At 39.0% G+C, this 57,671-nt stretch carries 38 protein-coding genes (1 of these 38 running past the window's edge); 22 read left to right on the top strand and 16 right to left on the bottom strand.

Features of this window, described 5'->3' with window-relative positions; translation table 11 throughout:
• The 4 genes from AC1DG9_RS02830 to AC1DG9_RS02815 all read left to right on the top strand — a co-directional run.
• Nucleotides 1-4,149, top strand: the 3' end of a protein-coding gene (locus tag AC1DG9_RS02830) for an Ig-like domain-containing protein (RefSeq protein ID WP_477634286.1). 6,474 nt of this gene lie to the left of the window's left edge; only the last 4,149 of its 10,623 coding nucleotides appear in the window; the start codon falls outside the window, past its left edge; it ends in the stop codon at nt 4,147-4,149.
• A 57-nt stretch (nt 4,150-4,206) separates the two neighbouring features.
• On the top strand, nt 4,207-5,202 hold the full coding sequence (locus tag AC1DG9_RS02825) for a PorP/SprF family type IX secretion system membrane protein (protein ID WP_172660448.1): 996 nt from the start codon (nt 4,207-4,209) through the stop codon (nt 5,200-5,202).
• Nucleotides 5,203-5,280: 78 nt separating this feature from the next.
• Nucleotides 5,281-7,275, top strand: coding sequence for an OmpA family protein (locus tag AC1DG9_RS02820; protein WP_477634285.1), 1,995 nt, complete (start codon nt 5,281-5,283; stop codon nt 7,273-7,275).
• 463 nt (nt 7,276-7,738) lie between these two features.
• The gene (locus tag AC1DG9_RS02815) at nt 7,739-8,161 is read left to right on the top strand and encodes a GAF domain-containing protein (RefSeq protein WP_477634284.1); all 423 of its coding nucleotides are present in this window, start codon (nt 7,739-7,741) and stop codon (nt 8,159-8,161) included.
• A 669-nt stretch (nt 8,162-8,830) separates the two neighbouring features.
• Here the strand turns inward: AC1DG9_RS02815 and AC1DG9_RS02810 are convergent.
• Genes AC1DG9_RS02810 through AC1DG9_RS02795 form a run of 4 tightly spaced genes read right to left on the bottom strand, consistent with a single transcriptional unit; the run spans nt 8,831 to nt 15,234 of the window.
• On the bottom strand, nt 8,831-9,685 hold the full coding sequence (locus tag AC1DG9_RS02810; protein WP_172660451.1) for an N-acetylglucosamine kinase: 855 nt from the start codon (nt 9,683-9,685) through the stop codon (nt 8,831-8,833).
• Nucleotides 9,686-9,703: 18 nt separating this feature from the next.
• Nucleotides 9,704-11,014, bottom strand: coding sequence for a TolC family protein (locus AC1DG9_RS02805; protein WP_172660452.1), 1,311 nt, complete (start codon nt 11,012-11,014; stop codon nt 9,704-9,706).
• 22 nt (nt 11,015-11,036) lie between these two features.
• Nucleotides 11,037-14,141, bottom strand: a complete 3,105-nt coding sequence (locus AC1DG9_RS02800; RefSeq protein ID WP_172660453.1) for an efflux RND transporter permease subunit — start codon at nt 14,139-14,141, stop codon at nt 11,037-11,039.
• Between the two features lie 10 nt (nt 14,142-14,151).
• The gene (locus AC1DG9_RS02795) at nt 14,152-15,234 is read right to left on the bottom strand and encodes an efflux RND transporter periplasmic adaptor subunit (RefSeq protein WP_172660454.1); all 1,083 of its coding nucleotides are present in this window, start codon (nt 15,232-15,234) and stop codon (nt 14,152-14,154) included.
• A gap of 205 nt (nt 15,235-15,439) precedes the next feature.
• On the opposite strand from AC1DG9_RS02795, the gene AC1DG9_RS02790 reads away from it, so the two are divergent.
• Nucleotides 15,440-17,239 carry a M61 family metallopeptidase gene (locus tag AC1DG9_RS02790; protein WP_337718258.1) on the top strand — a complete coding sequence of 600 codons (1,800 nt, stop codon included), beginning with the start codon at nt 15,440-15,442 and terminating at the stop codon, nt 17,237-17,239.
• 399 nt (nt 17,240-17,638) lie between these two features.
• Entirely contained in the window at nt 17,639-19,294 is a 1,656-nt protein-coding gene (locus AC1DG9_RS02785; protein WP_477634283.1) for a TlpA family protein disulfide reductase, read from the top strand.
• 83 nt (nt 19,295-19,377) lie between these two features.
• On the opposite strand, the gene AC1DG9_RS02780 is transcribed toward AC1DG9_RS02785, so the two are convergent.
• Nucleotides 19,378-19,845, bottom strand: coding sequence for a hypothetical protein (locus AC1DG9_RS02780; RefSeq protein WP_099439747.1), 468 nt, complete (start codon nt 19,843-19,845; stop codon nt 19,378-19,380).
• Between the two features lie 514 nt (nt 19,846-20,359).
• Here AC1DG9_RS02780 and AC1DG9_RS02775 point away from each other — a divergent pair.
• The 9 genes from AC1DG9_RS02775 to AC1DG9_RS02735 all read left to right on the top strand — a co-directional run bounded on the left by AC1DG9_RS02775 (nt 20,360) and on the right by AC1DG9_RS02735 (nt 32,860).
• Entirely contained in the window at nt 20,360-22,141 is a 1,782-nt protein-coding gene (locus AC1DG9_RS02775) for an AMP-dependent synthetase/ligase (RefSeq protein ID WP_477634282.1), read from the top strand.
• Entirely contained in the window at nt 22,101-23,825 is a 1,725-nt protein-coding gene (gene ggt / locus AC1DG9_RS02770; RefSeq protein WP_337718253.1) for a gamma-glutamyltransferase, read from the top strand. The genes AC1DG9_RS02775 and ggt overlap by 41 nt, the downstream gene beginning before the upstream one ends.
• Nucleotides 23,826-23,957: 132 nt before the next feature.
• The gene (locus AC1DG9_RS02765; RefSeq protein ID WP_172660456.1) at nt 23,958-25,292 is read left to right on the top strand and encodes a DUF6089 family protein; all 1,335 of its coding nucleotides are present in this window, start codon (nt 23,958-23,960) and stop codon (nt 25,290-25,292) included.
• Nucleotides 25,293-25,426: 134 nt separating this feature from the next.
• Nucleotides 25,427-25,882, top strand: coding sequence for a MarR family winged helix-turn-helix transcriptional regulator (locus AC1DG9_RS02760; protein WP_172660457.1), 456 nt, complete (start codon nt 25,427-25,429; stop codon nt 25,880-25,882).
• A gap of 48 nt (nt 25,883-25,930) precedes the next feature.
• On the top strand, nt 25,931-28,294 hold the full coding sequence (locus tag AC1DG9_RS02755; protein ID WP_337718261.1) for a 3-hydroxyacyl-CoA dehydrogenase/enoyl-CoA hydratase family protein: 2,364 nt from the start codon (nt 25,931-25,933) through the stop codon (nt 28,292-28,294).
• A 24-nt stretch (nt 28,295-28,318) separates the two neighbouring features.
• On the top strand, nt 28,319-29,497 hold the full coding sequence (locus AC1DG9_RS02750) for an acetyl-CoA C-acyltransferase (RefSeq protein ID WP_172660458.1): 1,179 nt from the start codon (nt 28,319-28,321) through the stop codon (nt 29,495-29,497).
• A gap of 13 nt (nt 29,498-29,510) precedes the next feature.
• On the top strand, nt 29,511-31,301 hold the full coding sequence (locus AC1DG9_RS02745) for an acyl-CoA dehydrogenase family protein (RefSeq protein ID WP_288883722.1): 1,791 nt from the start codon (nt 29,511-29,513) through the stop codon (nt 31,299-31,301).
• Nucleotides 31,302-31,434: 133 nt separating this feature from the next.
• Nucleotides 31,435-31,932, top strand: a complete 498-nt coding sequence (locus tag AC1DG9_RS02740) for an FKBP-type peptidyl-prolyl cis-trans isomerase (protein ID WP_172660460.1) — start codon at nt 31,435-31,437, stop codon at nt 31,930-31,932.
• 1 nt (nt 31,933) lies between these two features.
• Nucleotides 31,934-32,860, top strand: coding sequence for an FKBP-type peptidyl-prolyl cis-trans isomerase (locus tag AC1DG9_RS02735; RefSeq protein WP_172660461.1), 927 nt, complete (start codon nt 31,934-31,936; stop codon nt 32,858-32,860).
• An 8-nt stretch (nt 32,861-32,868) separates the two neighbouring features.
• Here AC1DG9_RS02735 and AC1DG9_RS02730 read toward each other — a convergent pair whose 3' ends face one another.
• Together AC1DG9_RS02730 and AC1DG9_RS02725 are read right to left on the bottom strand one after the other, a co-directional pair.
• Complete coding sequence (locus tag AC1DG9_RS02730) at nt 32,869-34,173, bottom strand: cryptochrome/photolyase family protein (RefSeq protein WP_337718250.1); 1,305 nt, start codon at nt 34,171-34,173, stop codon at nt 32,869-32,871.
• Nucleotides 34,173-35,078 (bottom strand): TIGR01777 family oxidoreductase, encoded by a 906-nt coding sequence (locus tag AC1DG9_RS02725; protein ID WP_172660463.1) that lies wholly within the window; start codon nt 35,076-35,078, stop codon nt 34,173-34,175. Before AC1DG9_RS02725 ends, AC1DG9_RS02730 begins: the two co-directional genes overlap by 1 nt.
• A 156-nt stretch (nt 35,079-35,234) precedes the next feature.
• Here AC1DG9_RS02725 and AC1DG9_RS02720 point away from each other — a divergent pair, with 156 nt between their 5' ends.
• The 4 genes from AC1DG9_RS02720 (at nt 35,235) to odhB (ending at nt 41,621) form a co-directional block, all read left to right on the top strand.
• Nucleotides 35,235-36,527, top strand: coding sequence for a DASH family cryptochrome (locus AC1DG9_RS02720; RefSeq protein WP_172660464.1), 1,293 nt, complete (start codon nt 35,235-35,237; stop codon nt 36,525-36,527).
• Nucleotides 36,528-36,631: 104 nt separating this feature from the next.
• On the top strand, nt 36,632-37,510 hold the full coding sequence (locus AC1DG9_RS02715) for a MerR family transcriptional regulator (protein WP_288883719.1): 879 nt from the start codon (nt 36,632-36,634) through the stop codon (nt 37,508-37,510).
• A 66-nt stretch (nt 37,511-37,576) separates the two neighbouring features.
• The gene (locus AC1DG9_RS02710) at nt 37,577-40,372 is read left to right on the top strand and encodes a 2-oxoglutarate dehydrogenase E1 component (protein WP_477634281.1); all 2,796 of its coding nucleotides are present in this window, start codon (nt 37,577-37,579) and stop codon (nt 40,370-40,372) included.
• A 19-nt stretch (nt 40,373-40,391) separates the two neighbouring features.
• Nucleotides 40,392-41,621, top strand: coding sequence for a 2-oxoglutarate dehydrogenase complex dihydrolipoyllysine-residue succinyltransferase (gene odhB / locus AC1DG9_RS02705; protein ID WP_288883718.1), 1,230 nt, complete (start codon nt 40,392-40,394; stop codon nt 41,619-41,621).
• A 68-nt stretch (nt 41,622-41,689) separates the two neighbouring features.
• On the opposite strand, the gene AC1DG9_RS02700 is transcribed toward odhB, so the two are convergent.
• The 3 genes from AC1DG9_RS02700 to AC1DG9_RS02690 form a co-directional block, all read right to left on the bottom strand.
• Nucleotides 41,690-42,415 (bottom strand): head GIN domain-containing protein, encoded by a 726-nt coding sequence (locus AC1DG9_RS02700; RefSeq protein ID WP_288883716.1) that lies wholly within the window; start codon nt 42,413-42,415, stop codon nt 41,690-41,692.
• Nucleotides 42,416-42,479: 64 nt separating this feature from the next.
• Nucleotides 42,480-44,135 (bottom strand): M1 family metallopeptidase, encoded by a 1,656-nt coding sequence (locus AC1DG9_RS02695; RefSeq protein ID WP_477634280.1) that lies wholly within the window; start codon nt 44,133-44,135, stop codon nt 42,480-42,482.
• Nucleotides 44,136-44,139: 4 nt separating this feature from the next.
• A complete protein-coding gene (locus tag AC1DG9_RS02690; RefSeq protein ID WP_172660470.1) occupies nt 44,140-46,017 on the bottom strand; it encodes a CocE/NonD family hydrolase in 1,878 nt (625 codons plus the stop codon).
• Nucleotides 46,018-46,131: 114 nt separating this feature from the next.
• Between AC1DG9_RS02690 and lpdA the strand changes: the two genes are divergently transcribed.
• Nucleotides 46,132-47,538, top strand: coding sequence for a dihydrolipoyl dehydrogenase (lpdA, locus tag AC1DG9_RS02685; protein ID WP_172660471.1), 1,407 nt, complete (start codon nt 46,132-46,134; stop codon nt 47,536-47,538).
• A gap of 35 nt (nt 47,539-47,573) precedes the next feature.
• Here lpdA and AC1DG9_RS02680 read toward each other — a convergent pair whose 3' ends face one another.
• From AC1DG9_RS02680 to AC1DG9_RS02655, 6 genes are all read right to left on the bottom strand, one after another.
• Nucleotides 47,574-48,383 (bottom strand): hypothetical protein, encoded by an 810-nt coding sequence (locus AC1DG9_RS02680; RefSeq protein WP_337718248.1) that lies wholly within the window; start codon nt 48,381-48,383, stop codon nt 47,574-47,576.
• A 115-nt stretch (nt 48,384-48,498) separates the two neighbouring features.
• Nucleotides 48,499-51,687: an efflux RND transporter permease subunit gene (locus tag AC1DG9_RS02675; protein ID WP_477634279.1), complete on the bottom strand. Its 3,189-nt coding sequence runs from the start codon at nt 51,685-51,687 to the stop codon at nt 48,499-48,501.
• 60 nt (nt 51,688-51,747) lie between these two features.
• Complete coding sequence (locus AC1DG9_RS02670; RefSeq protein ID WP_477634278.1) at nt 51,748-52,815, bottom strand: efflux RND transporter periplasmic adaptor subunit; 1,068 nt, start codon at nt 52,813-52,815, stop codon at nt 51,748-51,750.
• A gap of 2 nt (nt 52,816-52,817) precedes the next feature.
• Nucleotides 52,818-54,161, bottom strand: coding sequence for a TolC family protein (locus AC1DG9_RS02665; RefSeq protein WP_172660475.1), 1,344 nt, complete (start codon nt 54,159-54,161; stop codon nt 52,818-52,820).
• A gap of 21 nt (nt 54,162-54,182) precedes the next feature.
• Nucleotides 54,183-54,788, bottom strand: a complete 606-nt coding sequence (locus AC1DG9_RS02660) for a TetR/AcrR family transcriptional regulator (protein WP_172660476.1) — start codon at nt 54,786-54,788, stop codon at nt 54,183-54,185.
• Between the two features lie 195 nt (nt 54,789-54,983).
• A complete protein-coding gene (locus tag AC1DG9_RS02655; protein ID WP_477634277.1) occupies nt 54,984-55,589 on the bottom strand; it encodes a TetR/AcrR family transcriptional regulator in 606 nt (201 codons plus the stop codon).
• Nucleotides 55,590-55,773: 184 nt separating this feature from the next.
• On the opposite strand from AC1DG9_RS02655, the gene murB reads away from it, so the two are divergent.
• Nucleotides 55,774-56,790: a UDP-N-acetylmuramate dehydrogenase gene (gene murB, locus AC1DG9_RS02650; protein WP_172660478.1), complete on the top strand. Its 1,017-nt coding sequence runs from the start codon at nt 55,774-55,776 to the stop codon at nt 56,788-56,790.
• Nucleotides 56,791-56,958: 168 nt separating this feature from the next.
• Nucleotides 56,959-57,489, top strand: coding sequence for an RNA polymerase sigma factor (locus AC1DG9_RS02645; protein WP_048906458.1), 531 nt, complete (start codon nt 56,959-56,961; stop codon nt 57,487-57,489).
• Nucleotides 57,490-57,671: the final 182 nt, after the last annotated feature.

Here is a 57,671-nt window from a genome sequence, read left to right as displayed (position 1 = left end):
GGCAAACATGACTTCTATGTAGAGGCGGTAAATGGTAACTCATGTGTAAATACAACGCCACGTACTAAAATTACATTAGAAGTAAATCCAACAGCACTTCCAACTGACATAACTGTTGCCGGAGCCAATGTACCTTTCTGTGCAGGAACAGAAGCAACACTAACGGCTACAAGTACCACCGTAACGTCACCTATATTTACATGGTATAAAGATGCAGCGTTAACTGATGTGGCCTTTACAGGTGCAACATTTAAAACTCCTGTACTTACTGTAACCACAACTTATTATGTAACGGTAAGAGGTGCAAATAAATGTGAGAATACTGCTGCTGCCGCTAAAACAGTGACCTTAACAGTTAACCCACCTGCAACAGCAGCTGATCTTGCGGTAAGTGGAGCTGACGCACCATTCTGTGCAGGTACGATAGCTACATTAACAGCAACTACAACTACTGTTACCAATCCGGTATTTACATGGTACAGCGATGCTGCGTTAACTAATCAGCTTTTTGAAGGACCTGTTTATAAAACACCGGCTCTGACCGCATCAACAACGCTTTATGTAACAGTAAAAGGTTCTAATAAATGCGAAAACTTAAGTTCAGGTGCAGAAATTGTGACCATAACAGTGAACCCTCCTGCAACTGCGGCAGACATTGCCGTTAGCGGAGCAGGAACACCTTTCTGTGCTGGTGCAATAGCAAATCTTGTCGCCAGCAGTACAACAGTAACAAATCCTGTGTTTACCTGGTACAAAGATGCGGCCTTAACTGATGTTGCATTTACGGGAGCAACATTTAAAACACCAGCCCTTACTGCAACTACTACTTATTATGTTACCGTTAAAGGAGGCAACAAATGCGAAAATGCCGCAGCAACAGCTAAGGCAGTTACTTTAACTGTTAACCCGCCTGCACTTGCTGCTGATATAAGTGTAGCTGGGGCTGATGCGCCATTCTGTGCGGGCAATACCGCTAAATTAACGGCAAGCAGTACAACGGTTGCCAACCCAGTGTTCACCTGGTACAGTGATGCTGCGTTAACAAATGCGGTGTTTACCGGAGCAATTTTTAACACTCCGGCACTTACCGCAACCAAAACCTACTACGTTACAGTTAAAGGATCTAACAAATGTGAAAACACTGCAGCAACGGCTAAAGCAATCACATTAACAGTTAATCCTCCAGCTTTGGCAACAGATATTAATGTAAGTGGAGCCGATAAACCATTCTGTGCAGGTACAACTGCTAGGCTAACTGCAAGCAGTACAACAGTAACCAACCCAGTATTTACCTGGTATAGTGATGCCGCATTAACTGATGTGGTATTCACCGGAGCAATATTCAATACACCAGCGCTTACAGCTACTAAAACTTATTATGTAACYGTAAGAGGTTCTAATAAGTGTGAAAACGCAGCAGCKAATGCTAAAGTTGTAACCTTAACTGTTAACCCACCTGCAATAGCATCTGATATTACAGTGGCGGGTGCAGGGGCGCCGATTTGYYTSGGAACAACTGCTAAATTAACAGCAAGCAGYACAACAGTAACTGATCCGGTATTTACCTGGTATACTGATGCTGCGTTAACCAATGCAGTATTTACCGGAGCAGAATTTACTACTCCAGTGTTAACCGCAACAACAACTTATTATGTAACTGTAAGGGGATCTAACAAATGTGAAAACACTGCATCAACAGCAAGAGTGGTTACCTTAACCGTAAATCCTCCGGCAGTGGCTTCAGACATAAGTGTAGGTGGTGCTGATGATCCGATTTGTGCTGGCACAACAGCTAAATTGACTGCAACTACTACAACAGTGACCAACCCTGTRTTTACCTGGTACAGTGATGCTGCGTTAACCAACGCTGTATTCACGGGAGCAGCCTTCACAACACCTGTGTTAACTGCAACTACCAGTTATTATGTAACTGTAAGGGGATCTAACAAATGTGAAAACACCTCATCATCAGCAAAAGTGGTTACGATAACCGTTAATCCACCGGCAACAGCCGCTGATATCAATGTGGCAGGAGCYGATTCTCCRTTCTGTGCAGGTACTTCAGCTAAGTTAACTGCAAGYAGTGTAACGGTAACTAATCCAGTATTTACCTGGTACAGTGATGCCGCCTTAACCAATGCAGTATTTACCGGAGCAGAATTTAATACACCATTATTAACTGCCACCAAAACTTACTATGTAACTGTAAGCGGCGACAACAGATGTGAAAACACAGCTGCTACAGCTAAGACTGTTACTGTAACGGTTAATCCACCGGCCACAGCAGCTGATATTGCTGTAGCAGGAGCGGGCTCACCATTCTGTGCAGGTGCAACTGCTAAGCTAACCGCAAGCAGTACAACAGTAACAAACCCAATATTCACCTGGTATAAAGATGCTGCGCTAACCGATGTAGCATTTACCGGAGCAGAATTTACTACTCCAGTATTAACAGCAACCACTACTTATTATGTRACMGTAAGAGGCGATAACAGATGCGACAATACAGCAGCCACAGCTAAGGTTGTTACCGTAACGGTTAATCCACCAGCCACAGCAGCTGACATTGTTGTAGCAGGAGCAGGCTCACCATTCTGTGCAGGCACAACTGCCACGCTTACAGCAAGCAGTACAACCGCTACTAATCCGGTGTTTACCTGGTACAGTGATGCAGCATTAACCAATGCAGTGTTTACCGGGGCAGAGTTTACTACTCCGGTGTTAACAGCAACTACAACTTACTATGTAACTGTTAGGGCTGCTAATAAATGCGAGAACACTGCCGCAACAGCAAAAGTGGTTACAATTACAGTTAATCCTTTACCAGAAACACCAGATGTTGCTAGTGCAGGAACAAGTATATGCAGCGGCGAATCAACTGTGTTAAAAGTAGCTAATGCTGAGGCAGGGATCTTGTACCAATGGTACAGTGAGTTAGCAGGAGGAACATTATTATTTACTGGTGAAGAATTTACCACACCAACCTTAACTACTAATACAGATTACTACGTATTGGCAGTAAGTGCTTCAGGTTGTGGAAATGCAACTGGTAGAACTAAAGTAACAGTAACTGTTTCACCAAAACCACAAACACCAATTGTAGTTTCAGCAGTTGTAGATGCCTGTATAGGAACTCCGGCTGTATTGAGTGTTTCAAGTCCTCAAACTAATGGAGTAACCTACAAATGGTATACTACTCCAATTGCTGGAACAGCTGTTGGTACAGGCACAAGCTTTACTACGCCTGCAATCACAACAACTACTACATATTATGTTGAAGCTTCAACAGCATCTTGTGTAAGTACGGGTCGTACAGCAGTTAAAGTAAACGCTTCACCAATTCCTACAGCGCCACCTGCAATATCAGGAGCTGAAGGGCCATTGTGTTCAGGTACAACTGCTACACTTTCAGTAACCAATCCAGATGCAGCGCTTACTTATAGCTGGTATACTGCAGCAACCGGAGGAACTTCAATTGCTCAGGGTGTAACATTTACTACACCGGCTCTAACAACAACTACAACTTATTATGTGGAAAGTAGCAATGCAACAGGATGCTCAAGTACAACACGCACATCAGTTGTGGTAACTGTACTAGGTAAACTTGAGGCACCAGTGGTTACTGTTAAAGAGAACAAAGCAACAGAAATAACATTCCAGTGGAATCCAATACCAGGAGCAACTGCTTACGAAGTTTCATTAGATAATGGACTAACATGGGTTGCACCTACAGGTGGAGCGACTGGAACTACTTATCTGGTAGCTGGTTTGAAACCTGATCAAAGTGTAACAATAAGAGTTAGGGCTAAAGGTCAGCTTGACTGTCAACTGAGTGACGCAACCAGCTTAACTGCTAAGAGCGATAATCCTCTAGGAAACACAATTTTTGTCCCTAATACATTTACACCAAATAATGATGGTAAAAATGATATTCTGTACGTGTACGGAAATACAATTGCAAAAATGAAGTTGCGTRTATACAATCAATGGGGACAATTTATTTACGAATCATTAAACATTCAAAATGGATGGGATGGAACGTATAAAGGTGATATACAGCCGAACGGTGTGTATGTGTATTTCCTGGAAGCGGAATTTAATGACGGGACTAAAACCACTAAAAAAGGCACAATAACCCTATTAAGATAAAAGATGTTTCCAGTTAATATTAATCATTTACCTAAAAACTCGAAAAACAAATTTGTTATGAAGAAACTAATAAAAATAATAGCACTAGGAGCATTTTTAAGTTTGGGAGCTGTAAGGGTGGTTGCACAGATTGATCCGCACTTCTCTCAATACTACGCTCACCCGCTATGGCTAAACCCAGCACTAACCGGGGTAACGGACGGTGAATACCGGGTTTCTTTGAATGCCAAACAACAGTGGGGAACTATTTCAAATTCATTTTTAACCGGGGGGGCGTCATTTGACATGGCCCCGGTTAAAAACTTAGCATTCGGTGCAATGGTTTTGAATCAGAATGCTGGAGATATTAGTTATAATCACCTAAGCGCTATGGTTTCAGGAGCTTATCGTATCCACTTTGGAAAGATCGGTTTAAACATGATAAACTTTGGTTTGCAGGCTGGTATTCTTAATAAAAGCTTTGATCCATCAAAGATCACCCTGGGTGCACAATTCAATCCAATAACGGGTTATGATCCCAATTTTGGAATAAACGAATCCTTTGCTTCATCTAACACATTAGTGCCAGATGTGAATGCAGGATTTATGTATTTCGATGGAAATCCAGGACAAAGAGTTAACGTGTTCGGAGGTGCAATGGCAGGGCATATTACCAGGCCAGTCGATAAGTTTTTAGGGAATAGCGTTCGTATGCCAATTAGATATGCAGCTCATGGAGGTGCTAGAATCAAAATGTCAGAAGTTCTTGATATTACACCAAATGGGTTATACATGAAACAGGGTAATGCACGCGAAATAGCAATCGGGGCTTATGCACAGTTTATGCTTAATCAGGAATCAGATTTGCTTTTCGGGTCTAATTATAGGGTTGATGATTCTGCGATAGCTTTCTTCGGGTTACACCTAAAAAATATGGTCTTTGGGGTAAGTTATGATTTTAACACTTCAAGTTTAAGTAGAGCTACACGTAATCAGGGAGGGTTAGAGTTATCCATTTCATTTACCAGTAGGAAGGGAATTACAGGCCCTAACTTCTTTTGTCCAAGATTATAAACTAACGCGATATGAACCTAGCATGATTCATCATGCGAGCTCCATCTGACCACCTAAACATAAATAAATCATTTACAGATGAAACTGCTTAAAACATTACTGATCCTGTGCTTATTCACAACTGCTGCAAATGCGCAATTTGTAACCAATAGTAAGAGAGTAGCGGATGTCTATTTTCAAAATAAAGAGTATTACGCAGCCGCAGAATATTATAAAAGATCACTGCAACTATCCTCCGCAGATAGTGCTGGGTTTGTAGTGCCTTATGGTTTTGCAAATAAGATTAAACAAGATAACCCTAAAAAGGAAGATTACGAATACAGCGTATTTCAATTGGCTGAATCGTTAAGGCTTTATAAAAACTTTACTGACGCAGAGAAATGGTATGCTTTGGCAAAGGAATTTAAGGATCCGAAATATGTACTTGCTACATTTTGGTATGCCGAATCACTGAGGGCAAATCAAAAATTTGAAGAAGCAGTTACGGCTTTCAATGAATTTGCCGGCAAGTATAAACTTAATGATGCGTATGCCGCAAAAACAAAATCTGAAATAGCTTCTTGCCAGTTTGCATTATTTGAATTGCGCTATCCGAGATTGTTTAAGTTAACCAAGCTTCAAAACGATATTAACCAGAAAGGATCAAACTATACACCGGTTATAAAAGACAGTAAATTTTACTTTACATCTTCCAGACCAGTAGGTGATGCAGGCAAAAAGGAAATCTTAACTGATCAAAGTAATGCGAAAGTGTCAAAAAAAGAGACCCCATATTTGAATGCAGTATATGAAACTCCAGGTAATCCTTTAACGGGAGGCATCACAATTAAAAAGGTAGCATTAAACAGTTTAAACAAAGAAGCAGCTGCTCCGGCTTTTCATCCAAACGGAAAGGCCATTTATATTACCAGCTGGACAGCTCAGGGCGACAAAAAGATCTACCAACTAGCTTCATCAGATAAAGGTTGGGGCGATCCAGTTGAGTTAGGAAGCCAGGTAAATGTAAAAGGATTTAATGCTATTCAGCCCTTTGTAACTAAAGATGGCAAATACTTAATCTTMTCGTCTAACAGACCTGGTGGACAAGGTAAGTATGATTTATGGTATTGCCCTTTGAGAACTGATGGGTCATTAGGACAAGCGATAAATTTAGGTAATAAGATAAACTCCCCTGAAGATGATCAGGCTCCCTACTATAATGCTCAAACCAATAAATTGCTTTTCAGTAGTAATGGCAGAATAGGGATGGGTGGATTTGATTTTTATGAAAGTGAGGGTGATTTCACTAATTGGTCAGACCCTCGCAATGTTGGTTATCCATTTAACTCATCAAAAGACGATATCTATTATACTCCTTCTGATAATTCAGATACCGAAGGCTATATTAGTTCAGACCGTGAATCTCTTTGCTGTCTGGAGGTTTTTAATGTAAAACGTGAATACCTTACCGTTAAAGGTATTGTATACGATTGTGATACAAAACAGCCCTTACAAGATGCCACTATTATACTTGTTGATTCATTGCAAACACTTAGAACAGTTACAAATCAAGCCGGAGAGTACACGTTCAAAGTAAATTCTAATCGTAAGCTAAAACTTACAGCAGAAAAAGATAAGTACTTCTCTAAAATTTTAAACTTCAGTTATGATGATTTAGCAAAAAAAGATACATTGTTTAGTCCTGATATTTGTTTAACTCCTTACGAAATTGACAAACCTATAGTACTTAAGGATGTGCTATATGAATTTGATAAAGCAACATTAACTGAAGATTCAAAAGGTAAGCTGGATCATTTATTTTCAATCATGGAGGATAACCCTAAGATTGAAATCGAGCTAAGTGCGCATACAGATAGCAAAGGTTCAGATGCTTATAATATGGACCTGTCAGTGAGAAGAGCGAAATCTTGCGTAGACTATTTAGTTTCAAAAGGAATACCGATTTCAAGAATGACAAGCAGAGGCTATGGTGAAACAAAACCAGTAGCTCCTAATGAACTACCTAATGGCAAAGATAATCCTGAAGGTCGTGCCCTTAACAGGAGAACTGAATTCAAGGTTACAAAGAAATAAAATACGAATACCCGTCTGTTAACAGGCCTTCAGAATTTTATTTTTGAAGGCCTGTTTTTTTAACCTTATCTGTAAATATTGGGGAAATGAATCCAGTTTGAGGAAGGTTTACCCCTCTTTACTTTTTCTGAATTGTAGCTTTTGTCGCACATAATCCTGATCCCTCGTTTTTCATCCTCAATCGTAAATCCCCTTCAATTAATAATAGAAGATACATTTATTTGTCGTTAGCCATAAAAAAGCAATTTTTTAAAGCACAATAACAAATCGGGTATGGTAATTGCCATGTAACCGACATATTAGCTGCTATGCAATACCTTGATTGCAAGTGCTATGGGATAAATTAAGTTTAATTGTTTTGCGAATTGTAAGTATGATTGGAATCAATGTAATTTCACCAAATGAATATCCTTGCCTGGAAAACTTAKAGCAATATAAAATTTTGCATACTAAGCCGGAGCCAGTGTTTGATAAACTAGTAGCAGTATCGGCAAAGATGTTAAATGTTCCTTTAGCGATGATCAATTTTGTAGACAACTATAAAGTCTGGGGTATGTCAGAACAATCAGAGTCTGCTGATCTGGATACCGATCAAGCTAACAATATATGTTCAATTGCAATACAGAATGATAGTCTTGTGAAATTTGAAACCATCACAAAAAAACCTGGGTTAATTTTAAATCCAATGATGCTTGGTGAACTTGGGATACAATTTTTTGCTTCGGCTGTTATCACGACTAAAGGAGGACTTAATGTGGGTTCAATTTGTATTGTAGATAGTCAACATAGAGACTTTAGTTCAACCGAACAGAAAAAATTGGATTGGATAGCCTCCATGGTAACTGCCGAAATGGACAAGCGAATAGCGGTGTATGAAGTGGCTTAATTCTTCCTATACAGCCCGGAATGATAATCATCTAAATCTGTCCAAATAGTTGGTCGGGTTTATGCAGAATATATAGATTTCCAAAATTGTATCTACACTACTTAGGGACGCACTGTCTTCGCTTCATTAGTCCGGTTAAAGGATGCTCAGATAAAAAATTTATGTCTTTGCCCTCCATGGTTTGTATTTTGTTTCCGCAATATTCACTACCATGTTTCAAGTCATCATCAGGTCCTATTAACACTGGGGAATTTACAAGATCCTTATAAGCAGAAAAATGGCATCAGTTACTTTGCTTTTGTCAGTTGTGATCTTCTCCCTGTAATTGTATCCCTTCAACAGGAATTGTGCCGAAGTTCCTCTAAATAGAAAGAGAGATAGAATGCGTGTAAATGGCAGGCCCGATCAAACGTTCATGTAACTCCTCGTAAATTTTCGTAAAGATGCTGTCTATGAAACCAATATTCGGTTAATTAAAGAAATTTGTCAGTGGTAAATAATCTATATAGACTTGAATCCATATAAGGAAATAGGCGTTTATAATCATGTTAATCATTTCAACCGGCACTGCTACGGCCTAAGAAGATGATCCCGACGTACCAATGATGCGAGTTCGGTTTACTGCCTGCGGCAGGAGCGGTCTATGATGTAAAAAGGATAAAACGCAGCTTAAACCATGATGCCTTCTTTTCTTARGATGTAGTTGTAAATACCCTCAATAGGTTTTTGATATATCTTACCAACTTTTACCTGATTCTCAATACAAACCTCTCTTAAAATATCCTGATAGTAAAATGCAATAGAGCCTACAAAGTGAGTATCAAGGCTTTTATAATTAGGGTAATCCTTAATGTTGGAATCTACAAATTCCTGGAAACCCTCACGTAAAATATTAATAATAAAAGGATGATCAGGATGAGAAGCCATAAAACGACTTATCGAGGCCAGGTAGATATTTGGTGCTGGTTTTTGATAAAGATTGGTAATAACAGATTCCTTGTCAATTTGATAAGTATCGGCAAATTCAACAGCAAGATCAGCAGGCATCTGATGATATAGATAGCTTGTGATCAGTTTGCGACCAAAATAGGTGCCTGAGCCTTCATCACCAAGAGCATAACCCAAGCCATGTGCCCCGTTATGAACTTCTTTACCGTCGTAATAAGAAATATTAGAACCAGTACCCAAAATACAAGTCAGTCCTTTTTTATCACCACAAGTGGCGTATGCCGAACCAATTAAATCATGCTCAACTGACACATAAGCCTTGGTAAAGAAAGAAGAAATCCCGTTAGAGATCACCTCAATTTTATCAGGCGACGAGCAGCCTGCACCAAAGAAATAGATTTCTTTAACCTTATCAGCGTAAGGGGCAATTTCTTTCTTCTTTGAAAACAATTTGAAAATATCATGTGCATTTAAGAAATAAGGGTTTATTCCTTGCGTACTAAAGTTGATTTTTTCATTGGGGCTGTAACCCATCCAATCGGTCTTAGAAGAACCACTGTCTGCTACTAGAATCATGCGATAAAAATACTAATCTTATTGGATATTTAAAGTGCCACTTATCTCTTTTAAACTGATTTCTGTAAGTTTTGCCTGATATTGAGCATCTAAAAACCTGGTGATTGCGTTTATAGCGTTTCTTTGGGCCTCTCTAAGTTCCAGAGGGGCAATGCTTCCTAGCCTGTACTTTGCTAAAGTGATATCTAGATTTTGCTTGGCAATGTCAACATTTTTAGTCTCAACCTTTAACAAATCCAGGCTTGTTTTATAATTCTCGAAAGCAGTTAGCAGCTGGGCGTTAATAGTTTGCTTGGTTTTTTCAAGCTCCACTTCAGATGAATTGATCTGCACCTTAGCATTTCTTTCATTCTGACGCTGTAAAAAACCATTAAAGATATTCATGCTTGCCGTTAAGCCATAAGAGATACCCTGACCTCTAAATTTCTGGTTAAACCCAGTAGGGTTGGCGCTTCTCGAAAATGCATAACCACCATTTACACCAACTACCGGATAACGCTGTCCCTTTACCTCTTTTAAACTAAGTTCAGCCACCTTTTTATTAATAAAAGCATTCTGTAGATCAGGATTCAACTGTAACGTTTGCTCCTGCAACAGGGTATAATTCAGTTTGTAATCAATGTCCATATCCTCTTCCGCAGTAAATTTAGTATCAATAGCCCTGGCCATAACCTGATTAAGCGTAATCATTGATGTTTGCAAAAGGTTTTTTTGCTGTAAATAGGCAGATGTATCGGTATTGTAGTCAACCTGAGCAGCTAAAACATCAAGTTTCGAACCCTTACCCAGCTGCAGTTTGTTATCAGCAATGGTTAATCTAAATCTCGAAATATCCAATGCACTGTCATTGGCAACAACAAGCTGTTGCTGTTTTACCACTGCATAATATGAATTAATTACATCAGCAATTGTAGTTAATATAGCGGCTTTTGCATTTACCTCGCCCTGTTTTTGCAACTCCTTTAATTTATCATAAGTAGCAAACATCTTAAAGCCGTCAAAAATGGTCCAATCCAGCGCAACACCGTAGTTCATGCTTGTATTCCTAACACCATCGGCAACTCTCTCAGCACCAGTAGAAGTGGTTTGTACTGTATTTTGTCTACTCCCGTCCGTTGCAAAACTCCCTGTAACCCCAGGTAAAAAACCGGCATTGCCAATATTGGTGTTGTTCTTTGCAATCTGCAAATCATTGTTAACCAATTTTATGTCGTAATTATTTTGCAGAGCGATGGTAATTGCCTGTTGAAGCGTTAGTTTCTCCTGGGCAGCTGCATTTTGTACAAAGGCTGCAAGAAGTATGATCAAAATAAAATTAAGCTTTTTCATGTTTCTCTTTGTAAATGGCCACTTATACATTTTCCGTTTTCAACGCAGCTATTAAAGACTCTTTTAGTTCTGAATTTTCCTTGTGTTCTTTAGACCAGAACGAATAAATAGCAGGGATAACAAACAGCGTAAGAATCAGCGCGAATATAGTACCACCAACAATCACAATACCCATACCCATCCTGCTTTTTGCAGCGGCACCTAATGCCATTGCAATAGGAAGCGCACCAATGGCAATAGCCAAACTGGTCATCAAAATAGGTCTTAACCTCGATACTGAAGCCTCTCTGATTGCATCATGAACGCTCTTGCCCTTTTCTTTAAGCTGATTGGCAAATTCAACAATCAAAATACCATTCTTAGTTACCAGTCCGATCAGCATAATGGTGCCAATCTGGCTAAATATATTCCAGCTTTGGCCAAACAACCAGAGGGATAAAAATGCACCGGCTACAGCCATCGGTACCGTTAATATAATGATAATAGGGTCTTTAAAACTTTCGAACTGTGCTGCAAGAATGAGGTAAACCAACAATAACGCAAGGCCAAAGGCAAAAGAAGTATTAGATGAACTCTCTCTAAAATCTCTCGACTCACCGCCTAAATCTGTAGAAAACGTTTCGTCAAGTATTTTAGCCGATATCCTGTCCATTGCATCCAGACCTTCTCCAATACTTTTGCCCGGAGCCAACCCCGCCGAAACAGTTGCTGCGGTAAAGCGGTTATTTCGGAATAGCTGTGGCGGACTGCTCTCTTCTTTACTCGAAACCAGGTTGTCAATCTGAATCAACTCACCTTTATCGTTTCTAACATATACAGAACTAAGATCAAGTGGATCTTTCCTGTCGCCAACCTCAAACTGACCAATAACCTGATACTGCTTTCCGTTCATAAAGAAGTAAGAAAAGCGCTGACCGCTTAAGCCCAATTGTAAAGCAGAACCAATATCTGCAACAGAAACCCCCAGGTTTTTGGCCTTAGCCCTGTCAATAGTTAAGTCAATTTCGGGCTTATTAAACTTCAAATTCACATCAGAAGTTGTAAAAGTAGGATCCTTAGCCACCTCATCCATAAACAAAGGCACTTTTTCTCTTAGCTTTTCAAAATTCTGAGCCTGTATAATGTAATTGATAGGCAAACCACCCCTACGGCCAACCGAAATAGTAGGCTGTTGCGTTACAACCACTTTTCCTTCAGTATATTTTCTGGTAATCTTGGTTAAAGCATTAGTAATATCAGCCTGAGAACGTTGCCTTTCTCCCGGGTCACTTAAGCCCATTCTTACGAACCCGCTATTTGTAGATGCCGAACCACCAAAGCCCGGCGAGGTAACCGTAATAGCCACTTTCTTTTCAGGCACAGAATCCTGAACCATTTGGGAAACCTTACCCACAAAATCATCAGTATAGGCAAAAGAAGAGCCTTCAGGTAGAGTAAGGTTCATGTTAATCGCGCTTCTGTCGTCGTAAGGAGCGGTTTCTTTAGGCAATATCTTCCAAAACAAAACAATAAGACCCAAACAAACCAAAATAATAGGAATTGCCAACCACCTTCTGTCCAAAAACTTGTTTAGTTTTTCTTCGTACCAATCATTCATGGCCACAAAGTATGGCTCCGTCATGTCGTAGAATTTGGATTTTTTGTGCCCGCTTTTTTTCATCAGGTAAGCATTTAGCATCGGTGTTAAAGTAAGCGATACAAATGCCGATATGAGCACGGCGGCCCCAATTACCACCCCAAACTCCCTAAACAGCCGGCCTACAAAGCCCTGCAAAAATATAACCGGTAAAAACACTGCAGCTAAGGTTACTGAAATTGAAATAACAGCAAAAAAGATCTCGTTAGAACCTTTAATTGCGGCCTCAAAAGGGGAGTAGCCCTCTTCTACCTTTTTAAAGATATTTTCTGTAACCACAATACCATCATCAACCACCAAACCCGTTGCCAGTACAATTGCCAGCAGCGACAATACATTAATCGAGAACCCAAAAATGTACATGATAAAAAACGTAAACACCAGCGATACCGGAATATCTATCAGCGGCCTCATTGCAATTGCCCAATCCCTAAAGAATAGGTAAATGATCAGAATAACCAGAATCAGCGACAAGATAATCGTTTCCGCAACCTCAGTAACAGAGCTCTGGATAAACCTGGTTGTATCCAACGAAACATTAAGTTTTATATCCTGTGGAATATCTTTTTGCAGCTGCTCAAACCGCTTGTAAAACTCTTTAGAAATGTCAAGGTAGTTAGCTCCCGGCTGCGGAACCAAGCCAACAGCAACCATAGGCTTTCCAGATTCCCTTAAAACAGTTTCTTCGTTTTCAGAACCCAGAACCGCGTAGCCAACATCTTTTAACTGCACTACATTGTCCGAATCATTTTTCAGAATCAGGTTGTTAAATTCATCTTCGTCAGTTAATTTACCTAAGGTTTTTATCACCAGTTCCGTACTTGCACCCGTAATTTTACCAGATGGCAACTCTACGTTTTCCCTGTCTAACGCAGTAACAATATCTTGCGATGTTAAGCCATAGGCAGCCAGTTTATTAGGGTCTATACGAATACGCATGGCATATTTCCTTTGCCCCTGTATCTGTATACTACTAACCCCGGTTATGGTTTGCAGCCTATCAGAAATCACGTTTTCAGCGTAATCACTTAGCTGCATTACATTCCGCTTATCGCTTTGCACCGTCATCGTAATTACCGCATCAGAGTTAGCATCAGCCTTACTTACAACCGGATTGCCATCGATATCTTTAGGCAAACTTCTTGCCGCCTGCGAAACCTTATCGCGCACATCATTGGCTGCATCGTCTATATTTTTATCCAGATTAAACTCTATGGTAATATTACTACTACCCTGATTACTTGATGAAGAAATATTCCTGATCCCGTCAATCCCATTAATAGATTTTTCAAGCGGTTCAGTGATCTGCGATTCAATAATATCAGAGTTGGCACCCGGATAAGAAGTTCGCACAGAAACCACCGTAGGGTCAATATTAGGGAACTCCCTAACTCCTAAAAAGTTATAGCCGATAACCCCAAACAAAAGGATCATCAGGTTCATTACAATGGCCAAAACCGGCCTTTTTATACTCGTGGTTGAAATACTCATCCTGTCGCTCTTAGTTTTTAGTAACTGTTACATGTACCGGCGTCCCTGTTTTAAGAGCCATGGCACCTGTGGTTAAAACTGTATCTCCAACTTTTAGTCCCGAAGTAATCACGATAGCTTTTGCCGTACGCGTACCCGCCTCAACAGAAATCTGCTGTGCCTGTCCGCCCTTACTTACAAATACCGTTTTCCCATCAAGTACAGGAATTATAGCCTCATTAGGAATTAAAATAGCATCGTTTAAAGTGGTAAGCGCTAATTTAATCCTTGCAAAAGCACCCGGCAGCAACTCGTTATTCGGGTTAGCCGCCAATGCTTTAATCTGTAATGTTCTTGTTTGTGAATTTATTCCCGGTTCAATAGCAAATACCTTTCCGATGTAAGATTTTGCAGATCCATCTGTTCTAAATGAGATCTCAGAGTGTAATTTGATCTGGCCTACATACTTTTCAGGAACCGCGAAGTTTATTTTAATAGGATCTATGCTAAGCAGGTTTGCAATAACACTGGCAGGGGTAATATACTCTCCAACCGAAATAGAGCGCAACCCAATTTTCCCGCTAAAAGGGGCATATATAGATGTTTTTGCCAATTGTGCACGGACCAATTGCGTTTGCGATTTAAGCGACTGCAAATCTGCAAGCGAGGTATCATACTCTTCCTGACTAATTGCTCCCTTTTGCAAAAGCTGTTTTGCCCGGGCTTCGTTAGTAGCCGATAATCGTTCTTTAGTAAGTGCGTCTTGTAACTGAGCCTGTATATCCCTGTCGTTAATTTTTACCAGCAGCGTACCTTTACTTACGTTAGTACCTTCCTTAAAATTAATTGCGGTAACCAATCCAGATACCTCACTTTTTAAAGTAACAGCCTCGTTGGCCTCAACAGCCCCTGTTATTTCAAGATCATTGTTAAAAGCAGCAGCATTTACTACTACGCCATTCACATTCATTGTTGGCGCGCCGCCTTTGGCTCCCTTGCCTCCGCCTTTTCCGCCACCTGAATTTTCGATCGCCTTATTGGCCGAAATCCTGTAATAAATAAAATAAAGAAACCCTAAAACAATTAGGGCATAAACGATATACTTGAGCTTCATATTGGCTGTGTTGACTTTGTTAGCGTACAAAAATATTCAAATATGGCGCCTCACAAGGCTTGTATTAAGGATGTTACAGCTCCATTAACGTAATATTTTACTTACGAGCATATTAAACGGTAGGTAAAATATACACTATTTTAAGCACTTTTATCTAAGTTTGGCACAGCAAAAACAACTAACTTATATTAATAAAGAATTTTTGATGAAAACATCATTAGCAGGATTAATCGTATTACTATCAATAAGTATGACAGCTAAGTCGCAGGTAAAGATTGGGTTCGAGGTAAATTTCACTGAACCACAGGCACATTACGTTGAAATGGAAATGAACATTTCAGGATTAACTAAGGATTATGTAGACGTTAAAATGCCTGTATGGGCACCAGGATCATACTTGGTTCGCGAATTTGCAAAAAATGTAGAGGGCTTTTCGGCTACTGCAAACGATAAGCCTGTTAAGTTCGAGAAAGTAAGAAAAAACGCCTGGAGAATTTATTCCGCTAAAGCAAAAAACATAAAAATCAAATACCGCGTGTATGCTTTTGAAGTATCTGTACGTACCTCTTTTGTTGATGAAAGTCATGCTTTTTTATCAAGCACCGGAATATTTATTTATCCTGATGGCATGCTAAACTTACCAAGCACTGTTAAAGTGAACCCGTTTAAAGGTTGGGAAAAGGTATCTACAGGCTTAGAGCCGGTAAGCGGAAAACCGTTTACTTATACGGCATCGAACTTCGATCTTTTGTTCGATAGCCCTATTGAAGTAGGTAACCAGGATGTTTTTGAATTCACTGCATCTGGTGTTAAACATGAAGTGGCTATGTATGGAGGTGGTAATTACGACAAGGAAAAGCTACAGGTTGATATGGCTAAGGTTGTTGAGCAGGGAACCGCTATTTATGGCGAGAACCCGAATAAACACTATACTTTTATAGTACACAACCGCTCCGTTGGAGGTGGTGGTCTGGAGCATTTAAATTCTACCGTACTTGGCGCATCCAGAGATAAATATGCTGATCCAAAAGGATATAAAGATTTTTTAAATCTTGTTGCACACGAGTATTATCACCTTTGGAACGTAAAACGCTTACGTCCGGTAGCCCTGGGTCCATTTGACTACGATAATGAAAATTACACTACAAACCTTTGGGTTGCCGAAGGTTTTACATCGTACTATGAGAATAAACTAACGCATCGTGCTGGCTTTTTTACTGTTGATGAGACCGCACAGGCGCTAGCAACAGCTATTGCCAATGTGGTAAACACACCGGGCGCAAAAGTTCAGTCGGCCGCCGAAGCGAGTTACGATGCATGGATTAAAGCATATCGTCCTAATGAAAACTCTAACAACGCCACCATTTCTTATTACAGTAAAGGTGAGGTTGTTGGTATGCTTATGGACATTGAAATTGCCCATGCTACTAAAGGAGCCAAGAGTTTGGATGATGTAATGAAAAGCATGTACCATGAGTACTATAAAAAATTAGGCAGAGGTTATACTGATGCTGAATTTAAGGCTATGGTAGAGAAAATTAGCGGCATCAGCTTTACTGATTTCTGGGCCAGATATGTAAATGGAACGGATGCTATTGAGTACAAAAAATACTTTGGCTATGCGGGTATTAGTGTTGTAGACGAAAATGAAGGTAAAATTATTCCGTATTTAGGTGTGGCATCTAAAAAGGTGGAGGGTGATATTATTGTATCGGCTGTTTCGCGTAATTCTGCTGCCTGGGATGGTGGCTTAAATGTGAATGATCAGATTGTAACTGTTGATGGCGTGCCTGTTGAGGTTGCTATTGAGAAAATGCCGGTAGTTACCAGTAAAAATGTTGGCGATGTGATTACCGTTACTATTAGAAGAGATGGTTTGGTAAGGGATATTAAACTTACCTTAAAGGCTAATCCGAATGTTAAATTGATAACTACGGTTAATGAGAATCCAAGCGAAGGAGAAAAGGCTGTAAGAAATCGTTGGCTTTTGGGAAAGAAAGGTTAAAAAACACTTACTATTCAGCGTCTGGAATAAATGCGCTGAAAAAGCGCAATGATTCCTAGACCTCTTCTTAGCAAGCATTTTTTAAGGGAATTGGGCGCATAATATGGAGCACATCCCCGTCCTCGACGACAGGAGAGATCTCTTGATTATGTGAATCGTTTCGTCGCTACTTCTTGGTCGAGAGACTCCTGTTTAATTACATATAAAAGCAAGGGCTGCGAATTCATATTCGCAGCCCTTGCTTTTATATGTAATTGCTTAATAGTGTACTAGTTAAAAAAAGTTAAATGATCTTTGTCATTTAAGTAAATGTTTATCTTGTGGATTATTAACCAATTATAACCAGAAATTATGCGCTCATTCTCTTGTTATCTTATAATGATCTTTTATTTGTTTGCTATGTGTCTAACTGCATTTGGCCAGAGCAAAGACCGTTCAATACCTTCAACAAAGCTGTCTATTGAAGCGCAAAAGAACATCACGATAACAGGCAATATTAAGCAGTTTGCTAAAAACGAAGGTTTAGCAGATCAATATGCATTTCAATACATAGATCTGATTACAGGCAAGGATGTCATTATACCAATTAGCAAAGATAGCATGGGGAATTACAGTGTTACTTTCCCTGTTAATGGTTATCAGGAAATACAGCTCACTCAAGGAGTTAAGTCTGGAGATGATATCCGCTTCGGTTTGTATTTCACGGGGCGTTTTTTTGCAAAGCCGGGAGATGTGATGGACTTCGATTTTAAGCGATTAGAGGATTATACATCTAAGCAAACGTTTAAAGGGAACATGGCTAATGCCAATAACCAGCAAGACGAATATTATAATTCATTGAGAGAAGCACAAGGTTCAACTGATCTCTTTTCTTTTGATTCCCTGGATTCCTTAAAGCCAGGCGGTTATATTCAATTTAAACAATCATTAACGGCACAATTGAAAAAAGTACTTGACTTTAACGCTAAATATTTCAGTGCTCTTAATGCCGATCCATTCCTGAAAGCACAATCGGATCTTGAATCAAAATATTTTGTAGCTAGCCATCTATTGATGGCATTACTTAAGACAAAAGAAAAAGACCCAAACCTATTACAATTTCTCGATTCAATAGGAGCTCCATTAAACAATCAGAAAGCTTTCGGAAACTTTAGGTATAAGAGTTTTTTAAATAGTTATTATCAATTTTTGGAAAGGGAAACATTTGCATCTGGTAAGGAGGTCACTATTCTGTTTACAGATTTGGTCAGGTACCTCCTAAAAGAACATATTGAGTTTTCGGAGGATGAAAAAGCACTTTGCCGGAAAATCCTTGATACAGTGAACAAGGCCTCAGAGGCAGATAGACAGTATTTTATAAACACATATTCAACCAGATTTGACCAGGAATACCTGATGACATTTAAAACAAAGGCGACTTTTGATCAGATAGCATCTAATAAAAATCGTTTTGTAAAGGATGTATTTCTGACAAGATTTCTGAGGGAAAGATTGGATAAGAATCAATTAGTAAATATCAACTCATTAATCTCCAATTATAAATCAATAGTTAGTGACAATCCGGTGAAGAAGCTGTTTTTAAAGGATTATCAACTGGCGTATGACAGGCTTTATAAAAGCAAGCTCTYTGCTAAGTCTGTTTTAAATGATGCCAAAAAGCTGCCCCCTGATGCGCTGGTTAAAACGATTCTTGAGAAATATAAGGGAAAAGTAGTTTACCTGGATGTTTGGGCAACCTGGTGTGTTCCCTGTCTTTCAGAAATGGCCAATTCGAAAAAACTCCGCAATCAGTTCATCGATAAAGACGTTATTTTCTTGTATTTATGCATCAGCTCACCAACTGAAAGCACGTGGCAAAATTTGATTGCCGGTCATAACATAGAAGGAGAGCATTATTTCCTGAATAATGCACAAAGCGCCGAATTGGGTAGAGAGTTCAATATTAGTTTCATTCCCAGGTATTTGATTATCGATAAAGAGGGGAAGGTTGCTAATGCTGAAGGCCCCTCTAGTGCTAAAACGGTAGCGGAAATTGGGGCGCTGTTACTTAAATAGAATGAGGTATATATAAAACAAGGGCTGCGAATTCATATTCGCAGCCCTTGCTGTTTTTCAATAAGGAAGATGTGTAGTTTTATCTAGAACGCGTAACGTAATGAAATGCCGAAACGCGCTGCGGTAAATTCTGTTCCTTGATTAAGGGTAAACATTGGGCGCCAGTCAAATGCAAAGTCAATTGGTGCATTTGGGATTTTAAAATCTAAACCAGCGGTAGGTCTAAGTTGAACTGCAGTTGAGTGTTTTCCAAACAAGAAATTCGGACCAACACCTAAGTACCAGTCTAATCCTCTTGCACCTGCAATTGGAGCCTGATATTGAAATTCTGCACCTAAACCAACAACGTTTCCGTCAAAAAAGATAAGGTTGGCATCAACTGCACCGTTTCTAGAGAAGAAGTGTTTTACATTAAAACCAACACCGGTTGAACCGTCGCCAGCGTCAATACGCATACCTAGTGCAGTTTTATAACTTTGAGCATTAGCCACATTTGATGTTAATGCTAGCAATGCAGTGCAACAAAATAGAGTAAAGATTAATTTTTTCATAATGTCTGTTTTTAACTTTTTATTAGATGAAAGCATCATAACAACTATTGTGCCACGGCATGACATTCAGATTATAAATACTGGTTTTCAGTGAGGTTGTTTTATAAAAAGAGCAAATTGCCCTTATCATACGGAGATTTAAATGTAGGACTGATGGCATTGCTATACGATAACTACAGTCTTTTCTACTTTGATTTGCCGGCGATGTTTAGCTCAGGAAAAGAAAATTTGGAGAAATCTATCAGATGATCTTGAATGATTTATATCATACTCCGACATCGCGAACGAGCAGAGAGATAACAGTGCGGTCTGAATTGGGAAGAATGTTGAGAGCTGCTCTAATCATGAATTGTTCTTTATCCGCCTCCTAAAAATGACCCAAATCACACTGCAATTGTAAAATAATATTGATTATTTTTAGTTAAGTTTGGAAAACAAGGGGCGTAGAGGGAGAATATATGGGCATATCCTTTGTGAACCAAATTCCTATAATATAAATATTAAGCGAAGTACCATGGCTGTAACGATAACAAGAGTATTCGACTTGCTTCAATACAATTTAGAGAAATTTCCAAAGGAAGAATTTGTTAGTGGTAAAATAAACGGAAAGTGGGTAAAATACAGTACCCAAAAGTTTTGTGAGACTGTGGATGCATTGAGCCGCGGATTAATTGGTATCGGGTTGGGAAAAGAATCCAGAGTGGCAGTGATTTCGCCAAACAGACCTGAGTGGAACATCACCGATTTCGCTATTATGCAAATAGGCGCCTATCAGATACCACTTTACCCAACGCTTGCAGAACACGATATCAAATTTATTCTTGAAAATGCAGCCGTTACGGTTGTGTTTGCAGCCGATGAAGCCCTTTATAAAAAATTAAAAAACGTATGTGCAGAACTGGCTACTGATATAAAAGTATATACGTTTAATGACGTGCCGGGTGCCAATAATTGGTCTGCATTGTTAGATGATGGTGCAAAACAAACTCATAATCTTGATGAGTATCGAAATCAAATAAAACCAGAAGATATTTTAACTCTTATTTATACTTCGGGAACAACCGGAACGCCCAAAGGAGTGATGCTTACGCACGATAACCTGGTTAAAAATTTCGAGAACTCCGCGGTGCTTTTGCCAGAAGGAATTACAACGGGTTTGAGCTTCCTGCCCCTGTCTCATATTTTTGAGCGAATGGTTGTTTACCTGTACATGTATACCAACACATCTGTTTATTATGCCGAGAGTATGGATACCATTGTGGCCGATATTCAGTTTGTAAAACCTACGGTTTTCTCTACCGTTCCAAGATTATTGGAAAAGGTATACGAAAAGATCATGGAAAAGGGTAAAGCGCTTACCGGTATTAAAAGGGGAATCTTCTTTTGGTCGGTAGCCCTGGCAGAGAAGTATGAAATTGAAAGCGGTTGGTTCTATAATTTTAAATTAAGCATTGCCAGAAAACTCGTATTTAAAAAATGGCAGGAAGCCTTGGGGGGCAACATTATCGTTATTGTTTCGGGCGGTGCGGCATTAAATCCGCGATTGGCAAGAATCTTTTGGGCTGCGGATATGCCAGTATTTGAAGGTTACGGATTAACGGAAACATCACCGGTAATTACAGTAAACCACTTTGGTAATACCATGTTTGGTACTGTGGGGCCCGCAATTAAAGGGGTAGAAGTAAAGATTGCCGAAGACGGAGAAGTTTTGGCGCGTGGCCACGACATTATGAAAGGCTATTATATGCGCGATGACCTGACTGCCGAAACTATAGATAAAGATGGTTGGTTCCATACCGGAGATATTGGCGAGCTTGTGGGTGGCAAGTTTTTGAAAATCACAGACCGTAAAAAAGAGATATTTAAAACTGCAGGCGGCAAGTATGTGGCACCTCAAATGATAGAAAATAAATTTAAGGAAACACCTTTGGTGGAGCAGGTGATGGTATTKGGCGAAAATCGTAAGTTTCCATCTGCCTTAATTGTTCCTAATTTTGTGGCGTTAAAGGCCTGGGCAGCGAAAAAGGGAATTGGCTATACCACCGATGCTGAAATGGCAAAGGATCCGAACGTAGTAGAAAAGTTCCAGCAAATTGTAGAGCTGTCTGGTAAAGAATTTGGTAAGTGGGAGCAGGTTAAGCGCTTCGCCTTGCTGGCAAAACAATGGAGTATTGATGGTGGTGAGCTTACTCCTAAGCTTAGTTTGAAAAGGAAAGTTATTCTGGAAAAGAATAAAGATATTATAGAAAAAATTTATGCCGACGCAGAGAATTACAAAGAAGAGAAACACGCATAGGAACATTGTATTAGCTTTAATTACAGGGTTAATGCTATCTGGGTGTGTTGGAGGACAGCTTGGAAAGCATAACAGCAACGAGTATAGAAACGGAATGGTGGTTTCTGCAAGTCCGCTTGCCTCTAAGGTTGGCCTGGGTATTTTAAAAAAAGGTGGTAACGCGGTTGATGCTGCGGTTGCCGTACAGTTTGCCCTGGCAGTAGTTTATCCGAATGCCGGTAATCTTGGTGGCGGGGGTTTTATGGTTTATCGCGCTGCTTCTGGAGAAACCAATAGTTTAGATTTTAGAGAAAAAGCAGCGGCATTGTCATCAAGAGACATGTATTTGGATTCTGCCGGTAATGCCATTACCGATAAAAGTTTATACGGCCACCTGGCTGCCGGTGTTCCCGGCTCTGTAGCCGGAATGGTCGAAGCACATCAAAAATATGGTAAACTGAAATGGGCTGATTTAATTGAGCCATCTATAGAATTGGCAAGAAACGGTTTTAAAGTAAGTGCCAGACAAGCCAGAGAGCTTAACGGATTAAAGGAAACGTTTACCGAGTTCAATCCAGATGGTACCGCATTTTTGAAAGCAGGCGATTGGACAGAAGGTGATGTTTTACAGCAGCAAGAGCTGGCCAATACTTTGGAGCAGATTAGAGATCATGGTCGCGCCGGGTTTTATGAAGGTGCTGTTGCCGATAGTTTAATAGCCGAAATGCAACGCGGACAAGGCATTATCTCTAAAGAAGACCTTAAAAACTACAAGGCAGTTTGGCGTAAGCCCACCATAGGTAACTACAAAGAATATAAAATTATTACAATGCCTCCGCCATCAAGTGGTGGCATTGCTTTGTTGCAGTTGCTTAAATCGGTAGAGACTTATCCTTTAAAAAGATGGGGTTTAAATGCTGATTCCACAGTTCAATTGGTGGTTGAGGCCGAACGCAGGGTATATGCCGATAGGGCTGCCTATCTTGGAGATCCTGATTTTTTTAAAGTGCCGGAACAGCAGCTTTTAGATAATGCTTACATCAAAAACAGGATGAGCAATTTTAGCTGGAACAAGGCTACCCCAAGTGCACAAGTTAAAGAAGGGAATTTAAATGGCAGGGAGCATGAGGAAACCACACACTTCTCTATTGTAGACAGGGATGGAAATGCGGTATCTATAACTACCACATTAAACGGGTCGTATGGTGCGGCTGTAGTTGTAAAAGGAGCGGGTTTCTTGTTGAACAACGAAATGGACGATTTCTCCGTAAAGCCCGGAACACCTAATATGTATGGGTTAGTTGGTGGCGAAGCCAATGCCATTGCACCAGGCAAGCGGATGCTAAGCTCTATGACCCCAACTATTATCGAAAAAGATGGTAAACTATTTATGGTTGTAGGCACACCTGGTGGTTCTACTATTATTACTTCGGTTTTTCAAACGATATTAAATGTAATAGAGTTTGATAAAAGTATGCAACAGGCGGTATCGGCTAAAAAGTTTCATCACCAATGGTTGCCCGATGAGGTTTATACTGAAGAAAACACACTCGATAGTTTAACTATGTTAAAACTTAAGGCTAAAGGGTATAATATTATCCCTCGCGGCTCAATTGGCAGAGTGGATGCGATATTGAAAACCAAGTGGGGATATTATCAGGGTGGTGCCGACCCCCGCGGCGATGACAGCATTGCAGCATGGTAGTTTTGTATAGTATATAGCACAGTGGCTTTACCTCTTAAACATTGTTAAAGGTGGTTTTGGCTGTTTGGCCTGAGTATTGAATAATTGAACAGGAATTAAAAAGATTCTGATAATTATTTAAAAACTCGATCTATGAAACTAAGACTATTTAAATGTTTACCCGTAGCTGTTGCAGCACTGCTTGTTGGTGGTGTAGCCCAGGCTCAGGATTCTACAAGGGTAACAACTAGCGATGCAAATAAATTAAATACGTGGTCTATTGGTATAAATGGCGGTGCATTAGCTCCAATTTCTCCTTTGGGAGGAAAAAATGATTTCTCTAACTGGAAAAGCAACTTCGGTTACGGATTATATATTAAAAAACAATTTACGCCATATTTCTCATTGCGTTTAGATGGGGTAAGAGGTAAATTGACTGGTGATAATTCAGAACCATACAAAAGTGGTGCAGTAAACGATAGTCCTATCAGTGCTTTCGAAACTACTCTGGATTATTCAGCAAGCTTAAATGCTGTAGTGAATTTGTTTAATATTGATATGTTCAATAAAAACAATGCATTGCAGTTATATGCATCAGCTGGTGCTGGTGTTGCTGGTTACAAGGTTAAAACCTCTACCGGTAGTGCTGGTTTAACCGACTACAAAAATGGTGAAACACTTAATGAACTGGTTATTCCGGTTGGTGTTGGTGCTAAATTTAAACTGTCTGACAGGATAAACCTTGATTTGGGCTGGACTATGAACTATCTTGATAATGATGATCTTGATGGTTACTTCCGTGGAAGCAATGATAAATACTCATACGCTTATGGTGGTTTGGAATTTGCTTTGGGTAGCGGTCAGAAACAACTTGCATGGCATAATCCTGTAGCTTTAACTTATGATGAGGCTTTACAGGCTAAGCAAACTGCCAATGCTTTGAAAGGCGATCTTGAAGCTCAGAAAGCTGAGAACCAGAAATTAAGAGGCGAAATGAACGATCTGTTGAAAGATACAGATGGTGATGGTGTTGCCGATAAATTGGATAAATGTCCGGATACTCCTTCAGGAACTGTAGTTGATGGATCTGGATGTCCGTTAAAAGTACCGGCTCCGGTGGAAAAAGTTGTTATTACAGAAGCAGATCGTAAGGTTGTTGCTGATGCAATTAAAAACTTAGAATTTGATTTGGGTAAAGCTACAATCAGATCTAAATCATATGCTACATTGAATCGTGTTGCGGCACTGTTGGTTGAGAAAAACTTTAGTTTGAAATTAGCAGGTCATACTGATAATACAGGATCTGATGCGTTAAATATGAGATTATCTAAAGATAGAGCGGAATCTGTAAAAGCTTATTTAGTGTCTCAGGGAGCTAATGCTTCTCGTATTGAGGCAACTGGATATGGCGAGAGTCAGCCTATTGCAAGCAACAAAACTGCAGCAGGCCGTCAGAAAAACAGAAGGGTAGAGTTTACGCTTTACTAGTCTGAAACAGTATTAAGTTTAAAAACCCCACTCTATTGTTTTAGAGTGGGGTTTTTTATGATATAATATTTTGCAAATTATACTTGCAAACTAATTATTATTTCAATAGCTTTGTTATGCAAGCATAGTATTTAATGAAACAACAGGAGACAATAGACTATTTTTTAAAGGTAGTGTGGCAAAACATGGCCAACACCTATAACCAGATCGCATCCGGATTCGGAATAACGCAGGCAATTGGTTATGTATTAATTAATATAGACAAAGAGGGGACGGCGGTGTCCCAGCTTGCAGGTCTGCTTGGGGTCAAGGCAACGAGTTTGTCCAGGATGCTAAACAATATGGAAGAACTGGGGTTAATATACAGGGAAACTTCTGCCGGGGATAAGCGATCGGTTAAAGTTTATCTTACTGATTTTGGCCGCGAGAAAAGACAGCTGGCAAAAGGGGTTGTGATTTCATTTAATGAGTATTTAAATGAAAACCTAAACTCTCACGAGAAGAACAATTTGATATTATCCTTACAGAAATTAAATAAACTGACTTTAGCTTATAAAATACCTGAAGAAAACAGGGAAAATAAAGGCTAACCAGGTAACAGCTTGACAATCATTAAAAGCAAAAATATACTGATGGAAATGATAAACAAAAAGATAAATAAGGTAGCGGTATTGGGATCCGGAATTATGGGATCGCGTATTGCCTGTCACTTTGCAAATATAGGTGTTGAGGTCTTGTTGTTAGATATTGTGCCAAAGGAGGGGCCAAGAAATGGTATAGTTGATACAGCCTTACAAACCGCTGTAAAAACCAATCCCTCGCCAGTTTATTCCAAAAAAGTACTTAACAAAATTACTACTGGTAATTTTGATGATGATATGTCTAAAATTGCAGGTTGTGATTGGATAATAGAGGTTGTTGTAGAAAATCTGGATATTAAGAAAAAAGTATTTGAGCAGGTAGAACAGCACCGTAAACCGGGTACTTTGGTTACTTCCAATACTTCTGGAATTCCTATTCATATGATGGCCGAGGGCAGAAGTGACGATTTTAAAGCGAATTTCTGCGGCACGCATTTCTTTAATCCTCCTCGTTATTTAAGGTTACTTGAAATTATACCTACTCCACATACCAAACCTGAACTGGTAGATTTTCTGATGCATTATGGCGATAAGTTTTTAGGTAAAACGACCGTTTTATGTAAAGATACGCCTGCATTTATAGCAAACAGGGTTGGCGTGTATTCTATTATGGCCTTGCTACATCTGGTTGAAAAGATGGAGCTGACGGTAGAAGAGGTAGATAAATATACTGGTCCGGCTTTGGGCCGACCAAAATCGGCAACTTTCCGTACTACCGATGTAGTAGGGCTAGATACCATGATTAAAGTTGCCAAAGGACTTTATGATAATTGTCCGGATGATAAAGCACACGATCTTTTTAAGCTTCCGGCTTATGTAGAAAAGATGGAAGCCAATAAATGGCTTGGTGATAAAACCAACCAGGGTTTTTATAAAAAAACAAAGACTGCAGATGGCAAAACAGAGATTCTTGCCCTTGATTTAAAAACACTGGAATACAGACCGCAGGTAAAAGTTAAATCGGCTACACTGGATTTGACCAAACCGATTGAGAACGTAAGAGACAGGATGAAAGTGTTTGCTGCAGGTAAAGACAAAGCAGGCGAGCTTTTCAGAGCTTCGTTTTTTGGTTTGTTCGAATATGTTTCTGACAGGATTCCGGAGATATCTGATGAACTATACAGAATTGATGATGCCATGCGTGCCGGTTTTGGATGGGATTTAGGTCCGTTTGAGGTTTGGGACGCTGTAGGCATAGCAGAATCTATTGAGGACATGAAAAAATATGGACACGAGGCTGCGGCCTGGGTTCATGAGATGCTTGCTGCCGGTAATACATCGTTTTACAAGGTAGAGGATGGGGTTMGAAAATATTACGATATCCCTACCAAAAGCTATAAAGCAGTTCCGGGTACAGAGGCGTTCATTATTCTTGATAATTTAAGGGGCAGCAAGGTGATCTGGAAAAACTCCGGTGCATCGATTATTGATTTGGGCGATGGAATTATCAACGTAGAGTTTCATTCTAAAATGAATACCATTGGTGGCGATACTTTACAGGCCATTAATAAAGCAATTGATATGGCAGAGAAGGATTACAGAGGGGTGGTGATTGGAAATGATGGTGCAAATTTCTCGGCCGGTGCCAACGTAGGGATGATCTTTATGATGGCGGTTGAGCAGGAGTGGGACGAGTTGAATATGGCGATAAGGACGTTCCAGAATACTTCTATGCGCATCAGGTATTCTTCTATCCCGGTAGTTGTCGCGCCACATAACCTTACACTTGGTGGTGGTTGCGAGTTCAGCTTACATGCCGATCATGTGCAGCTTAATGCCGAAACCTATATGGGTTTGGTTGAGTTTGGTGTAGGAGTTATACCCGGTGGGGGCGGTACCAAAGAATTTGCTTTAAGGGCATCTGATGAATATAATGATGATCAGATTGTTCAGAATGTGCTTAAGGATAGGTTTTTAACTATCGGTATGGCTAAGGTTTCTACCTCGGCTGTTGAGGCTTTTGAGCTGGGTTACTTGCAAAAAGGTAAATATTCTATTTCTATGAACAGGAGCAGGCTAATTGCTGATGCTAAGGCTAAGGCAATTGAACTTGCCGATGCGGGTTACACACAGCCAGTTAGACGAAAAGATATTAAGGTATTGGGTAAACAGGGTTTAGGTATTGTTTACGCAGGTGCTAATACCATGTATTCGGGCCATTACATCTCCGAGCATGATAAAAAGATCTCTGAAAAATTAGGTTGGGTGATGTGTGGAGGTGATCTTTCATCGCCAACAGAAGTAACCGAACAGTATTTACTGGATTTGGAAAGGGAAGTGTTTTTATCGCTTTGCGGTGAAAGGAAAACGCTTGAACGTATCCAAAGTATTGTAACTAAAGGCAAGCCATTAAGAAATTAATTTTTTGATTAAAAAAGATAAGACATGCAAGAAGCATATATTATAGCAGGATATCGTACCGCAGTAGGCAAAGCCCCTCGTGGTGTATTTCGTTTTACGAGGGCAGATGATCTGGCAGCTGAAGTAATCAGACATTTGGTGGCATCCATACCCAATCTGGATAATGAGCAAATTGATGATGTGATTGTAGGTAATGCTACGCCTGAAGCAGAACAGGGACTAAATATTGGTCGTATGATATCGCTGATGGGTTTAGATACGGATAAAGTACCGGGTGTTACCATTAACAGATATTGTGCTTCAGGCCTGGAAACTATTGCCACGGCGGTTGCTAAAATTAAAAGCGGTATGGCCGATTGCATTATTGCCGGTGGGGTTGAAGTGATGTCGGGTATGCCTTTTGGTGGTTGGAAAGTTGTTCCGAATGCCGAGGTTGCCAGGGTTAATCCGGATTGGTATTGGGGGATGGGCTTAACAGCTGAGGCGGTTGCGCGTGAGTATAATGTGAGCAGGGAAGATCAGGATGAATTTTCTTATCAGTCGCATCAGAAGGCTGTTGAAGCGATTAAAAATGGTCATCTGAAAGATGGGCTTTTACCAATTACGGTAAATGAAAACTATCTGGATGCTGATATGAAAAAGAAAACCAGAAGTTATGTGGTGGATACTGATGAAGGGCCAAGGGCCGATACTTCGATAGAGAAGCTGGCTAAATTAAAACCTGTATTTGCAGCTGATGGTTGTATTACTGCCGGTAATTCTTCGCAAACATCAGATGGTGCTGCGTTTGTTTTGGTGGTTTCTGAAAAGAAAATGAAAGAGCTGGGTGTTGAGCCTATTGCACGTTTGGTTAGCTATGGTATAGCTGGTGTTCCGCCGCGTATCATGGGAATTGGGCCTATCTATGCCATCCCTAAAGCTTTGAAACAAGCGGGTATGACGCTTGATCAGGTTGAATTGATTGAATTGAATGAGGCCTTTGCTTCTCAGTCGCTTGCGGTTGTTAGAGAATTGGGTATCAATAAAGATATTTTAAACGTTAACGGAGGTGCTATTGCACTTGGTCACCCACTAGGGTGTACTGGTGCCAAGCTATCTGTGCAGTTGTTTAATGAATTAAAAAGAAGAAAACAAAAATACGGTATGGTAACTATGTGTGTGGGTAGCGGACAAGGTGCGGCCGGTATTTTTGAAATGCTTTAATCTTATAGGTATTATGGAAACTACAGACAAAAAGACTATTAAGGGCGGAGAGTTTTTGATAACAGAAACCGCTTATCAGGATGTATTTATTCCTGAAGAATTTGATGAAGAGCAAAAAATGATTGCGCAGACTTGTCGTGATTTCCTTGCTGCAGAGGTATATCCAAATCTTGATCGTATTGATACGCAGGAGGAAGGATTAATGCCTTCGCTAATGGATAAAGCAGGAGAGCTGGGGATTCTGGGTGTATCTATACCTGAAGAATACGGCGGTTTTGGGAAGAATTTTAATACTTCGATGCTGGTAGCTGATGTTATTGGTGCCGGTCACTCTTTTGCTGTTGCGCTTTCTGCACATACCGGAATTGGTACTCTGCCTATTCTGTATTATGGAAATGCTGCTCAAAAAGATAAATATATTCCTAAGCTGGCAACTGGCGAATGGAAAGCAGCTTACTGCTTAACTGAACCAAATTCTGGTTCTGACGCCAACTCTGGTAAAACAAAAGCCAAACTAAGTGCTGACGGTAAACATTATTTGATCAATGGTCAGAAAATGTGGATCACTAATGGTGGTTTCGCTAATGTGTTTATTGTGTTTGCCAAGATTGATGACGATAAAAACCTAACCGCATTTATTGTTGAGCGTGAGTTTGGTGGCATTACCATGAACCCTGAAGAGCATAAAATGGGTATTAAAGGTTCTTCGACCAGACAGGTGTTTTTTAACGACTGCCCTGTACCTGTTGAAAACATGTTATCTGAGCGCGAAAACGGGTTTAAAATTGCTGTAAATATCTTAAACATTGGAAGGATTAAACTGGCAGCTGCGGCTATTGGTGCCTCTAAATCTGTAATAGATACGGCTATTAATTATTCGAATGAGCGTATTCAGTTTGAAAGACCTATCTCTAAATATGGAGCTATTCGTCATAAACTGGCCGAGATGGCTTCTAAAGTTTATGCTGTGGAGTCGGCTAATTACCGTGCAGGTCAGAATATCGATGATGCATATGATACCCTGGTTGCGGGTGGCATGGATGCCGGTAAGGCGAAATTAAAATCTACAGAACAGTTTGCAGTTGAGTGCGCCATTTTGAAGGTATGGGGATCTGAAGCGTTGGATTATGTTGTTGATGAAGGTGTGCAGATTTATGGCGGTATGGGATTCTCGGCCGAGGCACCTATGGACAGGGCTTATCGGGATGCGCGGATTAACAGGATATTTGAGGGCACTAACGAGATAAACAGATTGCTTACTGTTGATATGATGCTGAAACGTGCAATGAAGGGCGAACTGGATTTGATGACTCCGGCAACTGCTGTTGCAGGTGAATTAATGTCCATCCCTGATTTTGGTGAAGAGGATGATACTTTGTTTGCTGCAGAAAAGAAAATCATTAAAAACCTTAAAAAGGCTACTTTAATGGTTGCTGGTGCTGCGGTTCAGAAGTTGATGATGAGCTTGTCTAAAGAGCAAGAGATTCTGATGAATATTGCTGATATGGCCAGCTATGTGTATGTAGCTGAATCGGCAATGTTGAGAACGGAGAAACTGGTAAGTATCAGAGGTGAAAAGCAATGTGAGGGGCAGTTGAATTTAATGCGCATCTACTTTGTGGAAGCGGTTGATGCGGTTCAAAAGGCTGGTAAAGAAGCGCTATGGGCGTTTGCCGAAGGCGATGAACTGAGGATGATGATGGTTGGCTTGCGCAGATTTACTAAAGCAGAGCCGTTTAATGTTAAAAATGTTCGCCAAAGTGTGGCACAGCAGCTAATAGCTGCAAATAGGTACTGTTACTAACTTATTTTATACTAGGAGTAACATTTCATAAATAAACTGGGCGCCCCTAAAATATTAGGGGCGTTTTTTATGTCAATTGTTAAAATTGGTTAAAAATTGTTCTATCGCCAATAAAAGACTATTTTTGTGCATTATGTTAAGAAATAGGCTTTTATTAGGGATAGCTATCATTGTTGGTGTTTTAGCCGCGTGTACAAAACCTGAAGTCTATGATGAAAAAGCTCAGTTTGAGATTGATGAAACGATAATTAAGGACTGGGCAGTGGCAAATAAGGTTACTTTAACAAAAGATACGAGCGGGCTTTATTACAGAATTGATTCTGCTGGTACAGGAGCCGACGATCGTGCCCCGACTGATACTTTAACTGTAGAGTATGAAGGCCGCTTAATGACCGATTCAGTTTTTAGTCGGGCTACCGCTGATAATCCGTTTAAGTTTATTCGGGAAAGTGTAATGCCGGGCTGGAGAATAGGTTTGTCTTTAATTAAGCCAGGTGGACGGATAGAGTTACTGGTGCCTTCAAAACTGGCATATAAGAATTACCCTACTCCCGGAGTACCGGCAAATTCTGTATTATATTTTATTATTGATTATAAAAAAGTTGCTAAAAAAGTAGATAAACAAAAATAGTATGTTAAAAAAAATTACCTCATATACCTTTCTTCTAGTGGGTTTGATTCTTCTAAATTCTTGTAAAAAGGAATATGAGTCCATTCAAAGTATAGATGATACTAAAATAAAAGATTACATCTCGAGCAATAATATCACCGATGCAATAGAAGATCCTGATAAAACAGGATTTTATTATCAGATTAAGACACAAGGAACCGGAGAGCTTTTTAAGACTACCGATTCTGTTTTGTATTCTGTATCTGTAAAATCGTTATTGAACGGTACTAATTATCACACTACACCCGCTATCTCTAACTTAGGAACATATGTAGGGTATGCCAGTTCTTTTTCTTATTCTGGCGGTACTAGTGTTGGATCTGTGGGCATCCAGCTTCCAAGTTTAAGAAAAGTATTGCAGACCCTTAAGCCGGGTGGTGTTGCTAGAATTTTATTGCCTTCATACCTGGCCTTTGGTAAAAACGGAACAACTGTTTTAAATATTCCATCAAATGAAAATATTGAATTCACTGTTACTACTTACCCTGAAAAGTCTCAAAGGTTATTGGATGATAGAAGAATCAGAGAGTTCATACAATCAAAAGGTTTAACCGCTACAAAAGACCCATCTACCGGAGTTTACTATTCAGTTATACAGGCCGGTACAGGTACCGAAGTTATTGATCTTAATACTACTTTGAAAGCCAAGTATACAGGTCGCACATTTGATGGAACCTCATTTGATTCTAATACTGATGGAACATTTTCAACCACACTACTGCAAGTTATTTCTGGTTGGGAAGTGTTGACGAAATTTACAAAGGGCGCAAAAGTTAGGATTTTCATTCCATCTTCAGAGGCTTATGGAACTGCCGGTAGCTCAACTGGAACTATCCCTCCTAATGCCTGTTTAGATTTTGATATTGAAATTGTTGATGTTACCAACTAATTTGGTGTCTATTCATTTAGTGCATCCTTAAAAACTTTTAACACTCTTTCTCTTGCAAAAGCATGTTCAACAATAGGTTGTACATGCTTTTGTTGTTTATATTCAGGTAGCCAATGGTTGATATAAGCCTGATCYGGATCAAATTTTTTGGCCTGAAGTTCCGGATTAAATACCCGGAAGTATGGTGCGGCATCGTTTCCACATCCGCACGACCATTGCCATCCTCCAATATTGCTGGCCATTTCGTAATCCAATAATTTCTCTGCAAAATAGGCTTCGCCCCAGCGCCAGTCTATTAATAGATGCTTAGTTAAAAAAGAGGCTACTACCATGCGTACCCGGTTGTGCATATAGCCGGTTTGATTGAGTTGTCTCATTCCTGCATCTACCAGTGGGTAACCGGTTTTACCCTCACACCAGGCTTCGAAATCTGATTCATTGTTTAGCCATTGGATATTGTCGTAAGCAGGTTTAAAGGACTGATGCACGATTCTGGGGAAGTGCCAGAGGATCATCATGTAAAAATCTCTCCAGGCAAGTTCGGATAGCCACTTGTTTGCTTTTTGTTTTAATGCTTGTTGTGCAGCCTCGCGGATACTTATTGTGCCGAAGCGAAGATGCATGCCGATATGTGTAGTGGCATCAACAGCTGGGAAATCTCTCTTGTCTTCATAATCGGTAAGTTTGCTGCCGAAACGTTTTGAGGGGAACTTTTGGCTCGACTCTTTGAATCCGATTTCTGCTAAAGTAGGTAATGGAAGAGAGGCTATTTTAAGAAGATTGTTGAAGTAGTTGTTTATGGGATATGACTTAATGTAAAATTCATTAAGCTTTGCCCGCCATTGGTTGAAATAGGGAGTGAAAACGGTGTAAGGCTTTCCGTCGGCCTTTAAAATCTCGTTCTTTTCAAAGATGACCTGGTCTTTGAATGTTTTAAACTCAATTTGTTCAGATGCAAGATATTCTGCCAGTGCATCATCTCTTTCAATTGCATTGGGTTCGTAATCATGGTTGGTATAAACAGCTTTTACATTGTAGTTTTTTAAAATTTGAATCCATACCTCTTCAGGCGTGCCATATTCAACTGCTATGGTAGATCCCTGTGTTGCAAGTTCGGAATGAATTTCCTGTAAGGTGTGATGTATAAAGGTTACTCTTGGATCTTCCCGGTTTGAAAGTTTTTTGAGAATCTTTGTGTCAAAAATAAAAAGAGGCAGGACGGGGTATGGCCCTCTTAACGCCTCGTAAAGTGCTGCATTGTCGTCTAACCTTAAATCTCTTCTGAACCAGCAAACGCTTATTTCTTCTTTCACTACTTGTAAATATCGGTTAATGCATCTTCCAGGTGGGTATATTTAAATATAAAACCTGCATCCAGAAGTTTTTGTGCAGATGTATTTGTGCTTATGAGCGGGAGGATACTCATTTTTCCGAGAATCATTTCCAGTACTTTTTCCGGTACATGTATTGGCCATACMGGACGTTTTATTGTTTTTGCTATCGCTTTTGTTAAAGTTTCGTTGGTAACCGGAAAAGGCGCACAAGCGTTGTAAGCACCCTGGTATGATGGATTCTCTGCTGCCGTAAGAAACATATTTACAATATCATCAATGTGTACCCATGGGGTCCATTGCTTCCCGCTACCTAAGGGGGCGCCAACAAAATAGCGGATGGGCCTTTCTAATGCTGCCAGACCGCCTTCTGATTTACCAAGAACAAAACCAATTCTGAATTTAACTATTCGCAGATCTGGTGAGGCGCCTTCATCAACTGCCTCTTCCCATAATTTACAACACCTGGAAAGAAAGCCTGTGCTGCTTCCAGATTCTTCAGTTAATATTTCATCTCCACGGTTTCCGTAATAACCGATGGCCGAGGCTGAAATAAAGGTTTTTACAGGGGCCTGTGTTTCTTTAATGGTTTTATAAAGCAATTGGGCAGACATTACCCTGCTATCTATAATTTGTTGTTTACGTTCTTTTGTCCATTTCTTTTCTGCAATGTTTTCGCCTGCCAAATGAATAATGGTATCTATGCCTTGCAGGCAGTTTGGATCTATGGTCTGTTTGTAAACATCCCATAAATAAACAGTTGCGTTTTTTATGCTGGTGGCTTTCCTTGTTAGCACAGAAACTCTATGCCCGGATTCATGTAGCGCATTTATTAGTTTTTTGCCTAGCATACCGGTAGCTCCTGTAATCAAGATTTGGTTCTTCATACTTCAATAACCTATTGTTTTAACTTTAAGTTTTGCGAAAAGCGCTTTTTATGCCTTTGATTTGTTTCGCTAGTGTAAATATTGGGGTTGTGATTCTTATTCGGATAAAAAATCGTATATTTTTGTAAATAGTACACAAAACTCAGTTGCAAGTTAATGAAGTCTAAGAAAATATTGGTGTGGTTCAGGAATGACCTTCGCTTACATGATAATGAAATGTTAGTTGAAGCAATTGCTAAATCGGACTGTATTTTACCTATTTATTTTTTTGATCCCCGACATTTTGAGAGTACTTCGTTCGAAACAGAAAAAACAGGAGCACGCAGAGCGCAGTTTTTGTTAGAAAGTGTTTCATCATTAAGAACAGCATTTCAAAAATTAGGTGGGGACATATTGCTGATACAGGGTAAACCTGAAGAGCATATACCGGCTATTGTTGAGCAGTTAGAAATTTCTGAGGTTTATCATCACCGAGAAGTTGGTCCGGAAGAAACTATAATATCTACTTATGTAGAGGATGCCTTGTGGAAACAAAGGATTAATCTTAAACATTTTATTGGGCATACACTTTATAATAAGGAAGATTTGCCTTTTCCAATTAAAGATATTCCAGATGTATTTACTCAGTTTAAAAAGAAAACAGAGCGTGATGCGATTGTGAAATCCTGTCATGAATCTCCTTTAGAGATTGATTTTGTTGAAAATGAAAATTGGGGTGCGCTGCCGTCGTTATTGGAGTTAGGATTTGCTGAGGCTGGGTTTGTGAACTTTGATGATGAGGCTAAAGGGGGGGAATTAGATGGACTGGAACATCTAACAAAGTTACTTGAACCCGGATCAGATATTTATATCAAATATAGCTCAAAAGTTGCGGCGGATAAACAGGGGTTTTCTTCTAGGATTTCGGGATGGCTCTCGTTCGGTTGTCTTTCGCCAAGAAAGGTTTATTGGATGGTTAAAGAGGCCGAGGCGAGCTTTGGTGCCAATCCTAATTTTAATCAGATCTTATTGGGCTTGCTTTGGCGCGATTACTTTAGATTTATGTTTAAAAAACATGGGATTAAGTTTTTCCAGGAGCCAGATTTTGAAGAACTGATTTTATCGCCTGTTGAGGTTGATGAGACTTTGGTGAAAAAATGGAAAGATGGGGAGACGGGGCATTTGCTTGTTGATAAATACATGAAAGAGCTAAATGACTCTGGATTTATTCCTCATGCAGGCCGCTTAGTTGTTGCTACTTTTCTGATTCATGTTTTAAAAATTCATTGGACAATTGGGGCTGCATATTTTGAAGAAAAGCTAGTGGATTATGCTCCTGCGAGTAACTGGGGTAATTGGGCAAATGTTGCAGGCGCTGGTCTTGACCTTAAATCAAAGAACACATTTGACCTTGATAAACAAATGAAAATTCTGGATGTAGTATCTCCTGATGCTGCCTCTCTTGTCTGATATTCTTGTTTAATAAATGCTGCTTTTGGACAGTTAATAAAAAAAATGTTAAACAAAAATTGTTTTTTAAACAAACTTGTTTAACATTTGTTGTTCAATATAGTGTGAAAAAATTCTCAATTAGTGATATAGAAGGCCTTATAGGCATAAAGGCGCACACCATCAGGGCGTGGGAAATCCGGTACAATCTTGTACCGCCTAAGCGGACATTAACCAACATCAGGTATTACGACGAGGAGGATTTGAAGTCCCTTTTAAATATTGTTGCGCTTAATGAGAATGGCTACAAGATTAGCAAAATAGCTAAAATGAGTAAGAAGCAGATTTCTAATCTGGTTACTCAGCTTAAGGCAGATTGGAACAATGATTCGGTTCAGATGCTTAGTCTTTCTAACGCGACTATCGATTACGATGAAGAAGTTTTTTCTAATACTTTAGCAGGCTGCATTGATGAAATGGGATTGATTAAAACCATGGATCTTGTGCTGTTCCCTTTTATGAAGAAGGTTGGGATGCTTTGGCAAACGGGCGCAATCGATCCTTCTCATGAGCATTTTGCTTCTAACCTGATAAGGGATCGTATAATTGTTGAGATTGATAAAGTTGAAAAACCACATAGAGAAGAGCCGAAACGATTTCTGCTTTTTTTGCCTGAGGCAGAGATGCATGAAGCAGGTTTGTTATTTGCCCGATATTTATTGAAAAGCTGTGGGCAGGAAACTCTTTATCTTGGTTCGGAGATACCATATTCTGATCTGAAAAAAATTGTTGCAGCGTATAAACCAGATTATTCGTTTATTGTGCTAACCTCCTTAAATTTAGGCAAGGATATTAATAAAGTTGTAGGAAAGGTGATGGATAATTTGAACGTGCCGTTGTTAGTGGCAGGGAGTTTGATATCAGAATTTGATATTCTTGTGAAGGATCAACTGACACCATTGAAAAATGTTTGTGATATGGTTGAATTTCTTGAAGATTTATAAGGGAATTTACCTGTTTATTAAGGTAAAAAAACCTAATTTTGCAACACTTATAGCAATTCACACATAATGGATAATTTATCTTATCTCAACGGCGCAAATGCCGAATACATAGAATCCGTATATCAGTCTTATAAACAAGATCCTAATTCTGTTGAGTTTGGTTGGCAAAAGTTTTTTGAAGGCTTTGATTTTGGAAGAGGGTCTTCCGGAACATCGGTTAGTTCAGAGACTCCTGAGCATTTTTTAAAGGAAATTAATGTTCTTAATTTAATCAATGGCTATCGTCAGCGTGGCCACTTATTTACCCAAACCAATCCGGTAAGAGAAAGACGTCATCATTTGCCTACTTTGGACATGGAAAACTTTGGATTAACAAAGGCAGACCTGGACACTGTATTTAACTCTGGAATTGAGATTGGTATTGGAGCAGCTAAGCTTAGTGATATAATTGCTTTTTTAAAACAAACTTATTGTCGCTCTATTGGTGCAGAATATAAGTATGTACGTACGCCTGAAATCCTTTCATGGATTGAAGAGAAAATGGAAAGCGCACGTAATACTCCAAACTTCTCTATTGATGAGAAAAGAAGGATATTAAAGAAATTGAATGAAGCGGTTAGCTTTGAGAATTTCCTTGGAACTAAGTTTCTTGGTCAGAAGCGTTTTTCTCTTGAAGGTGCTGAAGCTTTAATTCCTGCCCTGGATTCGGTAATTGAAAAAGGAGCGGAACTTGGAATTGAAGAGTTTGTAATTGGTATGGCACACAGAGGACGTTTAAACGTTCTTGCCAATATCATGCAGAAAACCTATAAGGACATCTTTGCTGAATTTGAAGGCAAGGGTTATAGTGCGGAATCTCCTTTTGGAGGTGACGTGAAATACCATCTGGGTTACTCAACTGATGTTACTACGAATAATGGTAACAGTGTGCATTTGAGTTTATGCCCTAACCCTTCTCACCTGGAAACAGTGAATGGGGTAGTAGAGGGTATGACCAGATCTAAAATTGATTTTAAATATGGTGGCGACAATGCACGCATTGCTCCAATTTTGATACATGGTGATGCTTCTGTTGCAGGACAGGGTATTGTTTATGAAGTAATTCAGATGGCTGGTCTGGATGGTTATAAAACCGGTGGAACAATTCACTTGATTATAAACAACCAGATTGGTTTTACTACCAATTATAAAGATGGCCGTACCAGTACTTATTGTACTGATATTGCTAAAGTAACATTGTCGCCAGTATTCCATGTGAATGGTGACGATCCTGAGGCTTTAGTTTATGCTATTAATTTGGCAATGGAATATCGTCAGAAATATAAAAATGATGTGTTCATTGATATTTTATGTTACCGCAGATTTGGCCATAACGAGGCCGATGAGCCTAAGTTTACTCAACCGCTTCTATACAAAAGCATAGAGAAGCATGCTAATCCACGCGATATTTATATTCAGCAGCTGATTGGTGAGGGTAAGCTTGAAGCAAGTTTAGCCAAGGAAATGGAAAAAGAGTTCCGTGGTATATTACAGGAACGTTTGAATGAAGCTAAAGAAATAACTTCTACTTATCATGAGGTGAAATTTGGCGGTGCATGGTCAGACATGCGTTTAGCTACACCTAAAGATTTTGAAACTTCTCCAAATACTTCTGTTAAAAAATCAACGCTGCTTGAGGTAGCTAAAAGAATAAGTACGCTTCCATCAAATAAAAAGTTCTTTAAGAAAATAGAGAAGCTTTTTGAAGAACGTAGTAAAATGGCAAATACTACTCATGTGTTCGATTGGGCAATGGGTGAGCAATTGGCATATGGTACTATCCTTGCTGAGGGAAAAAGAGTACGTTTAAGCGGACAGGATGTAGAGCGTGGAACATTCTCTCACAGACATGCGGTTATAACTCTTGAAGATTCTGAGGAAGAATATATCCCATTGGCAAACATTTCTGACCAACAAGCTCCATTTGATATTTACAATTCGCATTTATCTGAGTACGGTGTACTAGGTTTTGAATATGGTTATGCAATKRCTAATCCTAATGCGCTTACCATTTGGGAAGCTCAGTTTGGTGATTTCTTTAACGGAGCGCAGATAGTGGTAGATCAGTATATTGCAAGTGCTGAAACGAAATGGCAACGTGAGAACGGTTTGGTAATGTTATTGCCTCATGGTTATGAAGGACAAGGTCCGGAACACTCATCAGCAAGGATTGAGCGTTTTATGGAACTTTGTGCTGATTACAACATGCAGATAACCAACTGTACTACTCCGGCTAACTTTTTCCACGCATTACGCAGACAGTTTAAACGTGATTTCAGAAAACCTTTGGTAGTGTTTACGCCTAAGAGTTTATTGCGTCACCCTCAGTGTGTTTCGAAACTTACTGAGTTTACTGATGGTAAATTCCAGGAGGTTATTAATGATGAAAATGTTAAAGCAGCTGATGTTAGAAGAGTATTGTTCTGTTCTGGTAAGATCTATTATGAGTTGTTAGAAAAACAACAGAAAGATCAGATCAAGGATGTTGCTATTGTTCGTGTTGAGCAGCTTTATCCAACTCCATTGGAGCAAATGGAAACTGTATATGGGAAATACAAAAATGCTAAAGAAGCAGTTTGGGTACAGGAGGAACCTGAGAATATGGGCGCATGGCCATATTTGTTGCGTAAATTAAGAAGAACTATCTTTAGTGATATTGAACTGATTTCAAGAAAAGAAAGCAGTAGTACTGCCACAGGATTTGCAAGACAACACGCAGATCAGCAGGCTTATATTTTAGCTAAAGCTTTTGAAGCTCCTGTTACTGAAACAGAGAAAAAGATTGCTAAAAAATCAGTGAATAAAGTTTATAATGTAGATTAGAAAAAATAATACATCAGTTATGAGTATAGAAATAAAAGTTCCGCCAGTAGGCGAGTCGATAACCGAAGTTGTTTTATCACGTTGGGTAAAAAACGATGGGGATGTAGTTGAGATGGACGAAGTAATTGCTGAATTGGAATCTGATAAGGCAACGTTTGAATTAACTGCAGAACAAGCCGGAACTTTAAAAACAGTAGCTACCGAAGGCGATACACTTGCCATTGGTGCTGTAGTTTGCAAAATTGAAGATGGTGGCGCTGCACCTAAAGCTAAAGAAGAACCTGCTAAGGAAGAAAAACCTGCTGCAGCTGCAGATAAGGCTGCTGCCCCGGTTGCCGAAAAAAGTGGTGAGAATTATGCTACAGGAACTCCTTCTCCTGCTGCCGGAAAAATCCTTGCTGAAAAAGGCGTTGATCCTGCTTCTGTAAAAGGAACAGGTGTTGATGGAAGAATTACTAAGGAAGATGCTGTTGCTGCAGAGAAATCTCAACCAAAAGCTGCGGCTCCTGCTGCTAAAGCTACTCCTGCGGTTACTGCTGTTGCAGGTTCTAGAAATGAGCGCAGAGAGAAAATGTCGCCATTGCGTAAAACGGTTGCTAAGAGATTGGTAACGGTTAAAAACGAGACTGCAATGTTAACTACGTTTAACGAAGTTAATATGAAGCCGATAATGGATTTGAGAGGCAAGTATAAAGATCAGTTTAAAGAGAAATTTGGTGTAGGCTTAGGCTTTATGAGTTTCTTTACTAAAGCTGTTTGTGAGGCATTAAAAGATTTCCCTGCCGTAAATGCTAAAATTGATGGTGAGGAAATAGTTTATAATGATTTTGCTGATATCTCTATCGCTGTATCTGCTCCTAAAGGATTGGTTGTTCCGATCATTAGAAATGCAGAAAGCATGAGCCTTGCTCAGATCGAGAAAACTGTTATTGAGCTTGCTACTAAAGCACGCGATAGCAAATTGACTATTGAGGAAATGACTGGTGGTACATTCACTATAACTAACGGTGGTGTGTTTGGATCTATGATGTCTACTCCAATTATTAATGCTCCTCAGTCTGCAATTTTAGGTATGCACAATATCATTGAGCGCCCGATTGCTGAAAAAGGAGAGGTTGTAATTCGTCCGATGATGTATGTGGCTTTATCTTACGACCACAGAATTATTGATGGAAGAGAGTCGGTAGGCTTCCTTGTAAGGGTTAAACAATTGTTAGAAGACCCAGCCAGATTATTGTTAGGCGTTTAATAGCTTAAACTATATAGAAAAACCCCAATGTTTTTAAGCATTGGGGTTTTTTATTTATTTGTGTGTGTTTATATTTTTCTTACGCCACCAGATCCTGATACAGTTTTTTGAACTGTAGGATTGCCTGAGTAGCTTATATTTCCTGACCCGCTTATCGCTGCATCAATGCTTTTTTGTGCATTAATATAAATATTTCCAGAGCCGCTTACATGTGCTGAAATGGTTTCTACTGAGAAATCCTTTCCAGAGAATGTACCTGATCCACTAATGGCAACTTCTGAACTCTTGGCTTTTCCACTAATTGACAACCCACCAGAACCGCTGATTGCGCCTTCGAAATTATTTACACTTGCTGATGCTTTGATATTGCCAGAACCGCTTACGGCAACACTCAATGAAGAAGAATTGATCATTCCTTCAACATCTATACTTCCGGAGCCGCCCAATCCTAATGACGTGATCTTTTTTGCGGTAATATAGGCTGTGATTTTTGCGTTTTTGAATTTTTTAAACCAATCGTTCCATTTTGTTTTTGGTTTAATGGTGAGCACGCCATTTTTTACCTCGGTAATAAGGTTATCTATGGCCTCTTGATCTCCTTCTAATCTAAGACTTTCTGTATTGCCGAGCTTAACTTTTGCATTAATAGAACCACCAATCTCGATACCTGTAAAATTGCTTACTTGTCTCTGTTGATTTGAGTAATATGTGGATTTGCTGCTTAGATTGGAAGCTTGGCTTGCTGTTCCCAATGCCAGGAATGCAAGGATTAATATTGAACTTATTTTTTTCATTTTGTTTAGGTTTTTCTATATGACGCACAGAACTTCAATTAGTTGCACCATCTTAAAAAAAAATCTATGATTTTTTAAGTTTAATATAAAAGTTCCGGTCTGCTTTGAAAGTATTTGCCGTTACGCCTTTGCCCAATTCAGCTGTTTTCCATTGAGTAGTTGGGTGGAGGAGGGAAAAGGTGTCTTCTTTTAGGCTTACCTTAACCGGCATATCAAAATTCTTTACATCGGCAAGCCATCTGTATGATAGTTTTGAGCCTACAATTTTATACTCTAAAGTTGGAATATTCGCATAACGAAGGTATTGGTCAAATACCTTATCCAGTTTTAAACCACTTTTCTTTGCTATATAATTCTCAACTTCTTGAGTGGTAACAGTTTTATGATAGAATGTTTTATTTAATCCCCTTAATATGCTTCTGAATTTCTCATCATTATTGATCAGCTGACGGATAATGTGGATCATGTTTGCACCTTTGTAATACATATCACCAGATCCTTCTTTATTGACATCATATTGTCCAATAATTGGAATATCGTTCTGGATGTTATGTCTTATCCCCACAACATAATCTGATGCAGCTTGTTTTCCATGTTCTGATTCTGTGAACAGGGTTTCAGAGTAGTTTGTGAAGGCTTCATGGATCCACATGTCGGCTATATCTTTTGAGGTGATATTGTTCCCAAACCATTCATGCCCGCTTTCGTGAACAATAATGAAGTCGAACTTTAAACCCCAGCCTGAGGCGGACAAGTCTTTTCCAAGGTAGCCCATTTYAAACTGATTACCATATGCAACGGCACTCTGATGCTCCATGCCAAGATGTGGTGCCTGAACAAGCTTATAGCCGTCTTCATAAAAAGGGTAGGGGCCAAACCAATGCTCAAAAGATTTTAGCATGGGTTTCACATCCGTATCCCAATGGGGATGGGCTTTTAAACTGTCCTCTTTAAGTGCCCAGTAATCAAGAGATAATTTGCCTTTTTCGCCCTGATACTGATCAGACCAATGCGCGTATTTGCCAATGTAAAAGGTTACGTTGTAGTTGTTTATTGGGTTGGCTACAAACCAGTTGTATTGCGTGTAGCCATCTGGTTTTTGAACAGTGCTTCTTAAGCGACCGTTTGAAATATCCTGAAGGTCTTTCGGTACAGTTATACTAATAAGCATGCTATCCACCTCATCGCTTTGATGGTCTTTGTTGGGCCACCAGCAGCTGGCGCCAAAGCCCTGACAGGCTACAGAAACCCATGGATTTCCAGACTTATCTTTGGTAAAGATAAAGCCTCCATCCCAGGGTGGGTTCTTTGCAATAACAGGATTGCCTGAATAATATACAGTAAAGCTTTCCTTAGCACCTTTTTTAATCTCAGTAGGGAAAGTTACAAATACTGCATTGAATTCTCTCTTGTAAGGAAGCTCGGTACCTTTAAATACAATTTTATCAACCTTAAGGTTATCGAACAGGTCAAATTGCAGTTTGCTGAAGTTTTGAGTAGCCGTAAATTTAAATTCATTGCTGCCGCTGATGAATTTGTTATCGATGTTAATTTTAACATCAAGGTGGTAGTAATTGATGTCGTAGCAGGTTCTTAACGGGGTAAGCGCACCTCTGAGGCTATCAGCCCTGAAAGATTTTTCGGCTCCGGTAAGTAATTGTGCCTTTGCAAAATTTATTGTACACAGTAACGCAATCGCACTGAATAATAGCTTCTTCATTAAATTATTGTTTTAGAACGGTTACGGTTAGTGAGGAAGAATTGTGTACATCGTGAAAAATGCGGTGTGTTGCCTTTTGGAAATCACTTGGCTCAGCCTGGTAAATATCCATGAATTTTTGAGGGTTTCTATCTGCTAATGGGAACCATGAATTTTGTATCTGTATCATAATCCTGTGACCTTTTTTGAAAGTGTGGGCAACATCAGGCAGGGCATAATTAACCTTGGTGATTTCGCCTGGATTGATGGCCTCAGGTTTCTCAAAGCTATTACGATATTTCCCACGCATAATCTCTCCGCGTACCAGCATTTGATAACCACCCATAATCAGGTTTTTTGGGTTTGTTGTGGGATTTGGAGTGTTTTCAGGATAAACATCAATTAGTTTTACCACATAATCTGCATCTGAGCCGGTTGTAGACACAACCAGATTGGCCAATACTGGTCCGGTTAGTGTGATATCCTCAGTTAACGTATCAGTTTGGTATACCTTAACATCAGGTCTGCGGGCAGCGAAGCGTTGGTCATCAATCATATATTCGCGCGTTCTTTTAGCTTGAACTCCATCCTGATAAGGAACTGGATTATTAGGGTCAGTTACGTATTCGTCCCAGCTATCTGTTCTCTTAACTTTTTCAAAGCTTAGTTTCCCATTGGGTTGCAAATACAGCGTTTTAGTTTCGGTATCTTTAGGCGGCCATGTACTAAACTTTTTCCATTCGTTGCTGCCAGTTACAAAGATGTTTGCTTCTGCGGCATTAAAATCACCCTGACCTTTAAGGTAGTGCTTAAAGAAAGGCAGCTCAAAGTTTTCCTGATAGTATGTGCTGGTTGGCTGTCCGAATTCAATATCACCAAAGCTGCTTCCGGTACTGCGTACCCAGCCACCATGGAACCATGGCCCCATAACCAGAATGTTATTTGCTTTTGGGTTTTGTTTCTCGATGCTTTTATAGGTTGCAAAGGTACCATAGGCATCTTCTGCATCAAAGAAACCACCAACAACCATAACGGCAGGTTTTACATTAACTAAATGCGGCTGGATGTTTCTTGCCTGCCAAAAGGTATCCAGATTAGGATGGGCAAATAAGTCATTCCAGAATTTAATGCTATCGGCAAAGTATTTATCTTTTAAGTTTTTAACTGATCCGGCTTCCAGGTAAAAACGATAGTTGTCTTGTATTGGAAATTCGAAACCTTTAGGTCCTTTGTCTGGAGTGATGGGCTGCGGTCTTGGAACACCGAATGTGCTCATAAAACTGAACGCGTCCATTAAAAACAGACTTCCATTGTGGTGAAAATCGTCGCCACGGAACCAATCGGTAACAGGGGCCTGTGGAGAAACAGCCTTTAAAGCAGGATGTGCTCCCGGTAAAGATGTGGTAGAGTAAAATCCTGGATAAGAAATGCCGTAGATACCAGCTGTGCCATTATTGTTTTCTATATTTTTTATAAGCCAATCAATGGTATCGTAGGTATCAGTGCTCTCATCAATGTCTTTTTTAGTTTTTTTGTTGGCTACCTGTGGTCTTATATCATCGAACGTACCCTCACTCATCCACTTGCCTCTCACATCCTGATAAACGAATATGAATCCTTCTCTCATCATTGCAGGGAAGTTGCCCAAACTGGTTTTGTATTTGTCTGCTCCGTAAGGTGCAACAGTGTATGGGGTTCTATTAATTAGAAAAGGGTACTTTTTTGTCTTATCTTTTGGGATATAGATTGAAGTAAATAATTTGACACCATCTCTCATGGTAATACTACGTTCAATCTTAGTGTAATTTTCTTTTACATATGCCGAATCGGATTGCTGTGCAAAAACAGCTGAAAATGTAAAAATGTGGATAGCAACAAGCCAAAGGAATTTAATACGGGCCATTATGGGTTAATAAGTTATAAATAGTAAATATAGTAAATGGAAATGTTTTAGGCTAATAAGTGTCAGATTTTGCCTCAGGTTTACTAACTTTGTTTAATAAAAAAAACCTTTAATATGCAATACGATGTAGTTGTAATTGGCTCGGGCCCGGGCGGTTATGTTGGAGCAATAAGATGTGCCCAATTAGGCCTAAAAACGGCAGTTATAGAAAAATATAAAACTTTTGGTGGAACCTGCTTAAATGTTGGTTGCATTCCATCTAAAGCATTGTTGGATTCTTCAGAGCATTATCATAATGCTGCTCATACTTTTAAAACCCATGGTATTGATCTTAAAGATTTAAAGGTTGACATGCCTCAGATGATTGCGCGCAAGAATGATGTGGTTGCTCAAAATACTGCAGGGATTCAATATCTTTTCAAGAAAAATAAAATTGACACATTTGAAGGTGTAGGTTCATTTGTTGATAAGAATACCATAAAAATTACCAATGCTGATGGTAAATCTGAGACGATAACTGCTAAAAATGTAATTATCGCATCGGGATCTAAACCAACAGCTCTTCCATTTTTACCTGTAGATAAAAAACGCATCATTACTTCAACTGAAGCTTTGACCATTACTGAAGTGCCTAAACAAATGATTGTTATTGGTGGTGGGGTAATTGGTTTGGAGTTAGGTTCTGTATATGCTCGTTTGGGTACTAAAGTATCAGTTGTTGAGTTTATGCCATCTATTATTGGTACTATGGATGCTGGTTTGGGCAAAGAACTACAACGGGTGTTAAAGAAATCTTTAGGGATGGAGTTTTACATGGGCCATAAAGTTACCGGTGCAACTACAAAGGGCAAAAAAGTTACTGTAACGGCTGATAATGCTAAAGGCGAACAAGTGAAACTTGAGGCTGATTACTGCATTGTTGCTGTAGGACGTACCGCTTATACTGCTGGCTTAGGTTTAGAAAACATTGGCATCACTACTGAAGAGAGAGGAAATAAAATTCCAGTTAACGAGCATCTTGAAACTTCGGTACCTGGAGTATATGCCATCGGCGATGTAATTAAAGGCGCTATGCTTGCGCATAAAGCAGAAGATGAAGGCGTTTATGTAGCAGAGAGATTAGCCGGACAAAAACCACATATCAACTATAACCTTATCCCTGGTGTTGTTTATACATGGCCTGAGGTTGCATCTGTAGGTTATACTGAAGAGCAATTAAAAGAAAAAGGTGTTCAATATAAAGCAGGTTCATTCCCTTTTAAAGCAAGTGGAAGAGCTAAAGCAAGTATGGATACTGATGGTTTTGTGAAAGTATTAGCGGATGCTAAAACCGACGAGATTCTTGGGGTTCATATGATTGGCCCTCGTGCTGCTGATATGATTGCTGAAGCGGTGGTTGCGATGGAATTCCGTGCTTCTGCTGAGGATATTGCAAGAATTTGTCACGCACACCCAACATACACCGAAGCCCTTAAAGAAGCGGCTATGGCAGCTACAGAAAACAGAGCAATACATATTTAATTGCAATGACATATTATAAAAGCAAAGGCCTTAGATTATTCTAAGGCCTTTGCTTTTAAAGCTGGATAGGTTTCGTATAAGACCTTTATGGCTATTTCAATAAGTCTTAAATTTTCTTCCTGATGGCCGTGCTGTACTTCTACATTTATGTAAGGAATATTTTTACTCATAGCATAAACGGATAAAGAACCATCATCAGGTGCTTCTGGAGATTGGAGTATTACATTTACCTTTTCTTGCTTTAAGCGATTAAATAATTTTAAGTCGGTTACTAGAATCAGATCATCATTATCCATTTCGAAATTGATGTACACAGAATCTGCAGCGCTTTCTAGCTCATAGCCCTCTAGATACGACGAAATACCAAACGCACCATCTCCATTATTATGTAAGGTGAAAATGTACCCAAGTTTTTTAGGATTGTAAAAGTCGAGAATCAGCTTGCCGGTTCGTTCTAGTTGCATTAGAACTTCATCATTATCTACATTTCCGTACTTTTCAAGGCCCATAATAATGCCTTCCTGCGTATAAATGCTGTTAGGATCTGTTTGGAAATTAAAGCCATCCTTTGCGAATTTAAAATTCCTTACACCGCCATACTGGCAATCAATGATGTTGCCCCCATTAAATTGTATGTATTCAAAAGCTGCTTTTACTCCAGTATCTTCATCATCATGTATAGCAAGGAAACTGATCTTTGGTTTCCCATAACTATATTTTACAAGATTGATGTTTAAATCATTTAATGCAATAGTACTTGTATCAGTCAACATTCCCTCAAAAACAGGAGGATGCTGTGCTTTTATCCCGAATGAAAAGCCGCATAACAGCAGCAGTAATATCATGTGTTTCAACATATTCCCTGTAAATACAACAAAACAATTATAATTGTTTTTAATTATTAAAACAAAAAGAGGAACTTTTCAGGGTTCCTCTTTTTATTATTATCTATTTGAAATACTACTCTGCAAGGTCATATTCCAGAACATCTTTATGTTCGTATGGCTCTTCCAATAATTCGTCTATTGTTTTGCCTTTTTTGTTAAAGCCTAATTTATCTAACATCATATCAAAAATCAGGTAAACAACCGGTACAACAATTAATGTTAAAAATAACGAACTGGTTAAACCACCTACAATAACCCAGGCCAGTCCATTTTTCCATTCCGCACCGGCACCACTTGCAAGGGCAATTGGAAGCATACCAAAGATCATGGCTATGGTTGTCATTAAAATTGGACGCAAACGTGCATGGTTAGCTAAAATTAATGCTTCTATTGTAGACTTTCCCTCTGCTTTCATGTGATTGGTAAAATCGACTAGTATAATCGCATTCTTCGCCACCAAACCCATTAGCATAATTAAACCTAAAATGGTGAAAATACCGATAGAGTTATTTGTTAAAGCAAGCGCCAGAAAGGCACCGATTAACGCAAGTGGGAGAGAGAACATTACCACTAAAGGATAAACAAAACTATCATATAGCGCCACCATAATTAAATAAACTAGAATAACAGAAGCGAGTAAGGCAATACCCAGGGTACCAAAGCCTTCGGACTGATTCTCCTGGTCTCCTGCCCATGCATAACTTACACCTATAGGGGCTTTTAACTTTCCATTTTTTTGCATTTGTTCCAGTTTTGTCTGAAATTCAGCAACAACAGTTCCTGTAGGTCTACCAATAGATTGTGCTTTAACAGATACTGAGGTCGATTTATTTAAACGCTCTAACTGACTTGGTCCGGAACCTTCGGTAATTGATGCAAACTRCGAGAGTTTAATTTGCTCGCCATTAGCGTTTACAAAGATAAGGTTACGTACATCGTCAACATTTTTTCTGTTGAAATCCTGGTATTGGATATTAATGTCATATTCGTATTCACCTTTTCTGTATTTACCATCTGTGTTGCCAGCAAAGGCAGTTTGCATGGTAGAACCTACCGTTTGCAATGTTAAGCCCAAAGCCGACATTTTATCACGATCAACCTGAACGTTAATTTCGGGAGTTCCTTTTTCTACAGATAATTTGATCTCCGTTGCACCTGGGATCGTTGCAAGTACTTTTTGGGCACCTTCTGCATATTTTAATGCACTATCCAGGTCAGAACCCATTACTACTAATTGTATCGGAGCATTTTCTGCAATACCCAAAATACTAATTGGTACAGTTTTAACCTTAGCACCTACCAATTCTTTAGCAAGTGCACGGCTCATTTTGGTTGCGAAAATGTCTGACGAGACACCCTCGCGCTCATTACGCTCAACCAGCTTTACATTGATCTCCGATTTATAGGCTGTTGCCTGAGTTCCACCGAAATCTCCACTGGCTTGACCAACAGTAGTAATTAGCTGAGTAATTTCCGGCTGTTTGTCCAAAAATGCTTCCGCTTTTTGTGTGTAAAAGTTAGTTTGTTCCAGAGGTGCATCTTTTGGCAATTCAATTTGAATTAAAAACTCACCTTTATCAGATTTAGGGAAAAACTCAGAACCAATAAAACCAGCTCCAGCTAACCACATTGCCCCTACAAACAGTACCACAACGGCTGCGATGGTGCGTCTTTTATGATTTAACGACCAGGTCAAGATGTTTGTAACCCATAATGTGAATTTTTTTAATTGTTTTTCAAACCAAAGGATAAAACGGCCAAATATGTTTTTGCCTTCAATATGTTCTAATTTACCGTATCTAGAGAAAAGGAGAGGTACAATGGTAAATGAAGCAACCAACGAAAGTAATGTTGCAATAATTACAACCACACAGAACTGACGTAGAATGTTCGACACAAGACCTGTACTAATGGCGATAGGGAAAAACACAACCACAATTACCAGGGTAATGGATACAACTGTAAAACCAATTTCTCTTGTCGCATCAGAAGCTGCTCTTACTTTATTTTTACCCATCTCCATGTGTCGCTGGATGTTTTCCAGAACCACAATCGCGTCATCCACAAGGATACCTACCACGAGCGACAAACCTAATAATGACATCAGGTTCAAGGTAAAGCCAAATAAACTTATACCAATAAATGTTGCAATTAATGATGCCGGAATGGATACCATTACAATTAATGCATTACGTAAACTATGCAGGAAGAATAGCATTACAAATGCTACCAGTACAACTGCCAGAATTAAATCGTGAATAACGGCATCTGCAGATTCTAAAGTGAAGATGGAGCTGTCGTTAACAATTTTAATGTTGAGTTTATTAGCGGCGTATTCTACTTTTAATTTCTCTATAATTTTATGTACACCTTTACTTACTTCTACCGCATTTGCATCACTCTGTTTAATAATTTGGATGGCAATAGCACCTTTTCTATCAATACGAGCAAGCTTTTCGGTTTCTTTTTGAGAATCTTGTACATCGGCAACGTCACCCAAACGAATTTGAGCGCCAGCTTTTGATGTTGTTAAAACAAGGTTTCTTAACTCCTCAAGGTTTCTGTATTTTCCAGATAAACGGATCAAAACATCCTGATTCTCTGTTTTAACACTTCCGGTAGGGAAGTCTAAGTTTGAGCTTAAAATCATTTGTTGTACCTGAGGCACAGAAAGATTATAGCCCTGTAATTTATCTGCATCTAAAGAAACCTGGATTTCTCTTTCAGATCCACCAATTAGGTTAACCTGAGCAATCCCGCTTACTCTGGAAATAACCGGAGCAATCCTTTGGTCAATTAAATCATAAAAGCTAATATCATCCATATCTGCAGAGGCCGACATGGTGATAACCGGTAAATCATCTAATGAGAATTTACTTAATGAGGGTGTTTTCACATCCTCAGGTAAATCTGAAAGGATGGCATTTACCTTACGTTGAGCATCATTTAATGAAATATCAATGTTGGCTGCATCAGTTAAAGTAATCGTAACTGTTGATAAACTCTCAAATGATACCGAGTTTATTTTTTTGATATTTTCCATTGATGATACCGCATCCTCAATTTTCTTAGTTACGGTATTTTCTACCTCAGCGGGTGAAGCTCCAGGATAAATGGTTGAAATAGATACTACGTTGTTTGAGAATTTTGGTAATAACTCATAGCCCAACGAAAAGTAACTTAATAGCCCTAATAGAGTAAGTGCAGTAAATACTACAATTACCAGGGAGGGCCTTTTTATCGATATGTCTGTTATCTTCATTTTCTTTTTTTATTGCGTATTGCGACTGGCATATCGCGATCATTAACTGCCGGGATTGACCTATTTTACTATGCTGACAGGAGTACCTTCAGCCAAGTTAATCTGTCCGCTTGTAATTACAGTTTCTCCTTCGTTTAGTCCGTCAAGGATTTCAACAAAATCACCTAAAATACGGCCAGCAACTACTTTACGAATTTTAGAAGTGTTATTTGATTTATCTAACATAAATACCTGGTTGMTACTTACACTACCCACAAAAGAAGTACGCGGGATTAAAATGCTTGGCGCTTGCTTAGGGAAGTTAAATACCGCTGTTCCATACATACCTGCTTTTAGGCTGTTTTTGGTATTGTTGTCTACTTCAATTTCAATCGGGAAGTTTAAAGTCGCATCAGCTTTTGCTGCAATGAATGTAACCTTGCCATTGAATTTTTCTGTTGGGAAAACAGAAGATTTGATGTCAATTTTATCACCGATTTTTAGATTAGCAACTTGTGATTCGTTAACGTTTACTCTTAACTTTAATTTAGAAACATCTACAATTTCAAATAACTGAGTTCCTTGTGTGTTTACAAACGCTCCAACTTCAATGTATCTTTTATTAATTATACCATTGATAGGCGATTTAAGATTTGCATCGCTTACTTTGCGCTGTGAAGCTTGCAGGCGTAATTTTGCGTTTTGAGTTGTTAATTTAGCCTGATCTAACTGCTGTTGTGTTACACCACCAGTTTCGTAAGAACTCTTGTATCTGGCCTCATCTCTCAATGCATTTTGATAGTTTGCTTCTGCAGTTTCTTTGTCGGTATTGATAATTTCAGCGTCAACACGAGCTAGAATTTGTCCTTTGGTTACGCGATCACCTTCATCAACATAAATTTTGCTTACCCTGCCAGCATTTTCTGAAAGGAAGTTTAATTCTTGTTTAGGCACAAAGTTTCCATTGGCAGCAAAATCCAGATCAACTACTTTCTTATCTACATTTGCAATTCGAACAGCAACAGCACCACCGCCTTCTGCAATAAAGGCTGTTTTTGCTTCGTTTTTCTTCTTATTGTTGCTTAAAACATAAGCTATTGCGCCAAGGGCGACAACGATTATAACAATTATAATAATTACTCTTTTCATTTCTATTTTGCTAGCGATTTAATATTTCCGTTCGATTTGATTAATTGTATTTCGGCTATTTTGTAATTCAATAGCGCCTGGATGTAGCTGTTTTGAGCTTCAGTAAGTGAATTTTCTGTGTCCAGTAGATCAGTTAGGTTCGCCAAACCATTGTTGTAATTGTTTTGCGTACTTCTGTAAATCTCATCTGCCAGTTCTGCATTTTTCTTTTGTGCATTAATTGTGTTTAAGTTATTGCGCAACTGAATTTTAGCATTCTCATAAGCCAAGTTTAATGAGTTTGTTGACTCTCTTCTGTCCTCTTTTGCTTTCTTAATATCTACGTCGGCCTGGCGTACCTTTGAACGAGTCAGGAATCCGTTGAAAATTGGTATTTTTAAGGTTAGACCCACAGCTGAGGAACCATAACCAATAGCCTTACTGCTTGTCTTTAAGAAGTCGAAACCTTGATTTTGACTGGAGTAAGTGTAGTTTCCACTTAAAGATAAGTTAGGATAATACTCTGCTACGTAAGCCTTACGCTGCAGCGATAAAAGTTTGTCCTGAATATCCAAAAGTTTAATTTCTGTTCTGTTGTCTAAAGAAATAGAATCTGCAAGTTCAGGTAATTGGGTTACTTCAGTAAGTTCTGTTTTAGGCAATGTAATGCTGGTGCTTACTGGCATTCCCATTGAAAATTTCAACTGGTTTTCCAATTGTGTAATAGCATTTAAAGTTTGCGAACGCTGTGTTTCCAAATTGGTAAGGTTAACCTTGATACGATCAACGTCAATTTTTTTAGCCAAACCATTTTTGTGCTGATTGGAAATGATATTTTCAATAACTTTTACATTCTTAATGTTGGTGTCGATTACATTCATTTGCTGTCTGTTTACCAACACCTGATAATAATTGCCTGCAACTAATTCTATTAACTGCTCTTCTGTAAGCTGGGCAGTAAGATTATAATACTCCTCACTGGATCTTGCAGCCTGTAAGCCTGTAAAAACCTGTTGATTGAATAGTTGTTGTGAAAGTTGGACTCCCGCAGATGAATTCCATTTTTGACCGAATTTAAGCGTCTGTAATTGTCCTCCAAAATCAACCACCTGCTGGCCGATTATAGGATTGTAAGTTAAGCCTGTATTACCTGTAATTTGTGGTAAAGCCTGAGCCCTAACTTCCTGGGTTTTATATTTTCCCCCATCAATATCAAGTTTTGCTTTTCGCACATTTGCGCTATTCTGGATGGCGTAATTTAACGCATCTTTTAAGCTAAGCGTTTGTTGTGCACTAACCGTATTTGATAATACCAAACCCAGTAATAATAGTGGGATTGTTTTTATCTGTTTAATAATAGTGTTCATATAATATAATTAGTCGTCTGTTTATTTTAATCCTTTAAGGAAGATATTCGAGAGGTTTATTTGTTTTTCAAGCATTGCCTTCATTTCTTTTTTACTTGGGAACAGCTCCTTGTTGCCATGTAAAATACATAGAGAGGTTATTCCTGCTAAACTCTCAAGATACAATTCTGCAATTTTGTCAGCATCGTCTTTGGCAAGTTCCCCTCTGTCCATTGCTGCTCTGAAGATATCGGCATGGAAATGTTCATTTTTCAATTTCATTTTCATGAAATGTTCTCTTAATTCATCAGAATTTAAGGATGAATCCGGGCTGCCTCCAGATAAGTGAAGCATATAGTACTTCTGAAAGAAGCGGTGTTTAACTTCAATAAAGCCAGTTAAGCGTTCTTCAATAGACATCTCGGTTGATTTGTCTTTTTCGATAATTTCAAAATAATCAGAGAATATCTTATCAATAACACCAAATACCAAACTGTTTTTATCTGGGAAATAATAGTATAATGAAGGTTTTGATACTGATAGATCCTCAGCGATCTCATTCATCGTGGTTTTGTTAATACCATAGTGAATAAAACGTTTAATAGCCCCCTCAATTATAGCATCCCTTTTTTTATCAATTTCTACCATTTTACTTTTCTACTTTTTGACTTTTTTAATTCAACAGTCAAAAATACTGCCATTATTTTACTTGAAGAATTTTAGCGTTAAAATCTCATTAAACTGACAAAATGATGACAAAAAGAGGATGGTCTATAAAGAAAGCTGTGGTTGACAGTCTTTTACAGATGTAAGAATTGTGATGTGAAGATGGAGGTTATCAGGTTATTTGGCCTTTAAACCAGCCAGGAAAATCTCTGCAAGCATTTTCTCTTTTGCAAAAATTTGCTTGAACTGTTCTTTTCCGGGGAACATAATTTTATCTCTGCTCAGAATATTAAAGTGGATTCCCGACAGTGCATCGATAAATATATCAGTAGCTAATTTAGGATCTTCCATCGCTAATTCACCGCTCGCTATTCCTCTGCTAAAAAGAGAGCCGATGATAATTGCCTCGAAGGTTCGGGCCCTTTGGAATTTTTCATAAAGACCTTCTGGTAGTTCTGTGCTGATTAYCTGGTTCGACTCAAATAAATTATAGTATTTCTGAATGTAACCCTGACGTTTTTGAAGTAATTTAAGGACACCCTCGGTAGCAGTTGTGGTTTTATCAATAGACTTAACAAGGTCTCTGCTCATGATTTGCATAAGGTGTTCGATAGAGCTTACGTACAAGCTTAACTTATCAGGAAAATAATAATAAAGAAGAGCTTTTGAAAAAGAAATGTCTTTGGCAATTTCTGTCATTGTGGTTTTTGATAATCCATAATGAGCAAACCTTTTTAACGCAGCTTCAATAATTAAAATTCTTTTCTTATCCTGATTTTCCATACAAATATTAGTGTTCTCCCTTACTGTTCTTGAACTTACCTCAACGCCCTATAATCGTATAATGTGCCTGTTGCGGTAAAATTTCATGAAAAATAGTCAAAATTTTTAAATATTGATTTTAACATGTTTATTACAGGGCTTATCAATTACATTTGTAGTGTTTACTTAATCTGTTGAAACCTGTATGTTGGACGTGCAAAAGAATAAATCATTAAAACCTTACAATACATTTAGTATATCTGTAGATGCAAACTATTTTGCCGAAATCCTTTCTGAACAAGACCTTAAGGATGTATTGAAATCGGAGCTTATTAAGCAGCAGAATTTATTGGTTTTAGGTGGGGGGAGCAATGTATTGTTTACAAAAGATTTTAATGGCCTGGTGGTTAAAATTAGTATACCGGGGATTTCAAGTGTTGAAGAGGGGGATGATATTATTGTGACAGCTGGGGCAGGAGTAGTTTGGAATGATCTTGTAAAGTACTGTGTTTTAAATGGTTTTGCTGGTATAGAAAACCTTAGCCTTATTCCGGGAACTGTGGGAGCATCGCCGATACAAAACATAGGTGCTTACGGAGTAGAGTTAAAAGATGTTTTTAAATCTTGTGTGGCTTATGAAATAACTACCTCTGAAAAGAGGATCTTCAATTTTGAAGATTGTCATTTTGGATATAGAGATAGTGTTTTTAAAAATGAACTGAAAGGTCAGTATATAATTACATCTGTTAGTTTTAGATTAACTAAATCTGCAAAGATTAATACCCAATATGGAGCTATACAGGAAGAGTTAAATCGTAAAGGCATTGCTGTTCCCACAATTGCAGATATTTCAAATGTTGTTTCTGAAATAAGGGTTGCCAAGCTGCCTGATCCTTCTACAATTGGTAATGCCGGAAGCTTCTTTAAAAACCCGGTTATTACCTGGGTTGAATTTGAAAAAGTTAAATCTGAACATCCGAATGTGGTTCATTATCCGGCTCCAGATGGTAAAATAAAACTTGCAGCAGGCTGGTTAATAGAACAATGTGGATTTAAGGGGATTGTTGTAGGACAAACAGGAACATGGAAGAATCAGGCATTGGTTTTGGTTAATCATGGCGCTGCTACCGGGACGGAAGTGTATAGTTTTTCAGAACAAATTATAAATGATGTGAATGCCAAGTTTGGCGTTCAATTAGAAAGAGAAGTAAATATTCTGTGACAACGTTCCATTCGATACTGTAGGCATCGAAAATTAATTTCATAACATGGATATCTATTTTTTGGTACATATGTTGTATATGTTTTGGAGAGTAAGATTAAACAAACTGGTGAGCGCCACTCATAAAACTCTGTTTGTTTGCTTTTTTAACCCAAAACTTAAAACATTATGACAAAAAATGAATTCAACCTCAAATTAAATGACCACTCGGTCTCTTTACAGTCATTCGCTTTAAATTTTACAAAAGATATTGAAGATGCAAACGACTTGGTGCAGGATACTATGTTGAAGGCTGTAACTTACTATAGTAAGTTTAAAGAAGGAACAAATCTTAAAGGATGGTTGTTTACCATTATGAAAAACACCTTTATTAATAATTATCGCCGTTTGGTAAAAACAAACGCATTAATTACGAAATCGGATGATATTTCTTCGGCAAATCTTCATTACAGCGCTTCTAGAAATACCAGCGACAGTAAGTTTGTAATAGGCGAYATTAATAAAGCTTTGGCTACTTTGCAACCGGAGTATCATATTCCATTTGTTAAGTATTTTGAGGGGTATAAATACCATGAAATTGCTGAAATGCTGAATATTCCAATTGGTACAGTAAAAACAAGAATACACGTTGCCCGTCAGATTTTAAAGAAATATTTAAAAACCTATTCTAAGGACGTACTTGGAGCAGAGATTGTTTAAAAATTTAATCCATAAAAAAGGGGCGCATTTATGCACGAATGGTCGGAAGAAATTCCGGCCATTTTTTATGTTTTGAAAAACAGACCAGGGTCACCGCCACACTGCACCACAATCAAGGCTATAGCTAAGTCTCTCACCTCCATTGCGAACCTTCGTTTTGAGGTCTTATAGCCTTGTTTATT

The organism is Pedobacter sp. 05L430 (assembly GCF_056397585.1).
This window is presented reverse-complemented; position numbering and strand designations above follow the sequence as displayed.

Coding starts and splice junctions, on each gene's coding strand:
- AC1DG9_RS02825 (WP_172660448.1), top strand. CDS start 4,207: ATGAAGAAACTAATAAAAATAATAGCACTAGGAGCATTTTTAAGTTTG.
- AC1DG9_RS02805 (WP_172660452.1), bottom strand. CDS start 11,014: ATGAAAAAGCTTAATTTTATTTTGATCATACTTCTTGCAGCCTTTGTA.
- AC1DG9_RS02800 (WP_172660453.1), bottom strand. CDS start 14,141: ATGAGTATTTCAACCACGAGTATAAAAAGGCCGGTTTTGGCCATTGTA.
- AC1DG9_RS02795 (WP_172660454.1), bottom strand. CDS start 15,234: ATGAAGCTCAAGTATATCGTTTATGCCCTAATTGTTTTAGGGTTTCTT.
- AC1DG9_RS02790 (WP_337718258.1), top strand. CDS start 15,440: ATGAAAACATCATTAGCAGGATTAATCGTATTACTATCAATAAGTATG.
- AC1DG9_RS02780 (WP_099439747.1), bottom strand. CDS start 19,845: ATGAAAAAATTAATCTTTACTCTATTTTGTTGCACTGCATTGCTAGCA.
- ggt (WP_337718253.1), top strand. CDS start 22,101: ATGCCGACGCAGAGAATTACAAAGAAGAGAAACACGCATAGGAACATT.
- AC1DG9_RS02765 (WP_172660456.1), top strand. CDS start 23,958: ATGAAACTAAGACTATTTAAATGTTTACCCGTAGCTGTTGCAGCACTG.
- AC1DG9_RS02760 (WP_172660457.1), top strand. CDS start 25,427: ATGAAACAACAGGAGACAATAGACTATTTTTTAAAGGTAGTGTGGCAA.
- AC1DG9_RS02750 (WP_172660458.1), top strand. CDS start 28,319: ATGCAAGAAGCATATATTATAGCAGGATATCGTACCGCAGTAGGCAAA.
- AC1DG9_RS02745 (WP_288883722.1), top strand. CDS start 29,511: ATGGAAACTACAGACAAAAAGACTATTAAGGGCGGAGAGTTTTTGATA.
- AC1DG9_RS02740 (WP_172660460.1), top strand. CDS start 31,435: ATGTTAAGAAATAGGCTTTTATTAGGGATAGCTATCATTGTTGGTGTT.
- AC1DG9_RS02735 (WP_172660461.1), top strand. CDS start 31,934: ATGTTAAAAAAAATTACCTCATATACCTTTCTTCTAGTGGGTTTGATT.
- AC1DG9_RS02720 (WP_172660464.1), top strand. CDS start 35,235: ATGAAGTCTAAGAAAATATTGGTGTGGTTCAGGAATGACCTTCGCTTA.
- odhB (WP_288883718.1), top strand. CDS start 40,392: ATGAGTATAGAAATAAAAGTTCCGCCAGTAGGCGAGTCGATAACCGAA.
- AC1DG9_RS02700 (WP_288883716.1), bottom strand. CDS start 42,415: ATGAAAAAAATAAGTTCAATATTAATCCTTGCATTCCTGGCATTGGGA.
- AC1DG9_RS02690 (WP_172660470.1), bottom strand. CDS start 46,017: ATGGCCCGTATTAAATTCCTTTGGCTTGTTGCTATCCACATTTTTACA.
- lpdA (WP_172660471.1), top strand. CDS start 46,132: ATGCAATACGATGTAGTTGTAATTGGCTCGGGCCCGGGCGGTTATGTT.
- AC1DG9_RS02680 (WP_337718248.1), bottom strand. CDS start 48,383: ATGATATTACTGCTGCTGTTATGCGGCTTTTCATTCGGGATAAAAGCA.
- AC1DG9_RS02665 (WP_172660475.1), bottom strand. CDS start 54,161: ATGAACACTATTATTAAACAGATAAAAACAATCCCACTATTATTACTG.
- AC1DG9_RS02660 (WP_172660476.1), bottom strand. CDS start 54,788: ATGGTAGAAATTGATAAAAAAAGGGATGCTATAATTGAGGGGGCTATT.
- murB (WP_172660478.1), top strand. CDS start 55,774: ATGTTGGACGTGCAAAAGAATAAATCATTAAAACCTTACAATACATTT.